This is a genomic window from Nitratireductor aquibiodomus NL21 = JCM 21793 (assembly GCF_000615975.1).
GTDB classification, from domain to species: Bacteria; Pseudomonadota; Alphaproteobacteria; order Rhizobiales; family Rhizobiaceae; genus Nitratireductor; species Nitratireductor aquibiodomus.
In genome coordinates, this window is sequence record NZ_BAMP01000004.1 from 1 (window position 1) to 56,671 (window position 56,671).

General features: G+C 61.2%; 47 protein-coding genes and 11 pseudogenes (1 of these 58 cut by a window edge). 26 read left to right on the forward strand and 32 right to left on the reverse strand.

Annotated elements, in window-relative coordinates:
• The 10 genes and pseudogenes from addB to JCM21793_RS23590 all read right to left on the reverse strand — a co-directional run.
• On the reverse strand, positions 1 to 1,256 hold a 1,256-nt coding region (addB, locus tag JCM21793_RS01855), incomplete at its 3' end, for a double-strand break repair protein AddB (RefSeq protein ID WP_025029294.1).
• On the reverse strand, positions 1,246 to 1,983 hold the full coding sequence (locus tag JCM21793_RS01860; protein ID WP_007009095.1) for a nucleotidyltransferase family protein: 738 nt from the start codon (positions 1,981 to 1,983) through the stop codon (positions 1,246 to 1,248). The genes addB and JCM21793_RS01860, both read right to left, overlap by 11 nt.
• Complete coding sequence (gene tsaE / locus JCM21793_RS01865) at positions 1,980 to 3,488, reverse strand: tRNA (adenosine(37)-N6)-threonylcarbamoyltransferase complex ATPase subunit type 1 TsaE (protein WP_025029295.1); 1,509 nt, start codon at positions 3,486 to 3,488, stop codon at positions 1,980 to 1,982. The genes JCM21793_RS01860 and tsaE overlap by 4 nt, the downstream gene beginning before the upstream one ends.
• A 9-nt stretch (positions 3,489 to 3,497) precedes the next feature.
• Positions 3,498 to 6,042 (reverse strand): annotated as a pseudogene (locus JCM21793_RS23580) (sensor histidine kinase).
• A gap of 203 nt (positions 6,043 to 6,245) precedes the next feature.
• A complete protein-coding gene (gene ahcY, locus JCM21793_RS01875; protein ID WP_007009098.1) occupies positions 6,246 to 7,646 on the reverse strand; it encodes an adenosylhomocysteinase in 1,401 nt (466 codons plus the stop codon).
• 146 nt (positions 7,647 to 7,792) lie between these two features.
• Complete coding sequence (locus JCM21793_RS01880) at positions 7,793 to 8,113, reverse strand: HPr family phosphocarrier protein (RefSeq protein WP_025029296.1); 321 nt, start codon at positions 8,111 to 8,113, stop codon at positions 7,793 to 7,795.
• Positions 8,110 to 8,511, reverse strand: a complete 402-nt coding sequence (locus JCM21793_RS01885) for a PTS sugar transporter subunit IIA (protein ID WP_007009100.1) — start codon at positions 8,509 to 8,511, stop codon at positions 8,110 to 8,112. Before JCM21793_RS01885 ends, JCM21793_RS01880 begins: the two co-directional genes overlap by 4 nt.
• A gap of 247 nt (positions 8,512 to 8,758) precedes the next feature.
• Positions 8,759 to 9,217: an HPr kinase/phosphorylase gene (locus JCM21793_RS01890; protein ID WP_025029297.1), complete on the reverse strand. Its 459-nt coding sequence runs from the start codon at positions 9,215 to 9,217 to the stop codon at positions 8,759 to 8,761.
• A 5-nt stretch (positions 9,218 to 9,222) separates the two neighbouring features.
• Positions 9,223 to 10,994, reverse strand: a pseudogene (locus JCM21793_RS23585) (sensor histidine kinase).
• 162 nt (positions 10,995 to 11,156) lie between these two features.
• A pseudogene (locus JCM21793_RS23590) lies at positions 11,157 to 11,857 on the reverse strand (response regulator transcription factor).
• Positions 11,858 to 12,158: 301 nt separating this feature from the next.
• Here JCM21793_RS23590 and JCM21793_RS23595 point away from each other — a divergent pair.
• The 4 genes and pseudogenes from JCM21793_RS23595 to JCM21793_RS01920 all read left to right on the forward strand — a co-directional run bounded on the left by JCM21793_RS23595 (position 12,159) and on the right by JCM21793_RS01920 (position 15,742).
• Positions 12,159 to 13,770, forward strand: a pseudogene (locus JCM21793_RS23595) (phosphoenolpyruvate carboxykinase).
• Positions 13,771 to 13,854: 84 nt separating this feature from the next.
• On the forward strand, positions 13,855 to 14,289 hold the full coding sequence (gene arfB / locus JCM21793_RS01910; protein ID WP_007009104.1) for an alternative ribosome rescue aminoacyl-tRNA hydrolase ArfB: 435 nt from the start codon (positions 13,855 to 13,857) through the stop codon (positions 14,287 to 14,289).
• A 117-nt stretch (positions 14,290 to 14,406) separates the two neighbouring features.
• Positions 14,407 to 14,862 carry a peptidoglycan-binding protein LysM gene (lysM, locus tag JCM21793_RS01915; protein ID WP_025029298.1) on the forward strand — a complete coding sequence of 152 codons (456 nt, stop codon included), beginning with the start codon at positions 14,407 to 14,409 and terminating at the stop codon, positions 14,860 to 14,862.
• 265 nt (positions 14,863 to 15,127) lie between these two features.
• Positions 15,128 to 15,742, forward strand: a complete 615-nt coding sequence (locus JCM21793_RS01920; RefSeq protein ID WP_025029299.1) for an alpha-ketoglutarate-dependent dioxygenase AlkB family protein — start codon at positions 15,128 to 15,130, stop codon at positions 15,740 to 15,742.
• On the opposite strand, the pseudogene coaA reads toward JCM21793_RS01920, so the two are convergent.
• From coaA to hisB, 9 genes and pseudogenes are all read right to left on the reverse strand, one after another.
• Positions 15,729 to 16,687, reverse strand: a pseudogene (coaA, locus tag JCM21793_RS23600) (type I pantothenate kinase). The gene JCM21793_RS01920 and the pseudogene coaA sit on opposite strands and share 14 nt — an antisense overlap.
• An 87-nt stretch (positions 16,688 to 16,774) precedes the next feature.
• Positions 16,775 to 17,095 carry a phosphoribosyl-ATP diphosphatase gene (locus tag JCM21793_RS01930; RefSeq protein ID WP_025029300.1) on the reverse strand — a complete coding sequence of 107 codons (321 nt, stop codon included), beginning with the start codon at positions 17,093 to 17,095 and terminating at the stop codon, positions 16,775 to 16,777.
• Entirely contained in the window at positions 17,092 to 17,892 is an 801-nt protein-coding gene (hisF, locus tag JCM21793_RS01935) for an imidazole glycerol phosphate synthase subunit HisF (RefSeq protein WP_007009109.1), read from the reverse strand. The genes JCM21793_RS01930 and hisF overlap by 4 nt, the downstream gene beginning before the upstream one ends.
• Positions 17,889 to 18,179, reverse strand: a complete 291-nt coding sequence (locus JCM21793_RS01940) for a hypothetical protein (protein ID WP_155983359.1) — start codon at positions 18,177 to 18,179, stop codon at positions 17,889 to 17,891. The genes hisF and JCM21793_RS01940 overlap by 4 nt, the downstream gene beginning before the upstream one ends.
• Positions 18,180 to 18,211: 32 nt before the next feature.
• Entirely contained in the window at positions 18,212 to 18,946 is a 735-nt protein-coding gene (hisA, locus tag JCM21793_RS01945; protein WP_025029302.1) for a 1-(5-phosphoribosyl)-5-[(5-phosphoribosylamino)methylideneamino]imidazole-4-carboxamide isomerase, read from the reverse strand.
• Positions 18,947 to 18,949: 3 nt separating this feature from the next.
• A complete protein-coding gene (locus JCM21793_RS01950; RefSeq protein WP_025029303.1) occupies positions 18,950 to 19,249 on the reverse strand; it encodes a DUF1330 domain-containing protein in 300 nt (99 codons plus the stop codon).
• A complete protein-coding gene (gene hisH / locus JCM21793_RS01955) occupies positions 19,249 to 19,899 on the reverse strand; it encodes an imidazole glycerol phosphate synthase subunit HisH (protein WP_025029304.1) in 651 nt (216 codons plus the stop codon). The genes JCM21793_RS01950 and hisH overlap by 1 nt, the downstream gene beginning before the upstream one ends.
• A 2-nt stretch (positions 19,900 to 19,901) precedes the next feature.
• Entirely contained in the window at positions 19,902 to 20,387 is a 486-nt protein-coding gene (locus JCM21793_RS01960) for a DUF2628 domain-containing protein (protein WP_025029305.1), read from the reverse strand.
• 4 nt (positions 20,388 to 20,391) lie between these two features.
• Positions 20,392 to 21,000, reverse strand: coding sequence for an imidazoleglycerol-phosphate dehydratase HisB (gene hisB, locus JCM21793_RS01965; protein WP_007009115.1), 609 nt, complete (start codon positions 20,998 to 21,000; stop codon positions 20,392 to 20,394).
• A 168-nt stretch (positions 21,001 to 21,168) separates the two neighbouring features.
• Here hisB and hslV point away from each other — a divergent pair, with 168 nt between their 5' ends.
• From hslV to JCM21793_RS01985, 4 genes are all read left to right on the forward strand, one after another.
• Positions 21,169 to 21,717 carry an ATP-dependent protease subunit HslV gene (gene hslV / locus JCM21793_RS01970; RefSeq protein ID WP_007009116.1) on the forward strand — a complete coding sequence of 183 codons (549 nt, stop codon included), beginning with the start codon at positions 21,169 to 21,171 and terminating at the stop codon, positions 21,715 to 21,717.
• Positions 21,707 to 22,246, forward strand: a complete 540-nt coding sequence (locus JCM21793_RS01975) for a GNAT family N-acetyltransferase (protein ID WP_025029306.1) — start codon at positions 21,707 to 21,709, stop codon at positions 22,244 to 22,246. The genes hslV and JCM21793_RS01975 overlap by 11 nt, the downstream gene beginning before the upstream one ends.
• A complete protein-coding gene (gene hslU, locus JCM21793_RS01980; protein ID WP_025029307.1) occupies positions 22,243 to 23,553 on the forward strand; it encodes an ATP-dependent protease ATPase subunit HslU in 1,311 nt (436 codons plus the stop codon). Before JCM21793_RS01975 ends, hslU begins: the two co-directional genes overlap by 4 nt.
• A 197-nt stretch (positions 23,554 to 23,750) precedes the next feature.
• The gene (locus tag JCM21793_RS01985) at positions 23,751 to 24,728 is read left to right on the forward strand and encodes a DUF1402 family protein (protein WP_025029308.1); all 978 of its coding nucleotides are present in this window, start codon (positions 23,751 to 23,753) and stop codon (positions 24,726 to 24,728) included.
• Positions 24,729 to 24,748: 20 nt separating this feature from the next.
• Here JCM21793_RS01985 and JCM21793_RS01990 read toward each other — a convergent pair whose 3' ends face one another.
• Genes JCM21793_RS01990 through JCM21793_RS02005 form a run of 4 tightly spaced genes read right to left on the reverse strand, consistent with a single transcriptional unit; the run spans position 24,749 to position 27,540 of the window.
• Positions 24,749 to 25,129, reverse strand: a complete 381-nt coding sequence (locus JCM21793_RS01990; protein ID WP_007009120.1) for a helix-turn-helix domain-containing protein — start codon at positions 25,127 to 25,129, stop codon at positions 24,749 to 24,751.
• The gene (locus tag JCM21793_RS01995) at positions 25,126 to 25,692 is read right to left on the reverse strand and encodes a Smr/MutS family protein (RefSeq protein ID WP_025029309.1); all 567 of its coding nucleotides are present in this window, start codon (positions 25,690 to 25,692) and stop codon (positions 25,126 to 25,128) included. Before JCM21793_RS01995 ends, JCM21793_RS01990 begins: the two co-directional genes overlap by 4 nt.
• Before the next feature lie 3 nt (positions 25,693 to 25,695).
• Positions 25,696 to 26,829 carry a murein transglycosylase A gene (gene mltA, locus JCM21793_RS02000; protein ID WP_025029310.1) on the reverse strand — a complete coding sequence of 378 codons (1,134 nt, stop codon included), beginning with the start codon at positions 26,827 to 26,829 and terminating at the stop codon, positions 25,696 to 25,698.
• Positions 26,830 to 26,832: 3 nt separating this feature from the next.
• Positions 26,833 to 27,540 (reverse strand): Tim44/TimA family putative adaptor protein, encoded by a 708-nt coding sequence (locus JCM21793_RS02005; protein WP_007009125.1) that lies wholly within the window; start codon positions 27,538 to 27,540, stop codon positions 26,833 to 26,835.
• A gap of 264 nt (positions 27,541 to 27,804) precedes the next feature.
• Between JCM21793_RS02005 and JCM21793_RS23605 the strand changes: the two are divergent.
• Together JCM21793_RS23605 and secB are read left to right on the forward strand one after the other, a co-directional pair.
• A pseudogene (locus JCM21793_RS23605) lies at positions 27,805 to 28,247 on the forward strand (FxsA family protein).
• Between the two features lie 208 nt (positions 28,248 to 28,455).
• Complete coding sequence (secB, locus tag JCM21793_RS02015) at positions 28,456 to 28,953, forward strand: protein-export chaperone SecB (protein ID WP_007009127.1); 498 nt, start codon at positions 28,456 to 28,458, stop codon at positions 28,951 to 28,953.
• Positions 28,954 to 29,047: 94 nt separating this feature from the next.
• Here the strand turns inward: secB and dnaQ are convergent, their stop codons facing one another.
• The 5 genes and pseudogenes from dnaQ to JCM21793_RS23615 form a co-directional block, all read right to left on the reverse strand.
• On the reverse strand, positions 29,048 to 29,749 hold the full coding sequence (dnaQ, locus tag JCM21793_RS02020; RefSeq protein ID WP_025029311.1) for a DNA polymerase III subunit epsilon: 702 nt from the start codon (positions 29,747 to 29,749) through the stop codon (positions 29,048 to 29,050).
• 66 nt (positions 29,750 to 29,815) lie between these two features.
• On the reverse strand, positions 29,816 to 30,418 hold the full coding sequence (gene coaE / locus JCM21793_RS02025) for a dephospho-CoA kinase (RefSeq protein WP_025029312.1): 603 nt from the start codon (positions 30,416 to 30,418) through the stop codon (positions 29,816 to 29,818).
• Positions 30,415 to 31,247: pseudogene (locus tag JCM21793_RS23610) on the reverse strand (shikimate dehydrogenase). The gene coaE and the pseudogene JCM21793_RS23610 overlap by 4 nt, the downstream one beginning before the upstream one ends.
• Positions 31,240 to 31,845, reverse strand: a complete 606-nt coding sequence (locus tag JCM21793_RS02035) for a Maf-like protein (RefSeq protein ID WP_025029313.1) — start codon at positions 31,843 to 31,845, stop codon at positions 31,240 to 31,242. The pseudogene JCM21793_RS23610 and the gene JCM21793_RS02035 overlap by 8 nt, the downstream one beginning before the upstream one ends.
• A gap of 4 nt (positions 31,846 to 31,849) precedes the next feature.
• A pseudogene (locus JCM21793_RS23615) lies at positions 31,850 to 32,700 on the reverse strand (pyruvate, water dikinase regulatory protein).
• A gap of 381 nt (positions 32,701 to 33,081) precedes the next feature.
• Here JCM21793_RS23615 and hemE point away from each other — a divergent pair.
• From hemE to rho, 3 genes are all read left to right on the forward strand, one after another.
• Positions 33,082 to 34,107, forward strand: coding sequence for a uroporphyrinogen decarboxylase (gene hemE / locus JCM21793_RS02045; protein WP_025029314.1), 1,026 nt, complete (start codon positions 33,082 to 33,084; stop codon positions 34,105 to 34,107).
• Positions 34,107 to 34,637 carry a protoporphyrinogen oxidase HemJ gene (gene hemJ, locus JCM21793_RS02050; RefSeq protein WP_007009134.1) on the forward strand — a complete coding sequence of 177 codons (531 nt, stop codon included), beginning with the start codon at positions 34,107 to 34,109 and terminating at the stop codon, positions 34,635 to 34,637. Before hemE ends, hemJ begins: the two co-directional genes overlap by 1 nt.
• Positions 34,638 to 34,824: 187 nt before the next feature.
• Positions 34,825 to 36,090 (forward strand): transcription termination factor Rho, encoded by a 1,266-nt coding sequence (rho, locus tag JCM21793_RS02055; RefSeq protein ID WP_025029315.1) that lies wholly within the window; start codon positions 34,825 to 34,827, stop codon positions 36,088 to 36,090.
• 73 nt (positions 36,091 to 36,163) lie between these two features.
• Here the strand turns inward: rho and JCM21793_RS02060 are convergent, their stop codons facing one another.
• Positions 36,164 to 38,176: a thioredoxin domain-containing protein gene (locus JCM21793_RS02060; protein WP_025029316.1), complete on the reverse strand. Its 2,013-nt coding sequence runs from the start codon at positions 38,174 to 38,176 to the stop codon at positions 36,164 to 36,166.
• Positions 38,177 to 38,273: 97 nt separating this feature from the next.
• On the opposite strand from JCM21793_RS02060, the gene mnmE reads away from it, so the two are divergent.
• The 5 genes from mnmE (at position 38,274) to JCM21793_RS02085 (ending at position 44,082) form a co-directional block, all read left to right on the forward strand.
• Positions 38,274 to 39,587 carry a tRNA uridine-5-carboxymethylaminomethyl(34) synthesis GTPase MnmE gene (gene mnmE / locus JCM21793_RS02065; RefSeq protein ID WP_025029317.1) on the forward strand — a complete coding sequence of 438 codons (1,314 nt, stop codon included), beginning with the start codon at positions 38,274 to 38,276 and terminating at the stop codon, positions 39,585 to 39,587.
• A 224-nt stretch (positions 39,588 to 39,811) separates the two neighbouring features.
• Positions 39,812 to 41,683, forward strand: coding sequence for a tRNA uridine-5-carboxymethylaminomethyl(34) synthesis enzyme MnmG (mnmG, locus tag JCM21793_RS02070; protein ID WP_025029318.1), 1,872 nt, complete (start codon positions 39,812 to 39,814; stop codon positions 41,681 to 41,683).
• Complete coding sequence (rsmG, locus tag JCM21793_RS02075) at positions 41,683 to 42,315, forward strand: 16S rRNA (guanine(527)-N(7))-methyltransferase RsmG (RefSeq protein ID WP_025029319.1); 633 nt, start codon at positions 41,683 to 41,685, stop codon at positions 42,313 to 42,315. Before mnmG ends, rsmG begins: the two co-directional genes overlap by 1 nt.
• A gap of 51 nt (positions 42,316 to 42,366) precedes the next feature.
• Positions 42,367 to 43,155 (forward strand): ParA family protein, encoded by a 789-nt coding sequence (locus JCM21793_RS02080; RefSeq protein WP_025029320.1) that lies wholly within the window; start codon positions 42,367 to 42,369, stop codon positions 43,153 to 43,155.
• A 57-nt stretch (positions 43,156 to 43,212) separates the two neighbouring features.
• Positions 43,213 to 44,082: a ParB/RepB/Spo0J family partition protein gene (locus JCM21793_RS02085; protein ID WP_007009140.1), complete on the forward strand. Its 870-nt coding sequence runs from the start codon at positions 43,213 to 43,215 to the stop codon at positions 44,080 to 44,082.
• A gap of 133 nt (positions 44,083 to 44,215) precedes the next feature.
• On the opposite strand, the gene holA is transcribed toward JCM21793_RS02085, so the two are convergent.
• Complete coding sequence (holA, locus tag JCM21793_RS02090; protein WP_025029321.1) at positions 44,216 to 45,256, reverse strand: DNA polymerase III subunit delta; 1,041 nt, start codon at positions 45,254 to 45,256, stop codon at positions 44,216 to 44,218.
• 413 nt (positions 45,257 to 45,669) lie between these two features.
• Between holA and JCM21793_RS02095 the strand changes: the two genes are divergently transcribed.
• From JCM21793_RS02095 to JCM21793_RS23630, 5 genes and pseudogenes are all read left to right on the forward strand, one after another.
• Positions 45,670 to 46,458 (forward strand): cyclase family protein, encoded by a 789-nt coding sequence (locus tag JCM21793_RS02095; RefSeq protein ID WP_007009142.1) that lies wholly within the window; start codon positions 45,670 to 45,672, stop codon positions 46,456 to 46,458.
• Positions 46,459 to 46,619: 161 nt separating this feature from the next.
• The gene (locus JCM21793_RS02100) at positions 46,620 to 47,102 is read left to right on the forward strand and encodes a MarR family winged helix-turn-helix transcriptional regulator (RefSeq protein ID WP_007009143.1); all 483 of its coding nucleotides are present in this window, start codon (positions 46,620 to 46,622) and stop codon (positions 47,100 to 47,102) included.
• Between the two features lie 51 nt (positions 47,103 to 47,153).
• Positions 47,154 to 49,306: pseudogene (locus JCM21793_RS23620) on the forward strand (thiamine pyrophosphate-dependent enzyme).
• 10 nt (positions 49,307 to 49,316) lie between these two features.
• Positions 49,317 to 50,846: pseudogene (locus JCM21793_RS23625) on the forward strand (indolepyruvate oxidoreductase subunit beta family protein); the annotation flags it as partial.
• A 211-nt stretch (positions 50,847 to 51,057) separates the two neighbouring features.
• A pseudogene (locus JCM21793_RS23630) lies at positions 51,058 to 52,280 on the forward strand (argininosuccinate synthase).
• Between the two features lie 167 nt (positions 52,281 to 52,447).
• Here JCM21793_RS23630 and JCM21793_RS02120 read toward each other — a convergent pair.
• Positions 52,448 to 53,263: a lytic murein transglycosylase gene (locus tag JCM21793_RS02120; RefSeq protein ID WP_025029323.1), complete on the reverse strand. Its 816-nt coding sequence runs from the start codon at positions 53,261 to 53,263 to the stop codon at positions 52,448 to 52,450.
• Between the two features lie 213 nt (positions 53,264 to 53,476).
• Here JCM21793_RS02120 and JCM21793_RS02125 point away from each other — a divergent pair, with 213 nt between their 5' ends.
• Entirely contained in the window at positions 53,477 to 54,100 is a 624-nt protein-coding gene (locus JCM21793_RS02125) for a DUF1236 domain-containing protein (protein ID WP_007009148.1), read from the forward strand.
• A gap of 769 nt (positions 54,101 to 54,869) precedes the next feature.
• Here the strand turns inward: JCM21793_RS02125 and JCM21793_RS29080 are convergent.
• On the reverse strand, positions 54,870 to 55,031 hold the full coding sequence (locus JCM21793_RS29080; protein ID WP_155983360.1) for a hypothetical protein: 162 nt from the start codon (positions 55,029 to 55,031) through the stop codon (positions 54,870 to 54,872).
• A gap of 45 nt (positions 55,032 to 55,076) precedes the next feature.
• Here JCM21793_RS29080 and ffh point away from each other — a divergent pair, with 45 nt between their 5' ends.
• Positions 55,077 to 56,645, forward strand: coding sequence for a signal recognition particle protein (gene ffh / locus JCM21793_RS02140; RefSeq protein ID WP_007009149.1), 1,569 nt, complete (start codon positions 55,077 to 55,079; stop codon positions 56,643 to 56,645).
• 9 nt (positions 56,646 to 56,654) lie between these two features.
• Positions 56,655 to 56,671 carry the 5' end (the start) of a chorismate mutase gene (locus tag JCM21793_RS02145; protein ID WP_007009150.1) on the forward strand. The gene runs 316 nt beyond the window's last position, so only the first 17 of its 333 coding nucleotides appear in the window; its start codon is at positions 56,655 to 56,657; its stop codon lies off the right edge, out of view.

The window sequence follows — 56,671 nt, forward strand, 5'->3', positions numbered from 1 at the left end:
TCGGCGAGCGGCGTGCCGCCGGAATCATCCGCCTCGATCCCGAAGCGACGCAGCTCCACCGCGACACGCCGCGCCAGACCGCGATCGGGTGTGACGAGTGCCACCGTGGCGTTCTCGTCGGTCAAGGCAAGGCGCAGCGCAACGGCTATCGACAGCGCTTCCTCACGCTCGTTTGCGGTCTCGACCAGGGTCACGCCGGAAAGCGCGTCCCCTTCTGTCGCATCGGCTGCAAGCGCCTGATTTTCGAGCCAGGCATCCGTGGTTTCGGCAGGACGCAGGGTTTCGCTGACCAGTGCGCGGCGCAGGGCAAGCGGCGGGGCAGGCTCGCCAAGCTCGACCACCTCTTCGCGCGTGATGCCGATGGCGGAAAGCAGTTTCTTCAGCCCTGCCTGCGGATGGCCGAAGGCGGACGGCTCGTCCGCATCGCCGACCGCCTCCCAGGCACGTGCGTCGAGCCGCGTGTCGAGGCCCGGTAAAACCACGGCACCGTTTTCCAACCCGGCGATTGTCGCCAGAAGCCGCGCTGTCGCCGGAATGGAGCCGGTGGAACCGGCGGCGATGACCGGGCCCTTGTGTGCATGGGCCTTGAGGCGTGCGGCCTCTGCCGCCAGCATTGCATTGCGGTGTGCGGCGGGGTTGGAGCGGTCGAGCTCTTCGAGCAGTTTTGGCCAATGGGCAGTGACGATCTGCAGAAATTCGAGCGTCACCTGCCACCAGTGCGCCAGCGCATCGGGCGCGAGGCTGGCGAGCTTTGTCCAGTCGGCTTCCTCGGTTTCGATCTCGTCCATCAAACCGGCGAGATCGCGCGCGAGCCAGATGGAATCCGACGCCGAAGCCGGCACCACGACACCTTCCTCAAACAATGCCGCCACATGGCCGGGCAGCCGCGCCTTCCACGCCTGCACGAGCGGTGCCAGCAACAGGATGCGATCCAGCGCCTCTATCGGCGGGGCGAGATCGAGCGCGGTGGCACCCTCTGTATCGAACAGCGCGGCCTCCTCATCGAACTCGCCCAGCGGGCGAATGACGGGGAGGATGGCGGATTGACCATCGAGCTTTCGAAGCAGGACATCGCGCAGGGCGCGAGCGGCACGGCGAGTCGGCAGATAGATGGTGACATCGGCCAGCGTCAGCGGATCGCCCGTGTGCCGAAAACCCGACACGAGCCTGCCTTCAAACAGGGCTTCGACAAGCGTCTCCAGAAAGCCGACGCCGGGGGGAATGGAAAAGACGCACCGCTTCTCTTTAGCCGGCATCGCTTTTCTCGGCGTGCTTTGCCACCACCGCTTCGGCGGGCGTGATGGCATCCGGCGTGCCGACGGTGATCCACGCGCCATCCATTCTCATGCCGAAAAGCCGGCCTTTGGCTTCGGCAGCATCGAAATAGGCGTTGAGAGACTGCGGCTCGTTGCCGGCACCGGCAAAGATGCGCGGGTGGAGGACGATCGCGCCGGCATAGATGACGCCGCCCTCCACACCGCGATCACGGGTGAGGCGGCCTTGTGCATCCATGCTGTAATCGGTCGAGCCGGAATGGCCCGTGGCCTGTTCGGTGTCTGCAACCATGAGGAGAATATCCATGGTGTCGGCATCCCAGGCAAGGGCCATGCGCTCGAGATTGGACGTGCCAGCCTCGAGCCAGAACGTATCGGCATTGAGAATGAAGAAGGGCGCGTTTCCCAGATGCGGCAGGGCGCGAATGATGCCACCGGCCGAATCCAGAAGCTGTGCGCGCTCATCGGAAATGACGATCTTCGGCGCGGTGCGACCCGCCAGATGCGCTTCCATCTGGTCAGCGAGGTAATGCACATTCACCACGGCCGTCTCGACCCCGACACGCTCCAGCATGTCGAGCGCCCGGTCGATCAGCGTGCGTCCGGCGATCTTCACCAGCGGTTTGGGCATGGTATCGGTGATGGGGCGCATGCGCTTGCCGAGCCCGGCGGCCAGAACCATCGCCTTTGTCGGGACCGTTCCGCTCATGCCTCGTCTCCGCTCAGGAAACCGGCTTCTTCGTAGAACACGCGCAGCTCATCCAGCACGGGATGGCTCATTGCGCGGCGGAGATAGGCGCGGATGCGCGGCAGGTGCTTGATGTAGAAAGGCTTATGGTCGCGCTGCTCCAGCCGCACGAAGGTGCCAAGCAGCTTTGAATTGCGTTGCGTGGCGCAGATCGCATAGGCCTCGTCGAACGCTTCGCGGTCGAACGGCCCCTGCTCGGCGCGGGCAGCGCAATAGGCTTCCACGACGGCGCGTTCCAGCGCTTCGGGCATGGTCACGCGGGCATCGAGCGCAAGCGAGGCGACGTCATAGGCCGCTGGCCCGCACACCGCATCCTGCAAATCGATCAGCCCCAGCCGGTCGAACCCTTCGCGCTCCGCCCGCCAGATCAGGTTTGGCGAATGAAAATCGCGCAGGACGAGATTTTTTTCGAAATGCTCAAGGCGCGCGAAGAGCCGGTTCCAGTGCTCCATATAGCCCGCGCGCTCCGCATCGTTTGCGGGGCGCCCGGCCATGAAGGGCATGTACCAGTCGGTCAGGAGGCTCACCTCGATGCCGAGCGCCTCGCTATCATAAGGCGGCAGTTCGTGAATGAGCTGATCGTTGACGGGCATCTCTTTTGGCCATGCGTCGCGGTGAAGGGCGGCGAGGAGACGCGCAGCCTCCACATAGCGCTCAGTGACCGGCTCGCCTTCGGGCGAAAGAAACGGTGTCTCGCCGAGATGTTCGGTCAGGAGAAGCCCGGTTTCCAGATCCTGCGCATAGACCTGATAGGCCGAGAAACCGCGCGCACGAATGGCATTTGCCGTGGCCACAGAAGCGGCGACCGACTGCGCCAGGTGCGCGACCTGGCTATAGGGCCGCCCGCAGGCAAGCAGCGGCTCGTCGCGCCGCTCGGGCGCGTTCATCAGGATGCGGCGGGCGCCAAGCCGCGTGGTTACCGTCTCATAGGCCCGCAGCGAGGCATCGCCCAGAAGGAAGGCGCGATGGGCGCGCAGTTCTCCAGCGTTGTTGAGAAAATCACGGATGGCGAAGCTGCGCTCCAGCCGAAGCATGGCTTCCTCCGGCCCGGAGATCACCGCAAGCCGGCCTTCACCGCTGTCGTGAAGCTCAAGGCGGATCGCACCGGCGAGCCGGTCGCCTGCGCGTTCCGGCCACTCCACGAGCGCAACACCCTCTTCGGTCGCCTCGAAAAGGCCAAGCTCTTCCAGCTCGTCGGGCTCACCCAGCCGGTAGAGATCGAAATGATGAACGGGAATACGCGCTTCGTAGCTCTGCACCAGCGTGAAGGTGGGGCTTGGAACATCGAGTTCCGCGTCGCCGGCGAGGGCGCGGATGATGGAGCGGGCAAGGGTCGTCTTGCCGGCACCGAGATCGCCCTTCAGGGCCAGAACATCGCCGGGCCGCAACGCCACGGCGATATCCTCGCCGAAAAGCGTGGTTGCGTCTTCATCCGGCAGGAAGCGTTCCAGAACGCGTGCTGTCATACGGTTTGGCTACTCTGCGGCGACCCGCGCCTGTGTCGGCGCGGAGGGGAAACGGCAGGTTACCGTGGTTCCGCGCCCTTCGCCCGTGTCGATGTGAACCGAGCCTCCATGCAGCTCGACGAAACTCTTGACGATGGAGAGGCCAAGCCCCGCACCACGCCTGCGCCCGCCATTAACATGCGGCTCGAAGCGTTTGAAGATCGTTTCGAGCACATCAGGCGCCATGCCGGGTCCGTCATCGTGGACGCAGAATTCGACCGCATCGTCATATTGGCGCGCGGAGAGGCGGATCGTGCCGTTCTCGGGTGCGTAATTGGCTGCGTTGGAGAGCAGGTTGAACAGAACCTGCCGCACACGGTTTTCGTCCGCATGGAAGACGAGCGTGGCATCATCCATCTGCACATCGAGGCGAATCTGGTGCTCGCGCAGACGTTCCGAGATCAACCCGGCCGCGGTCTCGACCATGTCGCCGACCCGCACCTCACCGATCTCCAGTTCCATGATGCCGGCATCGACCGTCGCCAGATCGAGAATGTCGTTCACCACGGTGAGAAGCACGGAAGAAGACGACCCGATGTGGTCCACATATTCGCGCTGCTTCTGATTCAGCGGTCCCGTCTCCGGCAGGTTCAGGAGTTCGGTAAAGCCGATGATGTTGGTCAGAGGCGAACGCAGCTCGTAGGAGACGTGCTGGACAAAATCGTTCTTCAGCTTGTCGGCCTTCTGCAGCGCGTCGTTCTTTTCCTTCAGGGCGCGTTCCACGTTCACGCTGTCGGTCATGTCGACAAAGGTGATCATCACCTGGCCGTTGGGCAGCGGGATTGTGGCGTGGCTCAATACCGAGCCATTCGAAAGCTCCACCTGGCCATGCTGCTGCGCCGCTCGTCATCGAAACCCGTGACGGAGGCAACGAAGCTGCGCCATGGGCTGTCCTTGGGGCTGTCCTTGGGGCTGTCCTTGGCGAGCGGATCGCACACCGCGCGGATATCGGCAATATGCGCTTCGGGCGTGACGAGCTGATCCGGCAGGTTCCAGATGCGCTGGAACGCCGGATTGGACAGGCGCAGACGTCCATCCGGGCCGAACACCGCAACACCTTCGGTGAGGTTGTCGAGCGTTTCGCCCTGCACCCGCATCGCCGCATTGTAGCGACTTTCGAGATCGAATTTCTCCGTCAGGTTCTCGAAGACCCAGGTCACGCCGCCCTTGGGCTGCGGATTGGCGATCACGCGGATGGTGCGTCCGTCGGGCAGGTGCACCAGTGTTCCTGCGGCTTCATGCTGCGATAGGCGGACAGGAGCCCTTCCTTCCAGCGACGCCACTCGGGCTGTTCGGCCAACGTGCCTTCGCTGCGCAGCCGGTCGAGCAGCAGGGCATTGTCGGGTCTGCTTTCCAGGAACGGGGTGTCGAGATCCCACAGCTTCTGGAACGACTGGTTGAAGAAGCGCAGCTTCTGGTTCTCGTCGAAGATCGCCACCGCCGTGGTGAGCTGGTCGAGCGTGTCGGAGTGGCTCTGAACCGTGCTCTCAAACTCCCGGCGGATCGTTTCCACTTCGCTGACATCCGCCGCGAGGCCCGCAGACCCATGCAGGCCTGCATAGTCCGTGACCGCAAAAACCCGCCGCTCGCCCTGAACGACCGCCGAAAGCGATTGCCGGAAAACCTCATTGGCTTCCCGATGCCGGTTTGTGATTTCCTCGCGCGCCGACATGGGCAGGAATTCGAGCTGTTCGCGCAGAACCGCATCGCCGGTGGGCGCATCCACTGCGCCCGTGAACGCACGGTTCACCCATGCGAGCTGGCCGGCCCTGTCGCGTAGCCAGAACGGCATGTCGAGCGCGTCGATCAACCCGAGGAGCGTCGCACGTTCCGACAGAAGATTGCCCTGCTCGAGCTGAAGCCGCGCATGCTCTTCACGCACGCCGGCGAGCGAAACGAAGCGCAGAACCGTATGCTGGGCGGATTTTCGTCCCTGTGCCTCAAGCATCGTGCCGGAACGGGTTTCGATGGTCAGATCGAAATTCTCGCCGGTTTCGCGCAGCGTGGCGAGTGCGCGGTCAAGCGCCGAAGCCGAGCGCGGCATCATCCAGCGACCGAAGGCGAGAAATGCCGAGCGTTCGTCCGGGGCGCCGCAGCCGGGTGGAAGGTCGCCGACAATCGCCGGCCTGTCCGATCCGCCATCCCAGACAACGGCCCGCTGATCCCTGAGGTTGAGAAGGGCCTCGGAGCGGCCAAGAGCGCCGCTCAGCTCGGCGATGCGCGCGCGCAGTTCGAGATTTTCAGAAGCGATCCGGGCGCGCTGCCGGATCAGCCAGATGGCGGAAAGAAAGGCGGCGCCCATGACACCTGCAAAGACCGCGAGCTGGATGACATCGACAGCCGTGACGGAAATGCCTGGTGCAAGCTGTGCAGTGGTCTGCGCGGCCGCCACGGATGGCACTGCCACGCTCGTCGTCAGCGTCAGAAACCGCACCAGTCCCCGCATGATGCCCGCTTTGCGCTGTCGGCCCCAAGGGCCCGAAGATCCGCCGCTCAGCGGGTCCAGCCCCGGCATGTCCTGTTCCTTCTCCGCCGCATGATCTGGCAAGACCGCCCCTTCCTTTCGCCAGGCTCACAGCCCGGAAGGTCAGCCGCCTCGCGAATCACAGCACTGTACCGCGTGAGCGAATCGCCGTGAAGAAGGACGCGTGACAAAAATAATACCGGGCCAAAAGTCAATGGCCCGGTATCAATATCTTGTGTCTTGGTTAATTCTGCTTAATAGCGGTAGTGTTCCGGCTTGAACGGTCCCTGCGGCGTGACGCCGATATAAGATGCCTGTTCTTCCGACAGGGTGGTCAGTTGAGCGCCCAGCTTGTCGAGATGCAGGCGCGCGACCTTCTCGTCGAGATGCTTCGGCAGGACATAGACCTCGTTCTTGTACTCCTCACCACGCACGAAAAGCTCGATCTGCGCCAGAACCTGGTTGGTGAAGGAAGCAGACATCACGAAGCTCGGGTGGCCCGTAGCGTTGCCGAGATTGAGGAGACGGCCTTCGGACAGCAGGATCATCCGCTTGTTGTCCGGGAAGGTGATCATGTCCACCTGCGGCTTGATGTTCGTCCATTTGAGATTGCGCAGCGCGGCGACCTGAATCTCATTGTCGAAATGGCCGATATTGCCGACGATCGCCATGTCTTTCATCTTGCGCATGTGATCGAGAGTGATGACGTCCTTGTTGCCGGTCGTGGTGATCACGATGTCGGCAGCCGGGGCGGCATCGTCCAGCGTAACGACCTCGAACCCGTCCATGGCAGCCTGCAGGGCGCAGATCGGATCGACTTCGGTCACCTTAACGCGGGCACCGGCACCGGCGAGCGACTGGGCCGAGCCCTTGCCTACATCGCCATAGCCGCATACCACGGCCACCTTGCCGGCCATCATCACGTCGGTGGCGCGGCGGATGCCGTCGACCAGCGATTCCTTGCAGCCATATTTGTTGTCGAATTTCGACTTGGTGACGGAATCGTTGACGTTGATTGCCGGGAAGGGAAGAAGACCCTTCTTCTGAAGCTGGTAAAGACGGTTCACACCGGTGGTGGTCTCTTCCGTCACGCCCTTGATGGCTGCCTTCTGGCGCGCGAAGAAGCCCGGCGTTGCCGCCATGCGCTTCTTGATCTGTGCAAACAGGACTTCCTCTTCCTCGCTGCCCGGATTTGACAGGACATCCTCGCCGGCCTCGGCGCGGGCACCGATGAGGATATACATGGTGGCGTCGCCGCCATCGTCGAGGATCATGTTGGAGGGTTCGCCATCCGTCCACTGGAAGATCTGGTCCGTGTAGGTCCAGTACTCTTCAAGCGTCTCACCCTTGACGGCGAAGACCGGCGTGCCGCTCTCGGCGATGGCCGCTGCAGCGTGATCCTGCGTGGAGAAGATGTTGCAGGAGGCCCAGCGCACATCCGCGCCGAGTGCCTTCAGCGTCTCGATAAGAACGGCGGTCTGGATCGTCATATGCAGCGAGCCGGAGATGCGCGCGCCCTTGAGCGGCTGCTCGCTGCCAAACTCCTCGCGGCAGGCCATCAGGCCCGGCATTTCCGTTTCGGCGATCTCGATTTCCTTGCGTCCCCAGTCGGCCAGGGAAATGTCGGCGACCACAAAATCCTTGTCAGCGCTCATTGGCGTACTCTCCGATTTTCATGAATTCGGGCGCCACAGGCAGCAGGCCGGGCGCGAAGGCTGGCATCTGACTACCAGATCATGGCGCAGCTCACAATGGATATAAAGAAATCTTTATTCGTGCATGTGAAGCGGCGGGGGTGGCCTCAGCACTCTTCACCGAAGCGATCGGCAATCAGGGTCTGCAACGCATCGAGAAGCGCTTCTGCTTCCGGCCCGCTGGCGCTCACGCGGATCTTGCAGCCGGGGCTGGCGGCAAGCATCATCAGACCCATGATGGAGGTTCCGCCGACGGTGATACCGTCCTTCTCGACCTCGACATCGGCGTCGTGATTTTCCACCGTCTGCACAAACTTGGCAGAGGCGCGCGCATGCAGGCCGCGCTGGTTGACGATGCTGAACTCGCGCTTCAGCTCCTCGGGAGCGGGTGTGCTGGCTGAGACTTCGTTTGCCTGGGCCTCACTCATTTTCCGCTCAGAACCTGACTTGCGACATTGATGTATTTGCGGCCGGCCGCCTGTGCCTCCTCCAGCGCCTGCGCCATGTCGTCATTGGCGCGTGCGGAAGACAGCTTGATCAGCATGGGCAGGTTGACTCCTGCGATGACCTCGACACGGCCCGCATCCATCACCGATATGGCGAGGTTCGACGGCGTGCCACCGAACATGTCGGTGAGAATGATCACGCCAGCGCCGGTGTCGGCCCGGGCCACTGCATCGACGATATCGCGGCGGCGCTGCTCCATATCGTCTTCGGCGCCGATGGAAACCGTTTCCAGGTTTTCCTGATGGCCCACCACATGTTCCACGGCATGGCGGAACTCTTCGGCCAGCTGGCCATGCGTCACCAAGACGAGCCCGATCATCGGCACATCATCCGAAGGCTTGGTTTTTCGCTCGAGCCTGTCACGCTTTCACTCCATCCACTGGCTTCACGGGTCTGTCCGCTTATCCGGTTTTTCTTCAATTAGCGTTCGAACCCTTCTGGTCCACCCTTGCTTTGACGGTTCCGAAGACGCCCCAGTCCCGTCCCGCCCCGCGGCAAGAGCGCTATCTTGTCAAGGCACAGGCCGTTGACAAGCCCAAAACTGCGGCGATTCGCCTAAATAAAGTTCAAACGGGGGTGCGGGCGGGTCCAAAAGGCGGCAATTGAAGGGTTGCAGCGATGGCATGGACCGCCCTTCGTGCCTGTCGTTGCGGCAATACCACGCACGGAATCGCAATGCCCTCGTGTTCGATCTCCGTCCCTTCGGAGAAGCGCGGCGCCTCTTCTTCGTCGACCAGACGTATGGTGAGGTCGATGACGGCGGCGGGCACGTGTTCGAGCTTCGCTGGCCCGAGACCGCGCGCTTCTGCCAATCCCGCGATGGGATCGGGTGTGCGCACGATGAGACGCCCGCTGCGTGCGGAGAGGTATACCTGATCGTCTGACACGAAAGCGGTGAAGACGCCTGCCGCCCGGAAGAAGGCGAGCGCCTCAAACGCGAGCATCGTCTTGCCGGTGCCCGATTCGCCCTCGATCAGAATGCCGGTGCCCGCAACAACAATAGCAGTGGCATGGCGGTTATGCATGGCGGTCAGGCCTCGGCCGGCAACGAGACGATGAAGCGGGCACCCTTGAGGTCACCGGGCTTCGCTCCGGCAATGTTCTCCGCTGTCAACGTGCCACCATGGGCCTCGATGATCTGACGGCTAATGGAGAGGCCAAGACCGGAATTCTGGCCAAACGCCTCGCCGGCCGGACGATCAGTGTAGAAGCGTTCGAAGATGCGATCGATGTTTTCCACGCGGATTCCGGGCCCATTGTCCTCAACCGTGAGGATGACGCGCTTGCCGGCGCGCGCGAGGCGCACATCGATCCGTCCGGTCTTCTCCGGCACGAAGGAGCGGGCGTTCTCGATCAGATTGGTGATCACCTGCCCCAGCCGCAGGTCATGGCCCTGAATGAAGTAGGCCATGTCCGCTTCGTCTTTTCCGCCAGCTGTGAACGTGATCTCAACCGGTTTCTTGGACGAACCGGCCTCGCGGATCGCACCCACCAGATCGCCAACGAACTGCTTCAGCTCCACGCGGCCCGCATCCTCGCGCGAAAGCTCCGCGTCGAGGCGCGATGCATCGGAAATGTCGGTGATCAGGCGGTCCAGGCGCCTGACATCGTGCTGGATGATTTCCAGAAGCCGCTCGCGCGAGCGCTCATCTTTGGCGAGTGGCAGGGTTTCCACGGCGCTGCCGAGGGAGGTCAGAGGATTCTTCAGCTCATGCGCCACATCGGCAGCAAAGCTCTCGATGGCGTCGATGCGTGCATAAAGCGCCTTCGTCATGTCGCGCAGGGCAGCCGACAGATTGCCGATCTCGTCCTGTCGGTGGGAGAAGTCGGGAATCTCCTCACGCGAACGCGCGCCACGGCGCACACGCACCGCCGCTGCCGAGAGGCGCCGCAACGGATTGGCGATCGTCGAGGCAAGCAGCAGCGAAAGAATGGCCGTCACCAGCGCTGCAACGGCAAACACGCGCAGAATCGCCTTGCGCTCGGCTGCAACGATCTTGTCGATGTCACCGCCCTGAGTCGAAAGGAGAAGCACGCCGAGCACCGCGCGGAAGCGCTGGACGGGCACGGCGACGGAAACGATCTGCTCGCCCTGCTCACTGATGCGCACCACATAATTGGTCGTGCCGGTGAGCGCCTTCATCACTTCCGGATAGGCCACACCGCTGCCTCCCGGCTGCTCCCGGTAGACAGGCAGGTCCCGGCGACGAAAAATTTCCCTCAACCGCCGCCAGACCTGATCGAAAAGGCTCGCATCTTCATCCTCGATGGAGGGCAGTTCATAGCGGAGCACCTGCCCCAGATACTGGGAATCAAGCAGAAGGTTGGCGTCTGGATCATAGATGCGGGCGCGTGTCCGGGTCTGCGGTATGAGCCTTCGCAGGAGGGGAGCCACGCGCTCGGGGTTGATCGGAAAGTCGAGCTTTCCAGCTGGTCGCCCCGCGGCGGCAGGCTCTGCCCCGCCTGCAGCTCTAGCAGCTTGTCGGGATCCACAAGGATGGAGTCGGTCTCCACCTCGGCGGAGCTGGCAATGGCGCCGGCAATGATCTCGCCCTGTGTCATCAGGCTTTCCACGCGGGCGCTGATCAGCTCTTCGCGGAACTCATTCAGATAAAGAACGCCGACAACCAGAACGCCGAGACCGGCGAGGTTGAGAAAAAGGATACGCCGCGTCAGGCTGGAAAAGACATAATGGCCGAAAAGACGGCGCAGGGGCACGGCAAGCCGACCCAGAAAGGGCTGGCCCGCTGAACGCGCGGCCCTCGCGGACCGCCGCTCCGTCTTTTCCGTTTCTGCACTCATCGCTACTGTCTTGCCGGCACACGCGCCGGGCTACTGCAATTCCGGGACGACCCCAGGGTCCTGACCCAAGAGCGGTTCACCGTTTCATGGAAACGCCGCTCCACTCTATCTGTCTTTCCGCATTTATGCGGACGTCAGGTGACTCCACCTGACTGCAAAATGCTAGATCTCTCGGAAGCGATAGCCGACGCCATACAGCGTTTCGATCATGTCGAATTCGCCGTCAACCGCCTTGAACTTCTTGCGCAGGCGCTTGATGTGACTGTCGATCGTACGGTCGTCCACATAGACCTGCTCGTCATAGGCCGAATCCATCAGCGCATCGCGGCTTTTGACCACGCCCGGACGCTGCGCCAGCGAATGCAGGATCAGGAATTCCGTGACGGTGAGCGTCACCGGCTGTCCCTTCCAGGTGCAGGTGTGGCGCTCCTGATCCATCACAAGCTGCCCGCGCTCCAGCGACTGCGACTGCTTGCCCGGCGTCTTGGCAGCGATCTCGCGATTGCTCGCGCGGCGCAGAACCGCGCGGACACGCTCGACCAGAAGGCGCTGCGAGAAGGGTTTGCGCACAAAATCGTCAGCCCCCATCTTGAGGCCGAAGAGTTCGTCGATCTCATCGTCCTTGGAGGTCAGGAAGATCACCGGCACATCGCTCTTCTGGCGCAGCGGCGCAAGAGTTCCATGCCATCCATGCGCGGCATCTTGATGTCCAGGATCGCCAGGTTCGGCGGCCGCGCACCCAACCCTTCGAGCGCCGAAACGCCGTCGGTGTAGGTCTCGACCCGATAGCCCTCCGACTCCAGTGCGATGGAAACGGAGGTGAGAATGTTGCGGTCGTCATCGACAAGCGCGATTGTTGCCATATCCAGCGGCTCCCTCATGGGCATGTCGTCCCTATCTGCATCGATCGGCTGCGCAGTTGCAGGACAAATTGGGTACAAAATGTGGCATATAAAGCAGCCTGTGTCACACAGGCGCAGTCTCGTGACACCTCCGGACGCAGCGAAGGTGTGCAAATCTGCGATTAATCCAGGTCGATTTAAACGATTTAAACGATTTTAAAAAATTTAAATCGATTAATGGTTTGAAATCCCTCGCTTATCTGTGTTTTCAGCTGAGATCGCCTGCGGAGACAGGCATCTCAAGGGAAATCTGGTGGTTACGATGAACGAAACCGGCATGCGCAACCCGGCTTGCGGGATCGACAGCAATGGTCTGAAAACGACAGGCGCCGTCTTTTATAATTTTCAGCCGGCTGCGCTCTATGAGGAAGCGGTCCGCCGCGGAGAGGCAAAACTCACCGCCGACGGCGCGCTGGTGGCCGAGACCGGCCAGCACACGGGCCGCTCCGCCAGGGACAAGTTCGTCGTGCGCACCACCGACACCGAGGATGCCGTGTGGTGGGACAACAACAAGCCCATGTCGGCTGAACATTTCGACGCACTCTATGCAGATTTCGTCAAGCAGGCCGCTGACCGCGATCTTTTCGTGCAGGACCTTGTGGGCGGGGCGGATCCCGAAAACAGCCTGCCCGTGCGCGTCGTCACGGAATATGCATGGCATTCGCTGTTCATCCGCAACCTGCTCCTGCGGCCCGAGGTGGAGGCGCTCGCCTCCTTCGTGCCGGAGATGACGATCATCGACCTGCCGTCCTTCCGCGCCGACCCTGAGCGCCATGGCTGCCGCACCGAGACCGTCATCGCCGTGGACCTGACCCGCAAGATCGTTCTGATCGGGGGCACCTCCTATGCGGGCGAGATGAAAAAGTCGGTTTTCACCGCGCTAAACTACATTCTGCCAGCAAAGGGCGTGATGCCGATGCACTGCTCGGCCAATGTCGGACCGGATGGCGATGCCGCCGTCTTCTTCGGCCTGTCGGGCACCGGCAAGACCACGCTTTCTGCCGATCCGTCGCGCACGCTCATCGGCGACGACGAGCATGGCTGGGGCGAGACCGGTCTCTTCAATTTCGAGGGCGGTTGCTACGCCAAGACGATCCGGCTTTCTGAAGAGGCCGAGCCGGAGATCTTTGCCACCACGCGCCGTTTCGGCACGGGTGCTGGAGAATGTTGTGCTCGATGACCAGCGCCGCCCCGATTTCGACGATGGCAGCCTGACCGAGAACACGCGCTGCGCCTATCCCCTGCACTTCATCCCGAATGCAAGCGAGACCGGCCGCAGCGGCCATCCCAGCAACATCATCATGCTGACGGCCGATGCCTTCGGCGTTCTGCCGCCGATCGCCAGGCTTACGCCGGCGCAGGCCATGTATCACTTCCTGTCCGGCTACACCGCCAAGGTGGCCGGCACGGAAAAGGGCGTGACAGAACCGGAAGCGACCTTCTCCACCTGCTTCGGCGCACCCTTCATGCCGCGCCATCCCTCGGAATACGGAAACCTGCTGCGCGACCTTATCGCCCGTCACGGTGTCGACTGCTGGCTGGTGAACACCGGCTGGACCGGCGGGGCCTATGGTGTCGGCAATCGCATGCCCATCAAGGTGACGCGCGGCCTTCTGAACGCGGCGCTGAGCGGCGGGCTCAACGATGTGGAGTTCCGCACGGATCCGCATTTCGGCTTTGCCGTTCCCGTTGCGGTGCCGGGCATTGATGCAGGCGTGCTTGACCCGCGCTCCACCTGGGCCGACAAGGCCGCCTATGACGCTCAGGCCCGCCGTCTCGTCGGCATGTTCGTCGACAATTTCGAAAAATTCGAAACGCATGTGGATGCCAGCGTCCGAGCAGCAGCACCGCATATGGCGGAAGCGGCCGAGTGACATCAGGCTTGCATCCCTGCCGCTGAATGCGCATTTTCAGGCCCGGTTCACGACCGGGCCTTTTCATGTGAACGGACAGGAGCAATGGCCGAGGGCGACCTCAACATCAGGAATGGCGTTACCGTCTTCGAGGACGAGTTGCAGGAACAGTTCATCCGTTCCTCCGGTCCCGGCGGGCAGAACGTCAACAAGGTGGCGACCGCCGTGCAACTGCGTTTCAATGCGCGGGGGGCACGCGGACTGCCCGAACGTGTGCGCGAAAGAGCGCTTGCCCTGGCAGGCAGCCGCGCCACCAAGGACGGCGATATCGTGATCGAGGCCGGGCGTTTCCGCACTCAGGAGATGAACCGCGCCGACGCCCGAGACCGGCTTGCCGAACTGCTTTCGCGCGCTGCCGAACCGCCACCCAAGCCACGCAGGAAGACAAAGCCGTCCCGCTCCGCCATTGAGCGGCGGCTGAAGGCGAAGGCCGGTCGCTCATCCGTCAAGAAGATGCGCGGCAAGGTCAGCTTCGACTGAGGCGGGCATCGTCGGAGAAGCGCCCGCTACGGTAACTTATGCCCAGCAACTGTTTTGCGGTTGAAATCCTGAGGCGTTACACGTCAAATATCCCAATTCTAACTGGAGACCTTACCCATGGGCATTTTCGATTTCGTCAAATCCGTCGGCAAGAAGCTCGGCGTGGTGGACGAGGAACCCCCGGCAGCGGGCGAACTGAAGAAGGAGCTCGATTCCCACAAGCTCGGAACCGACAAGGTTGATGTGGTCGTGGAAGGTGACAAGGTCGTTCTCAGGGGCGAAGTCGCTGACCAGTCGGCTTTCGAAAAGGCCGTTGTTGCCGTCGGCAACACGCTCGGCATCTCCAAGGTGGAGGCCGGCGAGCTGAAGGTCGCTGCGGCGGCAGCGAAGGCGCCAGTTTTCTATACCGTGAAAAAGGGTGACAATCTCTGGAAGATCGCCGAGGCCAATTACGGCAAGGGCAAGGGTGCGAAATACACCGTGATCTTCGAAGCCAACAAGCCGATGCTCGACGATCCGGACAAGATTTACCCCGGCCAGGTGCTGCGCATTCCCGATCTCGCCGAGGCGTGATCGCAATTGTCATGATCTGACAGGAGACGGCGGCTTTCGGGTCGCCGTTTTCTTTTTTGCGGGTGTAAGCTTTCTGCGCGAGGCTGTCGGCGTGGTGCGTGGTTCGACAAGCTCACCATGAGGAAGGTGGTATCGGGCAAGCCTGTTCATGAACATGATGCAGGGGTTTGCAGCTAATCCCGCCCCTCATGGTGAGCTTGTCGAACCACGCACTCCATCAATGCAACGGCGCATCATGCGCCGTGTTCGACGCAAGGAGACCCTGTTGCCAACCCTGACCGAAGGCGTGCGCCATCTACCGGGTTATCTCGACCGCGCAGCCCAGGAAGCGCTGGTGGCGGACATTCGCGCCGTGGTGCGCGAGGCACCGCTGTTTGTGCCTGCAATGCCCCGCACCGGCAGGGAGATGAGCGTGCGCATGACCAATTGCGGCGCGCTCGGCTGGGTTACGGACAAGGAGCGCGGCTACCGCTATCAGGCGATGCATCCCGTGACCGGAAAACCCTGGCCGCCCATTCCGGCACGGCTGCTCGCGCTTTGGGACGAGGTGGCGGATTTTCCCGCTCCGCCCGAAGCCTGCCTTGTCAATCACTACACCGAAGCGGCCAAAATGGGCCTTCACCAGGACCGCGACGAAGAAGCCTTCGCAGCACCGGTGGTTTCCGTATCGCTTGGCGACACATGCCTCTTTCGCGTCGGCGGCACAACACGCGGCGACAGAACCGTTTCCGTCAAACTTCAGTCCGGCGATGTGGTGGTGCTCGGCGGGGCAGGGCGGCTGGCCTTTCACGGTGTTGACCGCATTTATCCGGGCACCTCGACACTGCTTTCAGCGCCCGGACGCATCAATCTCACGCTGCGCCGGGTTACAGCTTCCTGAGCGCGACCTCTTCTGTCAGATGGTTGGCGCCCTTGCGCAGGATCAGATCGGCGCGCGGCCTGGTCGGCAGGATGTTTTCGCGCAGGTTCTTCAGATTGATGTTCTCCCAGAGCTGCTCGGCAATGGCGAGCGCGGCGTTGGCTTAAGCGCGGCATAGCGGTGGAAAAAGGATTCCGGATTCTGGAACGCCGTTTCGCGCAGCCGCATGAAACGGTCGACATACCATTGATGGATCAGATCTTCCGGTGCGTCGATATAGATGGAGAAATCGAAGAAATCCGACACCACGGGGACGGCTGCCCCATCCTGCGGAAGATCGCGTGTCTGCAGGACATTGATGCCCTCGAAGATCAGAATATCGGGCCGGTCGATTGTGCGGAACTCGCCCGGCAGAACATCGTAGGTCAAGTGCGAGTAAAGCGGCGCCTGGACATTTGGCAGGCCGGCCTTGATGGCCGAAAGAAACCGCAGGACCGCCCCGACATCGTAGCTTTCGGGAAAGCCCTTCCGTTCCATCAGATTTTCGCGCCGCAGGATCTCGTTCGGATAGAGGAAACCATCGGTCGTCACCAGATCGACCTTGGGGCTGGATGGCCAGCGGGTGAGAAGTTCCTGCAAAACGCGCGCCGTGGTCGATTTTCCGACGGCCACCGAACCGGCGATGCCGATGATGAAGGGGGATTTGACCACGTCTTCCGAATCGAAAAACACCTGCCTCTGCCGGAACAGGAGCTGTGTGGCTTCCACATGGGCCGAGAGCAGGCGCGACATGGAAAGATAGATCCGGCGCACCTCCTCCAGATCGACCGGGTCGTTCAGCGAACGCAGGCGCCGAACCTCGTCCTCGGTCAGCGTGAGCGGCGTATCGGCGCGAAACTTCGCCCATTTCTCGGCGCTGAAAATGCGATAGGGGGAGTACTTCTCCCCTGAGACAAGCTGGTCCATGAAGTTCGCGGCCCCCTTCCTTGCCGCCATGGCTGTCTTTGTGCTCTCGGTCATGCGTCGAATGATGCCATCCCGCGCAGAAACGATCTATCCCTTTCGGGATGCCTTCTCCTCAACGCCCGAACGTGCGGTGCGGCGCTCAAGCTCTTCCATTACCTCATTGAGCGAAACGCCTTCCAGCGCCAGGACCACGAGCCAATGATAAAGAAGATCGGCACTTTCGAAAATCAGCTCCTGCCTGTCACGCGAGACGGCGGCGATCACCGTTTCAACGGCTTCTTCGCCCAGCTTCTGCGCTGCCTTGGGCGTGCCCTTTGCAAACAGTCTGGCGGTCCAGGAGTTTTCGTCGCCCGAGCGCGCGCGCTCGGCGATGATGGCTTCCAGACGGGTGAGGTCGAACTGGCTCATGCCTGCTCCGGGGTCTGTGCGGGATCGAGCCGCATAGGAATGCCCGCCGAGGCCATATATGCCTTGGCCTCGCCGATCGTGTAGGTGCCGAAATGAAAGATCGAAGCGGCCAGCACGGCACTGGCATGGCCCTCGCGCACGCCTTCGACAAGGTGATCGAGCGTACCGACACCGCCGGAAGCGATCACCGGCGCACGCACCGCATCGGCTACAGCGCGGGTCAGCGGAATGTTGTATCCGGCCTTGGTGCCATCGCGGTCCATCGAGGTCAGCAGGATCTCGCCGGCACCGAGATCCACCACCTTTCGCGCGAACTCCACCGCATCGATGCCGGTCGGTGTGCGCCCGCCATGGGTGAATATCTCCCAGCGCAGCGGTTCGCCTTCGCCAGAGACCTGCTTGGCGTCTATCGCCACGACAATGCACTGATCGCCGAACTTGTCGGCAGCGCGGGCCACGAGTTCCGGGTCCTTCACGGCCGCCGTGTTGATCGAAACCTTGTCGGCCCCGGCGAGCAGAAGCCTGCGAATGTCCGCAACCTCGCGCACGCCACCGCCCACCGTCAGCGGCATGAAGCACTGCTCGGCGGTGCGCGCCACCACGTCGAAGATCGTTTCGCGGTTGTCGCTGGAGGCGGTGATGTCAAGGAAGCAGAGTTCGTCCGCGCCGGCGGCATCATAGGCCTTGGCCGCTTCCACCGGATCGCCGGCATCGATCAGATCGACGAAATTAACACCTTTGACGACGCGGCCGTCCTTCACATCGAGACAGGGAATGACGCGGGCTTTGAGGGTCATGCGAAATCTGCCTTCCTGCGGGCCCGGATTACGGCGATCATTGTCGCCACGGTCCAGACCATCAATGCTGCCATGCCGAAGGGCAGGCTGATCAGCATCAGCCAGCCCATCACGAACATCGTATAAAGCATGTCGCCCCGATCCGCACCGGCGATCATGCAGGGATTGCTGTATCCCTCGTGAAGCATGCAGCCATGCCAGCTCGCCAGAATGCTGGAAACCGCGACCGAAATGACGGGCAGGGCGGTCAGAACGAGGATGACAACGAGAAGAACAGTGAAGATCATTTTTGTCTTCCGGCTCAGCTTCCCATCACCGCTCACGCGGCTTCTCCCTTAAGCACTCTCAACGCCTCCGCCGGGTCAATCCGCCCGTCATAAAGCGCGCGGCCGGAGATTGCGCCTTCGAGCTTTGCCGCGTCGGGCATGGTCATGCGCACGATATCGGCTATGGAGGCGAGGCCGCCCGAGGCGATCACGGGGATGGAGACCGCATCGGCAAGCTCGATGGTCGATTCCCAGTTGATGCCGGTCAGAACACCGTCCCGGTCGATATCCGTATAGATGATGGCGGCCACGCCCACGCCCTCGAACCGGCGGGCCAGTTCGATGGCTGAAAGGTCGGAGGTTTCCGCCCAGCCTTCCACGGCCACCTTGCCACCGCGCGCATCGATGCCGACGGCGATCCTGCCCGGAAACGCCCTGCAGGCTTCCTTCACCAGATCGGGATCGCGCACCGCGACAGTGCCGAGGATCACGCGCGACAGGCCCTTATCGAGCCAGGCCTCGATATGGGCGAGCGTGCGGATGCCGCCACCGAGCTGTACCGGGTTTTTCGTCGCTTTCAGGATCGCCTCAACCGCATCGCCATTGACGCTCGCGCCGGCAAAAGCGCCATTCAGGTCAACCACATGCAGCCATTCGAAGCCCTGCTCTTCAAAGCTGCGGGCCTGCGCGGCGGGGTCGGTGTTGTAGACCGTCGCCTCGTCCATGTCGCCCAGTTTGAGCCGAACGCACTGGCCGTCTTTCAGGTCGATGGCGGGAAAAAGGATCATGTGTCAGACGCCTTCGATGATGCTGAGCCTGGCTTTTGAAACGGGTTGCCGGAATGTGATCGCATGCTGGTATTCCGGCGAGTGGTAGCAGGCGAGCGCCTGCTCATAGGACGCGAACTCGATGACCACCTGACGGTCGCCCGTCGGTTCCTCCGGCGCGACCGACTGCCCGCCCCGCACCAGAAATTTTGCGCCGTACTTCTCGAAGGCGACAGCATTGGCTTCAATATATTTTCGGTAGCCATCGAAATCGGTGATCTCGACCTGCGCGATCCAGTAGCCTTTTTTGTCCGCTCCACTCATCACGGCCTCCAGCGAAGGAAATTGGCGATCAGGGCCAGGCCAAGCGCCTGGCTCTTTTCCGGGTGGAACTGCGTGCCCACCAGATTGTCCCGCGCGACCGTTGCGGTGATCGGGCCGCCATAGTCAGCGGCGGCGAGAATCTCGGCCTCGTTGCGCGCGGCGAGGTGATAGGAATGCACGAAATAGGCGTGCAGGCCGTCGGCTCCGGTGGGGATGCCGTCAAAGATCGGGTGCGAATGTTTCACGTGAATCGTGTTCCAGCCGATCTGCGGGATCTTCAGTTTCGGGTCGGACGGGGTCATCTCGACCACATCTCCGGCAATCCAGCCGAGCCCTTCCGTGACCGTCTTCTCCAGCCCGCGTTCGCTCATGAGCTGCATACCGACGCAGATGCCGAGAAAGGGCCGTGCCTGATGGATGGCGACATCCGTGATCGCCTCGACCATGCCCGGCACCGCATCGAGCCCCCGCCGGCAGTCGGCATAGGCACCCACGCCCGGTAGAACGACGCGGTCCGCAGTGCGGACGGCATCGGCATCCGCCGTCACGGCGATCTCGGCCGTGATGCCGTTTTCACGTGCAGCACGCTCGAAGGCCTTTGCGGCCGAGCGCAGATTGCCCGAACCGTAATCGATGATCGCAACCTTCATGGTCAGCGCGCTCCAGGATATGTGAAGAGACCAAGCGCCGGCTCGCTGGCACGGCCGGGACCTCTCGCCGGTGCCAGCCTTTCGCTCAGGGCAGGGGGCGACGGCTCGTTCCGGGCTTCCGCCTTGTCGGAGAGAAGGCCGGCCATGAACCGGGTTTCTGCCTCGTTGCTGCCTGCTGCATCGACAACACCCCATTCGCGCCAGCCGCGCCTCTCAAGCATGGCAACACGCAGATTGCGTGCCTCCAGTGCGAGGAAGAACGACAGACAGAGCGATGCCACCGTTGCCGTTACGGACCAGCCTTCCAGTGTCCCAAGCGCGCCGATGACGAGCGCAGCAGCAAGGGCAGCCAGCGCCTCCAGCCACATGCGATGCCAGAGAAACCACAGAAACGGCATGATGAAAGCCAGAAAGGCAAAGCCGTCGCGTATGAGGACTGCCTGTTCCAGATCACCCTCGGGCGGCTCCATCACCACATAGCTTGCCATCGGCCTATCCCTTCAGGCTGCCCTTGGTGGAGGGCACCGCGTTGCCCTGGCGCGGGTCGGCCTCGCAGGCCGTGCGCAACACACGCGCCACCGCCTTGAAGCAGGTCTCGGCGATGTGGTGGCTGTTGGCGCCGTAATGGTTGGTCACGTGCAGGGTGATGCCGGCATTCTGCGCCAGCGCCTGAAAGAATTCGCGCACCAGCTCGGTGTCGAACGTGCCGATCTTCTGGGTCGGAAAATCCACGTCCCAGACGAGAAAGGGGCGGCCTGAAACATCAATTGCGGCGCGCGTCAGGCATTCGTCCATGGCAAGATCGAGTGAGGCATAGCGCGTGATGCCGCGCCGCTCGCCCAGCGCCTCCGAAATGGCCTTGCCCAGAGCAATACCGCAATCCTCGACCGTGTGGTGATCGTCGATGTGCAGATCGCCATCGGCCTTTACCGTCATGTCGATCAGCGAATGGCGGGAAAGCTGCTCCAGCATATGGTCGAAAAAGCCCACGCCGGTGGCCACCTCAAAGCGGCCTTCGCCGTCGATATCCACTTTGACGACAATGGCCGTCTCGTTGGTCTTGCGGCTGATTTCGGCGGTGCGCGTCTTGCTGGAAGCCATGGTCTTTCCCTTTGCGCTGCGTGAAGGCCAGCCTTCTAGCAGCATGTTCGGGCAGCGCCAAGCACTCTCACCAATCTCGTCTCTCGCGTTTGCATTCCACGTTGTTCAACTTACATATTCGCTCTGACGGTGCCGTGCCTTATCGGGCGGCGCGAAAAGGAGTGTGCGATGAGCGACGAAAAATCCATGCACGCCACGACAATCGTCACTGTGCGCAAAGGCGGCAGGGTGGTGATTGCCGGAGACGGGCAGGTCAGCCTGGGCAATACCGTGATGAAGGGCAATGCACGCAAGGTGCGGCGCATCGGCAAGGGCAATGTGATTGCCGGCTTTGCCGGGGCGACGGCCGATGCCTTCACCCTTCTGGAGCGGCTGGAGGCCAAGCTGGAACAGTATCCCGAGCAGCTGATGCGCGCCTGTGTCGAGCTGGCCAAGGACTGGCGCACCGACCGCTATCTGCGCCGGCTCGAGGCGATGATGCTGGTCGCCGACAAGAACATCACCCTGGCGCTGACGGGCAATGGCGACGTACTGGAGCCAGAAGGGGGCATCATGGCCATCGGTTCCGGCGGCAATTTTGCACTCGCTGCGGCGCGTGCGCTCGCCGACACCGACAAGGACGCCGAAGAGATCGCCCGCAGGGCGATGGAGATCGCCGCATCCATCTGCATCTACACCAATGACAATGTCGTGGTGGAAACGCTCGATGCCGAGTGAACCGGACCAGATAGATATTATCCCGGTCACGGCCGGGCACTATCCGCTCCTTCTCGACTGGCTCCACCAGCCGCATGTGCGCGAATGGTGGGGCGATCCCGACACGGAGCTGGCCCATATCCGCGACATGGTGGAAGGCCGGGACACGACACGGCCTTTCGTGATCCGTCTCGACGGAAAGCCCATCGGTTACATCCAGTACTGGTTCGTTGCCGACAACAGGAGCCCGGATATCCTTGAAAAGGACCCATGGGTGAGCGAACTGCCGGAAGATGCCGTGGGCGTGGATCTGACCATCGGCGAGGCGGAACTTCTTTCCAGGGGCGTTGGCAGCCGCGCCGTCAGGCTGATGGTCCGACGGCTGCTCGATGCAGGCCACGCCAGCATCATCATCGATCCGGATCGTGAAAACCGCCGCGCCGTGCGCGCCTATGAGAAGGCGGGCTTTCGCCCGATCCCTCATCTTGAAGGCCGCACCGGGAGCGTGCTCATCATGCAATACGACAAGAACAACGAGACGAACACATGACCACATTTTCCCCGCGCGAGATCGTCTCCGAACTCGATCGCTACATCATCGGCCAGAAAGACGCCAAGCGCGCCGTGGCCATTGCGCTGCGTAACCGCTGGCGACGCCAGCAGCTCGAGCCGGAGCTGCGCGAAGAGGTGATGCCGAAAAACATCCTCATGATCGGCCCCACCGGCGTCGGCAAGACCGAGATTTCCAGGCGTCTGGCCAAGCTCGCCGGCGCGCCCTTCGTCAAAGTCGAGGCTACGAAATTCACCGAGGTCGGCTATGTGGGCCGCGATGTGGAGCAGATCATCCGTGATCTGGTCGAGGTGTCGATCGGTCTGACCCGCGAGAAGATGCGCGAGAATGTCAGGGCCCGCGCCCACATGAACGCCGAAGAGCGCGTGCTTGAGGCGCTGGTGGGCAAAACTGCCAGCCCTGCCACCAAAGACAGCTTTCGCCAGAAGCTGCGCAACGGGGAGCTGGACGACAAGGAAATCGAGGTGGAGGTCTCCGATTCAGGAGGCGGCATGCCCGGTTTCGAGCTTCCCGGCATGCCAGGCGCCAATATCGGCGTTCTGAACATCAATGACATGCTGCAGAAGGCCATGGGCGGCCAGCAGACCAAAAAACGCAAGACGACCGTCAAGGAATCCTACGAGTTGTTGATTGCCGACGAATCCGACAAGCTGCTCGACCAGGACGAAGTGACCCACCGGGCGCTGGAATCGGCGCAGAATGACGGCATCGTCTTCCTCGACGAGATCGACAAGATCGCCACCCGCGAGGGCGGCGTGGGGGCCGGCGTCTCGCGCGAAGGCGTGCAGCGCGACCTGCTTCCATTGGTGGAGGGTACCACCGTCGCCACGAAATACGGGCCGGTGAAAACCGACCATATTCTCTTTATCGCCTCAGGTGCGTTCCACGTTTCCAAGCCGTCGGACCTTCTGCCCGAGCTTCAGGGCCGTCTGCCGATCCGCGTTGAACTGCGGGCACTGGAGAAAGACGATTTCCGCCGCATCCTGACGGAAACCGAGGCGAGCCTCATCAAACAGTATGTGGCCCTGATGGAAACGGAGGGCGTGATGCTCGAATTCACCGATGACGCCATCGACCGGCTGGCGGCCATTGCCGTCGATCTCAATGCGACGGTCGAGAACATCGGCGCACGCAGACTGCAGACGGTGATGGAGCGAGTTCTCGACGACATTTCGTTCGATGCGCCGGACCGCTCCGGCAGCGCCTTAAAAATCGATGCAGGCTATGTCGATGAAAATGTCGGCGACCTGGCCAGGAACACGGACCTTTCGCGCTTCATTCTTTAGTCGCGGACTGAATTCATTGCCCTGCCATCCCCGCACCGGCAGGGCAATGAAGCCGGCTTTTCAAGTGTGACATCTCTGCCGCGGTCACGGCGTCATCGCGCTCTGGCCGCGAATGTCTCTCGACTTGGTGCCAGGCTTTGCCTAATTTGCCCGCAATCCAGAAAAAAAGAACGACTCGGGGGCGCAAGCAGCGCGACATGGCATCACGGGCTCGATTGGTTATCGGCATTTGTGTCGGCTTGGTCGGCGCGGGTTCCCTGCCCGTGGCGGCGGCAAAGCTCGTGCCCGAGGGCAACCGCAATGCCGAGCAGCCGCCCATACCCGGTGTTTCGGCCAAGCGCACCAGATCCGCGCAGACCACCTATGACGCCAAATATGGCAAGGTCTATCAGCTTCTGAAAAACGACAGCGGGCTGGTTTCCAAGATCCGTTCCATTTCCGCCAGCTATCAGATCGATCCCGTGCATATGGTGGGGGCCATCGTTGGCGAACATACTTACAATGTGGACGCCTATGACCGGCTGCAAACCTACTATGTGAAAGCGGTCTCCTACCTGAAGAGCGATTTTTCCTTCTCACATGCCGGTGAGACCGTCGGTCAGTTCATCGAACGGCCGGAATTCGCCGAGTGCGAAAAGGAGAAGGGCAGCTACGATCTGTGGTCCTGCCGTGAAGCGGTGTGGGACAAGGCGTTTCGCGGCAAGAGCGTGGACGGGACGAAATGGCCGAACGACCGCTTCGGTGCCGTGTTCTTCCAGCCCTTTTACGCCGGCCAGACCTTCGGCATCGGTCAGCTCAACCCGCTGACCGCGCTCAAGATGACCGACATGGTGCACAAGGTGTCCGGTTTCAGGCGGATCAGCCATGACAATCCGCAGGAAGTCTACCAGACGATCATGGACCCGGATAAGTCGCTCGCCTATGTCGCGGCGACGGTGAAAAAATCGATCAGCGCCTATAAGCGCATTGCGGATTTCGACATTTCCGGAAACCCCGGCATCACCGCAACGCTATACAATCTCGGTAATCCCGAAGCGCGTGCTGCACGGCTTGCAGCCGAAAACCGCATTCTTCGGGCAAAGGGGCAGCGGGTAAAGCTTCCCGAAGAGAACTATTACGGCTGGCTGGTGAACGACAAACTGGATGAGCTGAAGGCGCTGTTCCAGGACTCCTGAGCTCACACCGGCAGGATTTTCTACTTTTTTCCGGTCGCACGGTCGCCGGTAATGGCGCGGAGCTGCTTCAGAAGCAGGGTGACCTCGGCGTTCTTCATAGAAGCGATATGCGCCGCCAGAAGATTGGCGAGTTCGGTTGCCTCGGGTGCGAGCCTGGCCGTGTCCACGACAACGCGCGGATGGGAAAGCTCGGCAATGCGCTGCATCTCATCCGCCTCGTCCCAGATCACATTGAAGTAACCGATGATCTTCTGGATCATCGCCCAGTTGGGCGGGCTCGCACGACCATGTTCCAGCGAAGAAAGATAGGCTGCGCTCACACCGATGGACGCCGCCATCTCCTTCTGGCTGACACCGCGCTCCCTGCGGAGCTGGCGGATTTTCTCACCGAGCGGCGTCACATCCCGCTCCCGTGCCTGCGCTTCAGGCGAATATAGAATGCACCGCCGCCGCCATGCCGGCGGCTGGCCTGATCGATCCCGCTGACAAGCGGCGAAAACGGCGGCGTCGCAAGCCATTGCGGAAGGGCGCGCCGCAACACGCCATCGCTGCCGAAGGAAGCTCCCTTGCCGGTGATCACGAGCACATGACGCACGCCATCGGCATGGGCGCGGCTCAGGAATGAGAGGAGGAGACTGTGCGCCTCGGACTGGGTTAGCCCGTGCAGGTCCACGCGCCCCTCCAGAGCGAGCCGGCCGCGCGCGAGCTTGGTGTGCGTGGGTTTATCTATCCGCCGCGTCGGATGCGCTTTCGCCGGGGGCGCGTTGTTCTGCTGCGAAGCGCCTGCCGGAGCCTTGCTGCCGGTGTCCTGCGCAACGAGGCGGGTCAACTCGGCCATGGTGTCATCGGTCGGTTCCGGCGGGTCTTCGAGCACCTTGCCCTTCAGCGGCTCGGTTGTGCACGCCACTCGGTTCCACAGGATGCGGTCTTCCATGCTCAGGCGTTTCGGTGTGTGGCTGGTCATCGATCAGCCTCCCAGAAGCCCGCGCGGAACCAGCGCATAGAAATCCGCTTTGTGGCGGATCACGCCGGCGATCTCGCCTGCTGCTGCGCCACTGCCAATGAAGAGATCGGCCCGCGCAGGCCCGGTGATCGCCGAGCCCGTATCCTGTGCGATCATCAGGCGCCGGAAGGGCTGACCATCGACCGCATCGAGTTCGGGCGCGTCGATGAAGAACGGAGTCCCGAATGTGTGCAAAAGCCGGTCGACCGCTATGGAGCGTCCCGGTGCAAGCTGCACCTTGGCGGCGGCTACGGGTCCGAGTTCGGGGGCCCCGGCATCGCTCTCACGAAAAAAGATAAATGAGCGATTTTGCCACAGAATCTCGTCAATCCGGTCCGGATTTTCCGAAAACCAGGCGCGAATGCTCTGCATTGTGACCGTTTCAGGCGCAAGCTCGCCACGGTCGATGAGAACCCTGCCAGCGCCGGTGAAAGGGTGGCCCGATTTGGCGGCATAGGTCACACGCATGGTCGAGCCGTCTTCAAGCCGCAGCCGCGCCGCGCCCTGGACGTGGATGAAATAGGCATCCACCCTGTTGTCGAGCCAGACAAGCTCCAGCCCCTGGCCCGCCAGTGCTCCGCGGTCGATAGCGCCGCGGTCGTGATACGCCACGAGGCCGGCATCCGTCTTTCTGGCGAAGGCGAAATAAGGGTCAAGACCGGGAGGTCGATTGTCTTCATCGACATCAACCAGATCGTCGGGGCGCTTATAAAGCGGAACGCAGAATCGCTCCGTCCTGATGCGCGAGGCTTCCACTTCCGGTTCATAATACCCGGTCACGAAGCCGGGCCCGCCATCCTCCGCCCGTATGCGGCAGGGGATGAAATGATTTTCGAAGAAGGCGCGGGCCGCCCGCTCATCGGCATCCGGCATGGCGCGGGCTGCCCTGTGCGCCGGGGCAAATGCGGAAAGGGCGATGCCAAGAGCGCCCGAGCGATAGGGCTTTATCTCAACTCGTTCGGCCGAGCGGGCAAAGGCATGAAAGGCGGACAGGACCGAATCCTGCCGCCAGCCCGGAATTTTATCGAACGAAACCCGCTCGAGGGTTGGCGAAAGCGCCGCAGGCGGCGCGGCCGTGCACGACGCTCCGCCAGACAAGGATCAATCCTCGGCTTCCGTGGCGACGAGCTTCCAGTTGGGATCGCGGGAGCGCGTATCGCGCGCGAAAGTCCAGACATCCTTGACTTCAGCGACGGTTTCCGGATCGCCATCGATCACCTCGCCGGCGCTGTCGCGCGTGGCGGAAATGAGCTCACTGACGATGCGCAGTGTGACATGTGCCTCAGAGCCCTTCATCTCGGCTGCAATGATCGTCATGTCGTCAATGCCGACAAAGGAGGATTCAATCTTTTCGCTGCGTTTCTCACGCTCGTCGATGGCAGCGACGAAACCCTCATAGACCTCGCGGGAGAGCAGGTTCTTCAGCGTGCGGCGGTCGCCATCGGCATAGGCCATCACGATCATCTCGTAGGCCATCTTCGCGCCCTCGACAAAACTCTTGGGAGCGAAGGATGCGTCGGCATCCCGGATGGCGCGCATGCCCTTGTTCAGATCGGTGCCAGGCTTCGCCGCCTTGTCGATGTCGGCATAGGTCTGATCCGGTTCCGCTGCGCCCTTGCGGCGCGGGAGGGACACCACGTTTTCGCCATTTGAGGACTGTTCCTTACGGGACGCATTGCGCCCGGCCGTATAGGGGTCGAACGGCGGACGCTCATTGCCCGTGCGCCGGCCCAGCACGTTGCGCAACTGGAAAAAGATCACCACAGCGGCAATCAGAAAGAAAATTGTGCCGAAATCGAAGAATTCCATAACGTCCAGCCAAACGAGCCACTGTGTTCCACAGCGCCTGCCGGCTCAGGGCAGGCGCAGAGGCGACGGCATCCCGTCCCTACCGGAAATCATATAGAACGCAGGGAGCCATCATTCAAATTATCGGTCAGAATACCTATGTTTTCCCAACTGGCCAGCATGGAACGGCCAGAAACAGCTTAAACACGCAACAAGGCTAACAGGTTCGTGCGCTTTTCCATTGTTCCCTTCCTGCTCCTCGCCATTCCGCTTGCCGAGATCGCCATGTTTGTGGTGGTCGGCAGCCAGATCGGCGTGTTTCCCACACTGGGCCTCGTGCTGGTAACAGCCATCGCCGGCTCCATACTCCTGAGAGTCCAGGGGTTCGGGGTTGTACGCCGCATTCAGGAAACCATGAATGAGGCGGTGTGCCCGGCCGTGACCTGGTGCATGGCATGATGATCATGGTGGCCGGCGTGCTGCTTCTCACGCCCGGTTTCATCACCGATACACTCGGTTTTCTCCTCTTCGTGCCAGCCATCCGCGATGCAGGCTGGAAATTTCTTCGCAGCCGGATCGTCATCCTCGGCGGCCCGGCACCAGCCGGAGGCCGGCACGCAAACCCTCATGGGCGCGATACCGGGCCGCAGACCATCGATCTTTCTGCAGACGATTACAGCGAATCCGGCGACGAGAATTCGCCCTGGCGCAAACCGGACCGCGAATAGAGCATCGGACCGAAAAGTGGAATCCGGTTTTCGGTTTATTCCGATGCTCCACTTATAATTTAGATCGTCCTTTGTGCGTCCGGATGGACGCACGGCGATCCAGGGGCTACCCCGCCGCGCCTTGTCATGCGCCGAAGCCCATGCTAGCGAGCAGGCAAATCTTAAAGGGGAGCCGCGCGGCTGCCAAACCACGCTCGAGGAAAAACGCATGGCCAAGAAACCAGAAGAAAAGACCGAAGCTGCAAAGGCCGGCAACGGCGCCCAGCCCTCTCTGAACGTGCTGACCCAGTATGTGAAGGATCTTTCCTTTGAAAGCCCGGGTGCACCGCAGTCGCTGCGCGGCCGTTCTGAAGCACCGGCGATCAACATCAATGTCAACGTCAACGCCAATCCGCTCGGCGATACGGACTACGACGTCGTTTTGACGCTCAATGCCAAGGCTGAGGCCGAGGGCAAGGTTCTTTTCAACGTCGAGCTGGTCTATGGCGGCGTTTTCCGCGTTGCCGGTTTCCCGCAGGAGCACATGCTGCCGGTTCTCTTCATCGAGTGCCCGCGTCTGCTCTTCCCGTTTGCCCGCCAGGTCATTGCCGATACGACGCGTGCCGGCGGCTTCCCTCCGCTGATGATCGACCCGATCGATTTTGCCCGCATGTTCCAGCAGCGCGTTGCCGAGGAACAGGCAAAAGGTCAGGTTCAGGTTTCCTGAACCAACCGGTTCCCGGAATTTTTCAGGCAGGGCGGTGCTTTCGGGCGCCGCCCTCTTTCATTTGAGCCGAATCTCCCCTGCCGCGCCCATACTTTCAGGCGCGAAAAGTATGCCAGAGTGCCTTTTCGCCAAGCTTCTCCACCAGCGCTTCATGCGCTACGCGCTCGGCTTCGCTGATCCGTGGTGGCAGGGGGGCCGGCCTTGCTGAAACGGTCATCGAAGCCCGGTCCGTGTTGCCCCCCGCATCGTCACCGCCGGTGGAAATTTCAAGACCGAGAGCCGCCTGTTTTCCGCCGATCAGCTCAATATAGACTTCGGCAAGAAGTTCGGCATCGAGCAGGGCGCCGTGCTTGGTGCGGTGGCTGTTGTCGATCCCGTAGCGGCGGCAGAGCGCATCGAGCGAATTCGGGCCCATCGGGTGTTTGCGCCGGGCGATCGCCAGTGTGTCGACGACCAGACCCGGGTCCACCGGCGGCACGCCGAGCCGGTCGAATTCTGCGTTGATGAAGCCAATGTCGAAATTGGCGTTGTGCGCAACGAGCTTTGCGCCATCGATGAATTCGAGGAATTCTTCGAGAATTGCTCCAAACACCGGTTTGTCTGCCAGATCGGCATCGGAAATGCCGTGAACCGCCTGGGCTTCAGGGTGAACGGAGCGCCCCTGCGCATTGATGAAATGGTGCAGCGTGCGGCCGGTGGGAAAGCGGTTGTCCAGCTCGACACAGCCAAGCTCGATCACCCGGTCTTCGTTGGAATCGAGGCCTGTGGTTTCCGTATCAAAAACGATTTCGCGCATTCTTCCGCTCCGAAGGTCGGGTCAAATCCAACATGCGCGCCCGGGATCGGCGACGCAAGGATACCGTCAGGGGGTGTCCGTTTCGGCTGGGGAAAGTTCGTCGATCACGGCTCTCACCGCCTTTCGCGCAGCCTCCATGCCTTTGCCGGTGTCGATGATGAAGTCCGCGCGCCGGCGTTTTTCGGCATCGGGCACCTGACGCGCGAGAATCCCGGCAAACTTCTCCTCCGTCATGCCGGGACGCGACAGGACCCGTTTGCGCTGCTCTTCCGCCGGCGCGGTCACGACGACAATGCGATCGACGCGATCTTCCCCGCCGGTCTCAAAAAGAAGCGGGATGTCGAGCACGACAATCGGCGTGCCTTTTTCCCGGTGTTCGGCGACGAACGCGTCGGCATCCTGCCGCACCAGCGGATGGACGATTTCCTCCAGCGCACTGAAAGCTTCGCGTTTCCCCAGCACCGCCTCGGCGAGGCGCGCCCTGTCCACCGTGCCGTCCGTCACCGTTCCGGGAAAGCGCGCCGCAATCAAGGGGGCGGCTGCACCCGAATAGAGGCGATGGACCGCAGCATCGGAATCGTGAACCGGCACACCTGCATCCATGAACATTCTGCCGGTGGTGGACTTTCCCATGCCGATGGAGCCGGTCAGGCCAAGAACAATGGTCATGACGCGTCCCCACCCGCGAGCACATGATCCCGCAGTGCGCCCGTTACCACCGGCCGGACACCGAACCAGCGCTCGAAGCCGGGCACGGCCTGATGCAGCAACATGCCGAGGCCATCAACCGGTGTGAGCCCCCGGGCCTCGGCGGCGGCGAGAAGATCCGTCTTGAGCGGGGCATAGACAATGTCGCTGACAATTGCGTGCCCGGGCAGGGGATCGAGCGAGATTTCCAGCGGCGGCTGGCCGGTCATGCCGAGCGCGCTCGTGTTGACCAGAAGATCGGCATTGCCGAGGAGCGCGGCAGATCCTCCCAGCCATGAGCGCTGACGCCAGTGCCGAAACGCACCGCCAATTCCTGCGCGCGCGCAAGCGTGCGGTTGACCACGCGTATATTTTTATAGCCGGCTTTTTGAATGGCATGGATGATGGCCCGCGCCGCGCCGCCGGCGCCGAGGACAACCGCCGTTTCACCACTGGTCCAGTCTGGAGCACCGGCGCTCAAATGTGCGGCAAAACCGTAGGCATCCGTGTTTCCGCCAATCAGTTTGCCGGATTCAAACCACAGCGTGTTGACTGCGCCGATCATCTCCGCCGCTTCATCACGCCGGTGAACCGCGGCAAAGGCCGCTTCCTTGTGGGGCAGCGTGACATTGCCGCCAGCGTATCCGGTAGCTGGCAAATCACCAAGAAAGGCGTCGAAATCGAGTGGGGCGACGTCCAGCTTTTCATAGCTGCCGTCGATGCCATGCTCGGCAAGCCAGAACCCGTGAATGAGCGGCGAACGGGAATGGGCGATCGGGTGCCCGCAGACGAAAGCGCGAATCTCAGCCATCGATGGCCCCCAGCCTGCGGAGCTCGGCAAGGAGCGGCAGAAGAGGCAGGCCGACAATGGTGAATGTATCACCTTCGATCTTCTCAAAGAGCTGAATGCCTTCGCCCTCGATCTGGTAAGCGCCGACGCTCGCAAGTGCCTTTTCGCCCACATTGGAGAGGTGCCGCCCGATGAAGGCGGGATCGAGATCGCGCATAGAGAGGCGGGCAACGCCCACATGGCGCCAGACCACCTCACCATCACGGGCGATGACCACAGCGCTGTTGAGCTGATGCGTGCGACCGGAAAGTTTCAGGAGGTGGCGGCGCGCACCTTCCATATCGGCCGGCTTGTGGAACACCTCGTCATCCAGCGAAAGCGTCTGGTCGGCACCGATGACGAGCGCACCCTGCTCTCGTTCAGAAACGTCAACGGCCTTGGCTTCCGCCAGAACCTGGGCGAGTGTTTCGGGATCGGCGCCGCTGCCCTCAAGTGTTTTTTCCACGGCGCGCTCATCAATCTCGGAGCGTTCTACGCGGAAGACAACACCGGCATCGCGCAGCATTTTCTGGCGAAAGGCGCTGCCGGAGGCCAGGACGATGGCGGGCCTGCTGGTCATGTCGTCACCCTCTGTTTTCTCGTGCCTTCGCATACAATGCGAGAATGGCCGCTGCGGTTTCCTCGATGGAGCGGCGGGTTACGTCGATTACCGGCCAGCCATGGCGTGTGCAGAGCTGGCGCGCATAAGCGATCTCGCGGGAGATCGTCACACGGTCGGTATAGGGGTTGAAGGCGTTTTCATCCACCGATCCCAGAATCCGGTTCTGGCGAATCTGCGAAATGCGTTCGGCGGAGGCGACCAGTCCGACAATCAGGGGCCTTTTCGCCAGGGCGAGCGCTTCCGGCAGTTTCATGTCCAGCACGATAGGCACGTTTGCGGTCTTCACACCACGATTGGCCAGATAGATGCTAGTCGGCGTCTTGGACGTGCGGGATATGCCGACGAGGATGACATCCGCTTCCTCGACATCGAGCGGAAGCTGACCGTCGTCATGCTCCATGGTGAAATTGAGCGCTCGATGCGGTGAAAATACTGCGCATCCAGCACATGCTGCGCGCCGACCCGACGGCCGGCGGGCGTGCCCAGATAAGACTGGAAGACCATCAGAACGGGTTCGAGCACCGACACGCAGGGCAGGCCGAGCGCGGCGCAGCTTTCATCCACCTGACGGGCAAGCTTTTGGTCCACCACCGTATAAAGCACGATGCCGGGTTCGCGCTCCACCTCATCAAGCACACGAGCGAGCTGCTTCTCATTTCGAATCAGCGGGTAGATGTGCTCGATCGCCCGCGCGTCCTTGTATTGCGCGGCTGCGGCGCGTCCTGCGGCCAGGAGAGTCTCGCCGGTCGCATCAGAAATCATGTGAAGATGGAAGAAGCGCTGCGGCTGTTGCACGGATTTTTGCCCCGCCATGTGGATGCCTGTTGATAACGCGGGCCCGAAAAAATGGCGAGGCCGCACCCTTTGATAACTCCACCCGTTCTTCCACAGACAGGCCTCGTGTGAATTCCAATCCTCCCATGTGGAGAACAATCGACAATCCCCGAACCTTCCTTCACTGTCCACTGGGCGAGGTCAACCGAAATCACTACAGCCTATTGAATCTGCGCGCTGAATCCGCATTATCCCCGTTCTTCTGAAGGTGTGCATTTCTGCGAGGCGCGGCAATAAGACCGGGCTCGCGATGCGCAAAACCGTGGACAGATTTGAATCCACATTACAAACAGAGTCTAAGAATCAGAAGAATCTTCAGATCTGTAATTATCTTTTGAATCCTGACTGTGGAGCAGCCTGATGGGGCAGCGAAAAATCCTTGATGTGCTTAGAGGCGAGACGGTGTTTCCGCCTCCCGTCTGGATGATGCGCCAGGCCGGACGATATCTGCCGGAATACCGGGAGGTCCGGAAACAGGCAGGGAGTTTTCTAGATCTCTGCTACAACCCGGATCTGGCAGTGGAAGTGACATTGCAGCCGATCCGTCGTTTCGGATTTGATGCATCGATCCTCTTTTCCGACATTCTCGTCGTGCCGCATGCGCTCGGCCGCGATCTGCGCTTTGAGGAGGGCAGAGGTCCGCTTCTGACGCCAATCGATGCGAGCGGTATCGCAAAACTTGAGACATCCGGTTTTCACGATCATCTGGCGCCGGTCTACGAAACGGTGCGGCGGCTTCGCAGGGAGCTTCCCGATGAAACGACACTGCTCGGGTTCTGCGGAGCGCCCTGGACGGTAGCGACCTACATGATTGCAGGGCATGGCACGCCGGACCAGGTACCGGCCCGCATGTTTGCGCTTGAGCAGCCGGAGGCCTTTTCCGCGCTGATCGACTGCCTTGCAGACTGTTCCGCCGATTATCTGATCCGCCAGATCGACGCCGGCGCTGATGCGGTGCAGATTTTCGATTCCTGGGCGGGCGTTCTCGACGAGCTGTCTTTCGAGCGGTGGTGCGTGAAGCCGGTGGCGCGGATGGTGGCGAAGGTGCGGGAAAAGCACCCCGACACACCGATAATCGGCTTTCCGAAGGGTGCAGGCGCGCTTTACGCGGGCTATCGTCGGGAGACGGGCGTGACGGCACTCGGGCTCGACTGGACGGTTCCTCTGGGCACAGCGCGCCGCCTGCAGGCCGAGGGAGCGGTTCAGGGCAATCTGGACCCTCTGAGGCTGATTGCCGGCGGAGAGGCGCTCCACGAGGGCGTGGACGCGATTGTGGAGGCACTGCGGCATGGGCCGTTCATCTTCAACCTTGGCCACGGCATTACGCCGAAGACGCCGGTTGAGCATGTGGAAGCGATGCTGAAACGGATTCGGGAGGCCGGCTGATGGCTGCGAGCGATACGGGCGGCAAGAAAGCTGCAGGCAGGGCTTTCGCGGCGCTGGCGATCTTTATCGCCCTGACAGCGCTTCTGTTTTTTTACAATCCGTCCGGTTTTTATCTCTGGGCCAAGGCCATTCATGTGATCGCGGTGATCGCCTGGATGGCGGGCATGCTCTACCTGCCGCGTCTCTTCGTCTATCACGCGGATGCCGCGCCGGGATCGGAGAAATCCGAGACCTTCAAGATCATGGAGGGGCGCCTCTTACGGCTGATCATCAACCCGGCAATGATGGTCACCTGGGTGCTTGGCCTGTGGCTTGCCTGGAGCGGCTTCGGCTTCTCCGGCGGATGGCTGCATGCCAAGATTGCGCTGGTGGTGGCCATGTCGGGCGTGCACGGCTATTTCTCCGCCGCCGTGCGCCGGTTTGCCGCCGACCAGAACACGAAGCCGGCGCGTCATTGGCGTATAATGAACGAAGTGCCGACGCTTCTGATGATCGTCATCGTCATCCTTGTTATCGTCAAACCCTTCTGATACGGGTTTCGAAGACCGCCCACGACATGGAACCGGGAAAGCCGTCTTGCCCTTTGGCAGAGACGGCGGTAAGAGATGGTTCCTTCCTTTTAGTCCGGTTCCACGAATATCTTCCGTTTCGAGTGAAACCGGCCGGCTTCAAATACGCCTACCTCCACCTTTTCTGTTGCCTTTCCAGAGTCCGCACATGCAGGAAATGAAACTCCAAGAGCTGAAAAGCAAATCGCCAACCGATCTCATTGCGTTCGCAGAATCGCTTGAGGTCGAGAACGCCAGCATCATGCGCAAGCAGGAGCTGATGTTCGCGATCTTAAAGAAGCTCTCCACCCAGGATATCGAGATTATCGGTGAGGGTGTCGTCGAAGTGCTGCAGGATGGCTTCGGCTTTCTCCGCTCGGCAACAGCCAATTATCTGCCGGGCCCCGACGATATCTACATCTCCCCCTCGCAGATCCGCCGTTTCTCGCTGAAAACCGGCGATACGGTGGAGGGGCCGATCCGCAGCCCCAAGGAAGGCGAGCGCTACTTCGCCCTTCTCAAGGTCAACACGATCAATTTCGAGGATCCGGAGAAGATCCGTCACAAGATCCATTTCGATAACCTGACCCCGCTCTATCCCGATGAGCGGCTGAACATGGAAATCGAAGATCCGACGAAGAAAGACCTGTCGGCGCGCGTGATCGATCTGGTCGCGCCGCTCGGCAAGGGCCAGCGTGGCCTGATCGTCGCGCCGCCGCGCACGGGTAAGACGGTTCTTCTGCAGAACATCGCCCACTCGATCACGTCGAATCACCCGGAATGCTTCCTGATCGTGCTTCTGATCGACGAGCGTCCGGAAGAAGTGACCGACATGCAGCGCTCGGTGAATGGCGAGGTGATTTCCTCCACCTTCGACGAGCCGGCCTCGCGCCACGTTCAGGTTGCCGAGATGGTGATCGAGAAGGCGAAGCGTCTGGTCGAGCATGGCCGCGACGTGGTTATCCTGCTCGATTCGATCACGCGTCTGGGCCGCGCCTACAACACGGTGGTGCCATCCTCAGGCAAGGTGCTGACGGGTGGTGTCGATGCCAACGCGCTACAACGCCCGAAGCGCTTCTTCGGTGCAGCGCGCAACATCGAAGAGGGCGGTTCTCTGACGATCATCGCGACGGCGCTCATCGATACGGGCAGCCGCATGGACGAAGTGATCTTCGAAGAGTTTAAGGGAACGGGCAATTCCGAGATCGTGCTCGACCGCAAGGTCGCCGACAAGCGCATCTTCCCGGCGATCGACATTCTCAAGTCCGGTACCCGAAAGGAAGACCTGCTCATTCCGCGGCAGGATCTGCAGAAGATTTTCGTTCTGCGCCGCATTCTGGCGCCGATGGGCACCACAGATGCCATCGAGTTCCTGAACGACAAGCTGAAGCAGACCAAAACCAATTCGGAATTCTTCGATTCGATGAACACCTGATTGTGGCTTCGACAATCTGTCGGCGACATCTAAGTTTTCAAGGCGGCATCCCGGTGCCGCCTTTATCTTTTGTTTACCATGATTTCCGTGTGGTGCCGTCGCGCAGGGCGGCTTCGAGCTCTTCCGGCTTCAGGAACGGTGGCAGGCATGTCTGCCCAATACAGAGATACGCAGCCTGCCGCTGAGGATCGATCGTTACACCGTCCGGTAGGTTCTGTGTGCTGCCATTGACCATGACAACATCAAACCGACTGGGATCCAGGTTTCGATTCGCTACCGGAACAAAAACAGGCTCCTTCGTCGGCTCGACCATGAGCAGTTTGGCAGCGTTCTGAGCCAGTGCCGCCGCATAGACAATGCCGGCTTGGCCATAAGTCTGTGTGGTTGCGCGGCCGAGCGCTGCCTGCGCGACTTCCGCTACCCGATTGTCCGGATCGTCCCCGGAGAGCACTGAAAGCGTCAACAGAGCTTCGATGACCTGGCTCGTGGCAGACGGTATGGCCTCGTCCACGTCGCCGCGTATGCGCATGGGGACATCGGACGCGTCGCTCGCGGTCAGGTAATGTCCGGTTTCGCTTTTGTCCGAGTACCAGGTATGGAGTTCGCGCGCCCAGGCATGTGCCTGATCGATTAGGGAAGGCTCGGCAGTTGCCTGATAAAGCGCGCCGGCGGCGGAAATCATGCACGCATAGTCGCTCGAAAGACCGGGGAACACCGCTTTGCCGTTGCGAGAACTGTGTGGAAGGCGGCCCTCCTTCATCGATTCGCATACGAAACGAAAAGCCCCGCGCGCTGCCTCCAGCCAGTCGGGCCGATTGAGCAATCGCGCTGCATCGGCGAGAGCTGCAATCGTGAGCCCATTCCAGTCCGTCAAAACCTTGTCGTCGCGTCCGGGCTGATCCCGCTCGTTTCTTATCGAGAGAAGCGTGTCCAGCAGGGCGCGCAGCTCTGCTTCCTTCAGATCGCCGAGATAGCGCGCGTGGCCGCGGCGGTGAAGTATCGGTTTTCCTTCCCAGTTCTCAGGCTGTGCCAGCGAGAAGATTTCGAGAAAGCCATCCGCTCCGCTATCGAGCGCGCTGCGTATCTGCGCTTCCGTCCAGAGATAGGTCTGTCCTTCAACCCCGGCGGTGTCGGCATCGAGGCTGGATGCAAAGGCACCACCTGCAACCCTCATTTCGCGGAGAAGCCAACTCACCGTCTCTTCGATTCGTACCCGAAACAATGCATCGCGTGTGTCACTGTAGATCCAACACAACATGCGCAGAAGCTGGGCGTTGTCATACAGCATCTTTTCAAAATGCGGGACGAGCCAGTTGTCGTCAGTGGAGTAGCGTGCAAGGCCGCCACCCACATGATCGTAGATGCCGCCGGCCAGCATTGAAGTCATACTTTGCACTACGGCGGTCCTGTGCGCCGGGTCATCGCTTAACCAGAGGACACGCATGAAGGGGACATTTGGAAATTTTGGCGCTCCGCGAAGACCGCCAGCCTTGTGATCGATCATACCATGGATGTTGCCGGCCAGAGTCTGGAGAACCTCCTGCGGCGACCCAGCATCACCCGGTGCCGGAGCGAGACGGGTTTCCACGTGGGCGCCAAGTGCACCTGCGCTCCTGACAAGTTCGGCGCGTTTGCCCTGCCAGGCCGCATTCACGGCCTCGAGCACCTGAAGAAATCCTGGACGCCCGTATCGCTGCTCTGGCGGAAAGTAGGTCCCACCCCAGAAGGGCTGCCCGTCGAAGTCCAGAAACATGGTTAGAGGCCAGCCGCCCTGTTCGCCCATGGCGGAGAGCGCGGCCATGTAGATCTGATCGATCTCCGGCCGCTCCTCCCGATCGACCTTTATGTTGACGAAATAGCGGTTCATCGCTGCGGCGATTTCCGGGTTCTCGAAAGACTCGTGCGCCATCACGTGACACCAGTGGCAGGCGGCGTAGCCGACCGAGAGGAGGATGGGCCTTTCGCTCTCTCTCGCCTCGCTCAGGGCCTCTGCCGACCACGGCCTCCAGTGAACCGGGTTGTTCCGGTGCTGAAGCAGATAGGGGCTTGTCTCGGAAGCCAGAAGATTTTTTGCAGGCAGCGGCATTGGGGCTCCTTGCACATCGAACAGTTATGGAAAATATCTGGGGTCAGGGACTGACTCTGGCCCACGGTAGGGCGCTTTGGACGTGAGAGCAAATGAGATGAGAGAAACCATATTCGCACTTTCCAGCGGCGCTTTGCCGTCGGGCGTCGCTGTTGTGCGATTGTCGGGTCCCGGTACCTGCTCCGCGCTCGAAGCTCTGGCAGGAAAACTGCCGGAACCGCGCCATGCGACGCTGCGAACATTGCGGGACAGCCGGGGCGCTATTCTCGATCGATCTCTTGTCCTCTTCTTTCCAGGCCCACAGAGCTTTACGGGGGAAGACTGTGGCGAACTCCATCTCCATGGCGGGCGGGCTGTTGTGCAGGCCGTTCTAGAGACGCTTTCAGGCTATCCCGATTTTCGCCTTGCCGAGGCGGGCGAGTTCACGCGACGTGCCTTTCTGAATGGAAAGTTGGATCTCACGGAGGCCGAAGCGCTCTCCGACCTCATTTCTGCGGAAACCGAGGCGCAACGCCGTTTTGCTCTCGCAAATGCGGAAAGCCGGCACAGGGCCCTTTATGATGGATGGCGAAAGACACTCATCCACGCGCGGGCAATGATCGAGGCGGAACTCGATTTCTCGGATGAAGAAGACGTTCCAGGCTCTGTTGCCGAACGCGTCTGGGAGGAGATTGCCGAGCTACGGAGCTCGCTTGAATGTCACGCGGCCGGGTACCGCACTGCCGAGATCATCCGCGAAGGGTTTCGCGTGGTGATCCTTGGGGCGCCGAATGCCGGGAAGTCGAGCCTTTTGAACATGCTGGCCCGCCGGGACATCGCCATCGTGACTGAAGAGCCCGGGACGACACGCGATGTTCTCGAGGCTGTGCTGGATGTAGGCGGGGTCAAGGTAATCGTGACGGACACAGCGGGCATTCGTGAGAACCCCGGGAGGGTCGAGGCGCTGGGGATTGACCGTGCGATTGATCGCGCCCGGGAGGCTGACATCATTCTTCTCCTTGAAGACTGCAATGCGCCTGTCAGGGTTCGGCTACCGGAAGGCATTCCGCATCGACGGATAGGCAACAAGCTCGACCTTGCAGAAAGGTCACTCCATCAGGGGCAATACGACTTTCTAATCTCAGCCCATACGGGTGAGGGCATCGACGATCTTCTAAGCGAGGTGCGCGAACTCGCCGTGCAGGCAACGTCCAATGCCGGTGAAGCACTTCCTTTCCGTGAGCGGCATGTGCAGCTCATCCTGGATGCGGCGAGACACGTGGATACCGCGGCGGCACAAACCAGCCTCCCGCTAGAAGTCCGGGCGGAGGAGTTGCGGCTTGCAGGCGAAGCGCTTGGGCGAATAAGCGGAACGATCGACGTCGAAGATCTTCTGGACACCATTTTTTCGCAGTTCTGCATTGGAAAATGACTCACGTGAAACACTGTCTACTTGATTGATGCGTGACTCACGTGAAACACAGACTTCGGATCCGGATGCGTACGCAACAATGTTTCACGTGAAACCGACAGAGCCTCGCAAATCCCTTGACTGCTTCTTCAGAAAAAGACATGTCTGACGCTCTCCAATCCCCGCGAAGTATCGGGCTTCCATAGCATCTCTCCACGCTGTGAAGGCATCGATGGAATCGGATCATGAAGAACAGTAGCTACGATGTAATTGTTATCGGCGGTGGCCACGCCGGCGTTGAAGCCGCTTCCGCTTCCGCGCGATCCGGTGCCAGAACGGCGCTGGTCACGCTTCGTTTCGATACCGTTGGTGTGATGTCCTGCAATCCAGCAATCGGGGGCCTGGGCAAGGGACATCTGGTACGGGAGGTGGATGCGCTGGATGGTGTTATGGGTCGTGCTGCGGATGCGGCGGGTATCCAGTTTCGGCTCCTCAATCGGCGCAAGGGTCCAGCAGTGCGGGGACCGCGCACGCAGGCCGACCGCAAGCTCTACCGGAATGCGGTGCAAAGTGCGATCAGGGCCGTGCCTAACCTCGAAGTGATTGAAGGGGAGGCGCTGGAGCTGCGCATCAGTGAGGGCCGCATCGCTGGAGTTGTGGTCTCCGGGGAGCGCCATCTGTCCTGCGGCTCCGTTGTGCTGACAACCGGGACCTTTTTGCGCGGCCTCATTCATATTGGGGAGAAGACGATCCCGGCGGGCCGTATGAACGAACAGGCGGCCGAGCGGCTTTCGATTTCAATGGAAGCGGCGGGCTTTCGCCTGGGGCGACTGAAGACGGGGACGCCGCCACGTCTCGACGGCCGTACGATTGACTGGGCTTCGCTGGACATGCAGCCAGCGGACGACGACCCGACACCCTTTTCCCTACTGACGGATCAGATTACCAACCGCCAGATCGAATGCGGCATCACACGCACCACCAGCGAAACGCATGCTGTGATCCGCCAGCATCTGCATCGCTCCGCCATGTATTCCGGCGCGATAGATGGAATCGGGCCACGCTATTGCCCTTCGATTGAAGACAAAATCGTCAAGTTCGGAGATCGCGAGGGCCATCAGATTTTTCTCGAGCCGGAAGGTCTCGACGATCATACGGTCTATCCGAACGGTATCTCCACTTCGCTTCCTGAAGATGCGCAACTCGGGCTTCTGAAGACCATCCCCGGGCTTGAGCGGGCAGTGATGCTGCAGCCAGGCTATGCGATCGAATATGACCATGTCGATCCGCGTGATCTTGAGCCGACGCTCGAGACGCGCAAGGTTCGCGGTCTTTTTCTCGCTGGGCAGATTAACGGAACGACTGGATATGAAGAAGCAGCGGCGCAGGGCATTCTGGCTGGAATCAACGCGGCTCGCGCGGCTTCGGGTAGCGAGATGGTGATACTGGGCCGTGCTGACGCCTATATCGGCGTTCTGATTGACGATCTGGTTACGCGGGGTGTGAGCGAGCCGTACCGCATGTTCACATCGCGGGCGGAATATCGGCTTTCGCTGCGTGCCGATAATGCCGATATGAGGCTGACACCGCTTGCCGTTCGGCTGGGCATCGCATCGGCGGAACGGGAGAAGCGGTTTAGCGCGATGGAGCGTTCGCTTGAGGCTGCGCGCTCGCTGCTCAAAGACAGGGCTCTGAGCCCGAATGAAGCGGCCCGGCATAATATCAATCTCAACAGGGATGGGGTTCGCCGTTCTGCTTATGAGCTCTTATCCTATCCTGATATGGACATAAGCCGGCTTATTAACATCTGGCCGGAGCTGTCCGAGATTCCGTCCGGTCTGGTTGAAAAGATTGAAACGGAAGCACGCTATGCCGTTTATCTGGAGCGTCAGGGCAATGACGCTGCCATGCTGCGGCGCGAGGAAGCGCGCCTTATTCCTGCTGAGCTGGCGTTTGACGGGATTGCAGGACTCTCAAACGAATTGAAGCAGAAGCTGAAGGACCGGCGACCGCGAAGCATCGCCGATGCCCAAAGGATTGATGGAATGACGCCCGCCGCTTTGGCTTTGATTATCGCAAGTCTGCGCCAGTTCGAGACACAGAAGGGCGCTGCCTGATGGATTCAGCGCGGTTTTCTCGGCTTTTGGAGATTTCAGGGCCGGTTTCACGTGAAACATTTGATCGTCTGGCTGCATTTGAGGGGATTTTTCGGCGCTGGTCACGACGAATCAATTTGGCCGCCCCATCGACGCTGAACGATCTCTGGGAGCGTCATATTCTTGACAGCGCCCAATTGCTGCGTCTCGCACCCGATGCGCTAAAGTGGCTCGACGTGGGATCTGGTGGGGGATTTCCCGGTGCCGTTATGGCCATTCTTCTGGCTGAGAAGTCGGGCGCCGAGGTGCATCTCGTTGAGAGCAATCGGAAAAAGGCGGCGTTTCTGGTGTCTGCTCTGAATGAAGTGGGTGTTGCGCCCCGGATCCATGCAAGGCGGATCGAAGACACATATGATGCGATTGGTACGCCAGACATCGTTACAGCGCGTGCGCTCGCGCCTTTGCCGCTTCTTATCGAACTTACGGAGCCCTGGCTGACGCAGGGCGCACGGGCGCTCTTTCACAAAGGACGGGATTACCGCAGGGAAGTGGAAGAAAGCGGTAACACGTGGCGATTCGATCTGGTAGAACATGAAGATAAGGTTGATGCGGCAGCCATCATTCTTGAAGTGAGCAATCCGCTCCGGCGATAGCCGGCTTGCCGCAGAGCCTTCCAGTAGGGTCAGATCGGGGTAGCAGCAGCGATGAACAGCGGCACGCGAATCATCACAGTCGCAAACCAGAAGGGCGGGGTCGGCAAAACGACAACGGCCATCAATCTCGCTACGGCGCTCGCTGCCATTGGCGAGAATGTTCTCGTGGTCGATCTGGATCCGCAGGGTAATGCCAGTACCGGGCTTGGCATCGACCGTCAGCAACGACTTGTTTCGTCCTATGATGTTCTGACGGGCAATGCGGGTGTTCTGGAAGCGGCCATGGCAACGGCGGTTCCCGGGCTTTCCATCGTGGCATCTACGCTCGATCTTCTCGGCATCGAAATGGAAATTTCGAGTGCACCGGATCGCGTTCTAAAGTTGCGTAACGCCTTGAATGAAGACGGTATTCCGTATTCATACGTGCTGGTGGACTGCCCACCTTCACTGAACCTTCTGACCTTGAACGCAATGGCAGCGGCGGATTCGATCCTTGTGCCGCTGCAATGCGAATTCTTCGCCCTTGAAGGTCTCAGCCAGCTTCTGGAAACGGTGGAGCAGGTGCGCGGCTCGATCAATCCGCATCTGGGTATTCAGGGCATCGTGCTGACCATGTTCGACCGGCGCAACAATCTGGCCAATCAGGTGGTTGAGGATGTCCGCGCGCATATGGGCGACACGGTCTATGAGACGATTATCCCGCGCAATGTGCGCGTTTCGGAAGCGCCATCCTACGGAAAGCCGGCGATTCTCTACGATCTGAAATGCTCCGGCAGCCAGGCCTATTTGCAGCTTGCGTCGGAGGTGATTCGCCGCGAGCGCCGACTGCGGGCGGCATGAGATGGATGCGAAGATGTTCGCAGGAAGACTGAGTTTTGTGGTTGATGGTGTTGTGACATGAACGAAGATCCCTCACGCAAGCGCCTGGGGCGCGGTCTCGCCGCGTTGATCGGTGAGATGGACAAGCCGGAAACCGAGCAGAAAGAGGCGGTGCGTGCCGATCGTTCTGTTCCAATCGAGTTTATTTCTCCCAATCCGCGCAATCCGCGTCGGCAGTTCGTCGAGAGCGATCTGAGCGATCTGGCGCAGTCCATTCGCGAGCATGGAATCGTGCAGCCCGTGGTCGTGCGCTCGGGCGACGCGCCGGGCCGCTTTGAAATCATCGCCGGTGAACGGCGGTGGCGTGCGGCACAGCGGGCCGGTTTGACGGAAGTGCCGGTGATCCTGCGGGAAGTGGATGACAAGGCCGCGCTGGAACTCGCCATCATCGAGAACGTCCAGCGTGCCGATCTCAACCCGCTTGAAGAAGCGCGGGGCTATCAGCAGCTTATCGATGAGCACAATTACACGCAGGCCGATCTGGGGCAGGTCATCGGCAAGAGCCGAAGCCATGTAGCCAATACATTGCGGCTTCTGAAGCTGCCGGACGCGATTGGCGATCTGATCATTGACGGTTCCCTGTCGGCGGGTCATGCGCGCACACTGGTTACGGCGGAAGATCCCGTTGGTCTCGCGCAGCGTATCGTCGAGGATGGTCTTTCGGTGCGCCAGGCAGAAGCTCTGGCCGCTGCGCCACGCGGTGAGGAAAAAGCGCCGCGGCCGCCCAAGAAGGAAAAAGACGCCGATACGCTGGCGCTGCAGAAGCTTCTCAGCGATCGCACTGGCCTCAACGTCGTGATCAATCACAAGGAGCGTGGCGGCGAATTGAAGATCGCCTATCGCTCTCTTGAGCAGCTCGACGAACTGTGCCGGCTTTTGCAGCAGTAGTTCCCGGGATCGGCCTGGCTGCTTTTGCCTGGCCGATCATCCTCGACCCTGTTCCCGGCATTCTTTGAATGGCAGGTATGCCTCGCAGGCCTGATGCGTAGGCAATTCAACATCTTACGTGATTTCCGACAGCTTAGCGGCGTCCGCGCGCACCCTCGACCGTCAGGGCGAGCAATGCCTGGCGGGCGATCGAGCCGGCCAGTGCCGGCTTCTGGCGGGTGCGCAGGATCGTCGCCTGCAGGCGCTCTGCGGCATTCTGCAGTGCCGTGCTGCTCCAGCGGCCCAGTGCGTTTTCAACGGTTTTGCGGCGCGAGAAGAAGACCGGCGGCCTGGCGCCGGCAACGGCTGCGCTGGCTGACACGCCCTTGTTGTCCATCGCAGTGCGCATGACCTGCAGCGCATGGATCTGACGGAGCGTTGCGGAGAGCACGAGAAAAGGCGGGTTTCCAGCGGCAAGAAAGCGCTGAAATGCGCTGTCGAATGCCTGAAAACGGCCGGAAATAATCGCGTCCACCGCCTCGTCGCTGCTCAGGCCCGCGACGTCTCCAATGAGCAGGCGGATGTCCTCCGGTGTTACCTCGCTGGCACCGGCGCAGTAGAGGGCCAGTTTCTCCAGCTCGCCGCGTGTCGCCAGCCGGTCGCCGCCAAGGTTGGCTTTGAGAAGCTGGCGTGCCTCCAGTGAGATTTTCAGGCCTGCGCCGCCGAGCGTTTCGTCGATAACCGCATCAATGCCGCGCCCGTCATCCGCGTAGCAGGGCAGGGCCATGGCGCCTGCGCCACGCTCGACCGCCGAACGCAGGGAGGAGCCTTTGCGAAGGTCGCCGCCTTCGATGAGAATTGCGCAGTCCGCAGGGGGCGCTGCGATGAGCGCGGTGACGTCGCTGACCAGCGCCTTCTGGTTGCCTGCGCCCTTCACCCAGATGAGGCGCTGATCGGAAAACATCGGCACGGTTTGCGCCTCGTCGGCAAGACGCCCCGGCTGCTGCTCCACTTCATTGGCCTCAATGCGCACAACGGTGAAGGGGTCGTCCAGCGGCAGGCCTGTGCCGGCAGCAAAGCGCCTGGCGCGCTCGCTGACAAGTCCGCGATCAGGCCCGTATATCAGAATGATCCGATAGGCCTGCTCCGGCTTTGCAAGCCAACGGTCGACTTCGTGCGCTTTCTTCTGTGCCATGTCGGCTGGATACCACAGCGAACGGCCAAGGGCACGCGTGAAAAAGGGCGGGTGATGATCAGATAGTCGGTCGCGCGCTGCACTATTTGCCGGGGTTCTTTCATGCAAGGGTGCAGCGGCGTTGCGCGGGGCCGCTGGCTGAAGAAGAGCAGCGTCGATATAACCGGCCGTGTTCAATTCATATGCATATGAAACTGTTTACATGTGATGTGATCGTAGGGTTCCAGATGTGCTGTGGGCGCGGCTTAGCCGGGCAATCAAGACAGGAATGCGAAACGGGAGCGTTATCCAAGATCGCGTGGCCGCGCTACTCATGTGCGATGATATTTGCATATGCATCCTTTTTCCGTTAGACCGTTTCAAGCTGCCTGTGGTGTTTCACCACGGCCTCAAATGTTTCTGGGAGGAGACTTATGAGCCAGTCCATTATCGGTGAATTTGCCAACCAGTTGCTGTCAGGCAGGGTCGAGGTCGTCGATCTGTCTGCGGTGCTGGGTCCCGACACCCCGCTTCTCAAGCTGCCGCCTGAGCTTGCCGTGGATACCCCGAAAATCGAGATTCACAAGATCTCCGCTTATGATGACAACGGGCCCTGGTGGGCCTGGAACTGGCTCAAGCTTGGCGAACATTCCGGCACCCATTTCGATGCGCCGATCCACTGGATCACCGGACGCGACCATCCCGATGGTTCTACCGACACAATCGACCCTGCGAATTTTGTTGCTCCAGTCAATGTGATCGACTGTTCCAGGGAAACGGCAGAGAATCCCGATTTTCTGCTGACGGTCGACCATATCAAGGCCTGGGAGGCCGAGCATGGCGAGATACAAACAGGCGAATGGGTCGTTCTGCGCAGCGACTGGTACAAGCGAAACGGTTCTGAAGAGAGCTTTCTGAACGCCGACGAAACCGGCCCGCATTCGCCGGGGCCAACGCCTGAAGCGATCACCTATCTGCTGGACAAGGGGATCATCGGCTGGGGCAGCGAGACGATCGGCACCGATGCCGGCCAGGCCGGTGGAATGGAGCCGCCATTCCCTGCGCACAACCTTCTGCACAAGGCCAATCGTTACGGTCTCGCCAGTCTCGCCAATCTCGACAAATTGCCGCCGAAGGGAGCAATCCTGATCGCGGCACCGCTGAAAATCGAGCATGGCACGGGCAGCCCCTGCCGCGTTCTGGCGCTTGTGGCCCGGGATTAAGCCGCCAGCACAATGGCGAACCCTCACAGAAGAATCACGGGCAGCGGCTTAAACGCGCTGCCCGCCGCTGAGAAGAGGGTTTTCATCCGCAATTGCCTGACATTTCGTGTGTCATGGAAGGTAGGGTAGCGGTTCAGACAGTCTGCTGGTGAGAGGCTTTGATGGACGAACGCTTGGATAGCAGGAACTCGAGAATTGAGACGCTGGGCCAGATGGGGCTTCAGCAATTCGCGCCTTATCTGATGAACCGCATCATGGGGCGTTACAATGCGACCCTGCGGCAGGATCTGCGCCGGCAGGGGCTGACGGTGCCGCAGGTGCGTGCGCTTGCCGTCCTGGCGGTCGGGGATGGCATGTCGATCAATGAGTTATCCGTCTACACGGTGATTGAGCAGTCGACCATGAGCCGCACGCTTGATGCACTGGAAGCTCAAGGCCTTGTTCGGCGCGAAGCCTGCCAGGACGACAGCCGCACCCGAAACATCTTCCTGACCGACAAGGGACGGGAAGAGTTCAACCGTGCATGGCCAGCCATGCACGAAGCCTTTGCCGAAATGTTCAGGGATATTGACGAAGCGGAATACTCGGCCTTCGTCGCCACGCTTCAGAAGATTCTCGGCAACATCAGAAAGCACGATTTTTAGCGAGCCCGCCCGCAGTGTGGAACTGCGGTGCCAGCGACGGGAGACTGCATCATGGCTGAACGTTCGTTTGTGAAGGAGGTCCAGAAGCTTCGGCTCGGGACCGGCGAGACCTTCCACGGCGAAGGGATTCTCGCCATCACCAAGGCGCTTCTGCAATGCGGCGTGGGGTATGTGGGCGGCTATCAGGGCGCCCCTATCAGCCATCTTATGGACGTTCTGGCTGACGCACAGGACATTCTGGGCGAGCTCGGCGTGCATTTTGAAGCCAGCGCTTCCGAAGCGACGGCGACGGCCATGCTCGCGGCCTCCGTGCACTATCCCATTCGTGGCGCCTGCACGTTCAAATCGGCTGTTGGTCTCAACGTAGCATCCGACGCCCTTGCCAATCTCGCCTCTGGCGGTGTGACCGGGGGTGCGCTCATCATCGTTGGCGAGGATTATGGCGAAGGCTCTTCCATCATGCAGGAGCGCAGCCACCCCTTTGCCATGAAGAGCCAGGTCTGGCTGCTCGATCCGCGTCCCAATCTGCCCTCCATCGTCAAGGCCGTGGAAGATGGGTTCGAGCTTTCGGAAGTTTCCAACACCCCGGTCATGCTGATGGTGCGCATTCGCAGCTGCCATGTGACCGGCAGTTTCGAGACAAAGGACAACAAGCGCCCGGAAATGACCGTTGCGGACGCGCTGGAAAATCCGCGGCGCGACACCAACCGCATCGTTCTGCCGCCCGCCTCCTTCCTGCATGAGAAGGAGAAGGTGGAGAAGCGCATGCCGGCCGCGGTGGATTTTATCCGCTCGCGCAGGATCAACGAGTTCTTCGGGCCCGAGCGGGGCAAGGCCGGCATCATTCTGCAGGGTGGCATGTACAACAGTGTCATCCGGGCGCTGCAGCGCATCGGCCTTGCCGATGTCTATGGCGAGACGGACGTGCCGCTCTATGTGCTCAACGCCGTCTATCCGCTCATCGATGACGAGGTGATCGACTTCTGCGCGGACAAGGATTCCGTTCTGATCGTGGAGGAGGGGCAGCCCAACTATCTTGAGCAGGCCATCGCTCGATGATGCACAAGAAGGGCATCGACACACGCATTCTTGGCAAGGATGTCCTACCCATGGCGGGTGAATATACCGGCCAGGTCATGCTCGATGGCATCAGCGCCTATCTGCGTGCCAATGCGCCGGAGCTTCTGGCGGCGCAGGTGCTGGCCCCCAATGCGCCGGGCGAAAACACGCTGGCAGCGGATCTCGCCAAGGTGGTTCCGGGCCGGCCGCCGGGGTTTTGCACGGGCTGTCCCGAGCGGCCGATCTTCGCTGCCACCAAGCTGATCGAACAGGAAATGGGACCGCACCACATCTCGTCGGATATCGGCTGTCATCTGTTCTCGATCATGCCGCCCTTCGAGCTTGGGGCGACAACGATGGGCTATGGGCTTGGGCCGGCATCTGCATCTGCATTCAATTCACCGGATGCGAAGCGGCGCTCGATCTCCTTCGTCGGCGATGGCGGCTTCTGGCACAACGGCCTGACCTCCTCGATCGGCAATGCGGTGTTCAACGAGAATGACGGCGTCATTGTCGTGGTCGACAACTTCTATTCGGCGGCGACCGGCGGGCAGGACATTCTTTCTTCCCGTGCCGACAATCCCACAAAGTCGACGAAACATCCGATCACCGATGCGGTGAAGGGGATGGGCGTGAAATGGGTTCGGCATATCGACCGCACCTATGACGTGACCAAGGTACGCGCCGCACTGCGCGAGGCGCTGACGACAAAGGAGAAAGGGCCGAAGGTGATCGTGGCCTCCTCCGAATGCATGCTCAACCGCCAGCGCCGGGAAAAGCCCCTTATGGCAAAAGCGATCTCGGGTGGCGAGCGGGTGGTGAAGCCGCGTTTCGGCGTAGACGAGGATGTCTGCACCGGTGATCACGCCTGTATGCGGCTTTCAGGCTGTCCGTCGCTTTCGGTCAAGAAACTGGATGATCCGTTGCGGGACGACCCGGTGGCCTCGATCGACCACACCTGCGTGGGCTGTGGGAATTGCGGCGAGGTGGCCGATGCGGCGGTTCTGTGCCCGTCCTTCTACCGCGCGGATGTGGTGCACAATCCTGGCCGGTGGGACCGTTTCGCAAACAGGGTGCGCAACACGGTGACCGGCTTTCTGCAGACACGTCGTGAAAAACGGCGCCTGACATTCGCAGACGCTTGAGGGAACGACCATGGCCAAGCGCATGAACGAAAAAGAAGAGCAGAAGATCATCAAGCTCGCCATTCTTGCCGTGGGCGGGCAGGGCGGCGGTGTTCTCACCAACTGGATCACCGATGTGGCCGAGCGCAACGGCTACCTTGCACAGGCAACATCCGTTGCGGGCGTGGCACAGCGTACCGGGGCGACGATCTACTATGTGGAGATGTGTCAGGATACCGGTCGCCGGCCGGTTTTCTCGCTGGCGCCGGCGCAGGGCGACATCGACATTCTGATTGCCGCCGAGCTCATGGAGGCGGGGCGTGCGGTGATGCGCGGCTTCGTGACACCCGACCGCACGACGCTGATTGCCTCGGCGCACCGCATCGCGGCCGTTTCGGAGAAGATCGAGCCCGGTGACGGGCGCGCGGATTCGCCCACCGTTCACCGGAATGCGCGCGAAGCGGCGAACCGCTATATCTGTTTCGACATGGAAAAGGTGGCTGTCGAAGCCGGCTCTGTGATCTCATCGAGCCTGTTTGGCGCACTCGCGGGCTCGGGCGCGCTGCCATTTCCGCGTGAAAGCTACGAGGAAACCATCGAGGCTTCCGGGCGCGGGGTGAAGGCGAGCCTCGCGGCATTCGGCAGGGCGTTCGAGCTCACGGTTTCCGGTGAGCGCGTGGAAGAGGTGCGTGCCAATGCAGCGCCGGCTTCAAGGCAGATCGCGGTGGAGGGGCCGGAACGACTTGTGGCGCGGTGGAACGCATTGGCCGCCCGCGCGGAGGCCTATCCCGAACCGGTGAGAGCCATGGCGCTCGCGGGGCTGCGCAAGGTGGTCGACTATCAGGACCTCGCCTATGGCGCGGAATATCTCGACCGGCTCGAGAGTGCGCTGGCGCTGGACAGCGCAGAAAAGGGCCATGCCCTGGGAGAGGCAGCGGCCAAGCATGTGGCCAACGCCATGTGCTATGACGACATTCTGCGCGTTGCCGATCTGAAAACGCGAACTGCACGCGCTGAGCGCATCCGCAAGGAGATGAAGGTCGGCGGGGCCAATGTCCTGCAGGTGACGGAGTTCTTTCACCCGCGCGTGGAAGAATTCTGTGGCACGCTGCCGGTGGGGCTTGGCCGTTTCATCGAGAACAGGCCGGGGCTTGCGCGCTGGGTCGACCGGCGCATCAATCGCGGCCGGCGTATCCGCACCGACAGCCTGCTCGGCTTTGGCGCGTTGTGGTTGATCGGCACGCTGCGGCCATGGCGCCGATCGCTGCTGCGTCATCAGGTGGAAGAGGCGCATCTGGAGCGCTGGTATGCGCTGGCGCTCGACACGGCGCAGCGCGACTATGCGCTGGCAGTGGAAATTCTCAATTGCCGACGGCTCATCAAGGGTTACAGCGACACGCATGTGCGCGCGCACTCCAAGTTCGACCGGGTGCTATCCGGCCTGACCCTGCTGGAGGGCCGCGATGATGCAGCAGACTGGCTTCGACGGCTGCGTGACGCCGCGCTCAAGGACGAGAAGGGCGAAATGCTCGATGGGGCGCTCAAGACGGTGGCGACGCTGGAAGCAGCTGAGCACATTTGCGTGGGGGGCGGGGCCATGCCGGAAACGGCGTGGCCTCTTTCGTTTGCAGGCACTGGAATTTGCAGGCACGGGCATTTGCGGGGACTGGTCTTGCCCGCGCCGCCATTCCTGATATTAGTCGCCTCGACTTCCAAGGCTCCGGCGTGCGGAGCCGGCCGGCCATGCCGTACCTCTCATACCGGGAAAGACCATGACGAAACTCAAAGACGTGAAAAAGGTCGTGCTTGCCTATTCGGGCGGCCTCGATACCTCGATCATCCTCAAATGGCTGCAGACGGAGCTCAATGCCGAGGTGGTGACCTTCACTGCCGATCTCGGCCAGGGCGACGAGCTGGAGCCGGCGCGCAAAAAAGCCGAGATGATGGGCATCAAGGAAATCTACATCGAGGATGTGCGCGAGGAATTCGTGCGCGATTTCGTCTTCCCGATGTTCCGCGCGAACGCCGTTTATGAGGGCGTCTATCTGCTGGGCACGTCGATTGCCCGACCGCTGATCTCCAAGCGTCTGGTGGAAATCGCTGCCGAGACCGGGGCTGACGCCATCGCCCACGGCGCGACCGGCAAGGGCAACGACCAGGTGCGTTTCGAGCTTTCGGCCTATGCGCTTAATCCCGACATCAAGGTGATCGCACCCTGGCGTGACTGGGAGTTCAAATCCCGCACCGACCTGATCAATTTTGCCGAGGCACACCAGATCCCGGTGCCCAAGGACAAGCAGGGCGAGGCGCCTTTCTCCGTCGATGCGAACCTGTTGCACTCCTCTTCCGAAGGCAAGGTGCTGGAGGACCCGTGGGTGGAGCCGCCGGAATATGTGCATCAACGCAGCGTTTCGCCAATGGATGCGCCCGACGAGCCGACCGAGATCACCATCTCCTTCAAGGCGGGCGACGCCGTTGCCATCAATGGTGAGGCGCTTTCGCCGGCAACGCTGCTCAAGGCGCTGAACGATCTTGGCCGCGACAATGGCATTGGCCGCCTCGACCTCGTGGAAAACCGCTTCGTGGGCATGAAGTCGCGCGGTGTCTATGAGACGCCCGGCGGTACCATTCTGCTTGCGGCGCACCGGGCGATGGAGTCCGTCACGCTCGATCGCGGTGCTGCTCATCTCAAGGATGAGCTGATGCCGCGCTATGCGGAGCTGATATACAATGGCTTCTGGTTCTCGCCGGAACGCGAGATGCTGCAGGCCGCCATCGACAAGAGCAGGAAGACGTGGAAGGCGAAGTGCGCCTGAAACTCTACAAGGGCAATGTGATCGTGACCGGCCGCAAGTCCGACAAGTCGCTTTATTCTGATGCACTGGTTACCTTCGAGGACGATCAGGGTGCCTATGATCAGAAGGATGCAGCCGGCTTCATCAAACTGAATGCCTTGCGCCTGCGTACGCTGGCGGCGCGCCGGCGGGGCCGCTGATCGATACAGCATTCTGATAGTGAGAAAGCCGGCTGTGATGCCGGCTTTTTTGTGTGTTGAGCTGCAGGCGCAGGGTTTGGCGTCTGCCGGCCCTTCGCTATGGCTCCGGGCGTTCGTCGCTCAAAAAGCCAAATCGTTGGCTTTTTGCCCGCTACGCGGGACGCTCCTCACCCATCGATTTCCCTGGCCATGATAGCGATGGCCTGCTGGTAGACGCTCGCCGCGTTCCAGCCCTGAATGGCGCGGAAGTTCGGCTGCCCCGGCTGATAGCCGGCACCGCGCTGCCAGCCATGGGCGCGCAGGAAGTTTGCGGTTGAGGCAAGCGCATCGGCCTGCGAACGGATCATGTCGACCCGGCCGTTGCCGTCGCCATCGACGCCATATTTCAGAGCGTTGCCCGGCAGGAACTGGGTCTGGCCGATCTCGCCATGGGCTGCGCCCCTGGCATTGGGATCAAGCATGCCGCGATCCACCATTGTCAGCGCGCCGTAGAGGTGGCCGGTGAAGAACTCCGAGCGACGACAGTCATAGGCGAGTGTGGCAACAGCCGAGACGATGTTCTGATTGCCGAGGAAGCCGCCAAAGCCCGTCTCCATGCCCCAGATGGCGATCAGCGGACCGGCAGGTACACCGTAGCGCTTCTCGATGTTTGCGAAGAGACGCGCATACTTCTTCTTCATTCCCTTGCCGCGCGAAATGATCGCGTTCGAGCCCCGCTTCTGCATGAACGAATTCAGCGACAGCTTGAAGCTCTTCTGGCCACGGTCGGCGGCAATCGTCTTGCTGGCATAGCTGGTTCTGGCCAGCGCGTTCAATCCGCGCTTACCAATGCCGCGTGATGCCGCTTCCTGGCTGAACTGTGCCTTCCAGGCTTCAAATCCCCCGGCGTTGTTTCCACACTGCGCGGCGGAGGCCTGCCCCGCCATGAGAAGTGAGGCACAAACCGAAGCGGTCAGGACCACCGCTCTTCCCCCGAAAGCCATGTTGCTCTCCTTAAGATAAATGATGGCTAGATAATGTGATGCTGGCAGCGATTACACAACATTTCGGTGGCCGCAAGCGTTGAGTTTCCTAGCATAGCGGTCATTACCGAACCGTTTCGCGGGCCGGATTGCTCCATTTCCGCTTATTTGTCGCGGAACCGATCGCGGTCCGCTCCGTTTGATGCCCCAGTTGAAACCGACTGGAGATGAGTCATGAACAAGGTGTTTCTCAAGGGCGCTGCCGCCGGTGTGGCGTTGCTGGCTTTCGCTGGTGTGGCAGGTGCAGAAGTGCTTGCACGGGCGACCGCAGATCTGAACATTCGCTCGGGCCCGGGGCCGCAATATCCGGTTGTCGGGGTGATCAGGGTCGATGAAGAGGCCGCCATTGAAGGTTGCCGGGAAGGCAGCAAATGGTGTGCCGTCAATCATGCCGGCGTGAATGGCTGGGCTTATTCGGACTATCTGACGGCACCTTTCGATGGCGCCGGGGAGTATGTGGTGGTGACCGACCGCCCGGCTGAGGCGCTGCCTCCGGTTTCCTATGAAGCCACGTCGAGTGTCGAAATCGAGCCGGTTCATGGTGAGCTGATCGGCCGCAAGACCGCTCTCGGCACGGTGGAACCCATCGCTCCTCCGCCCGCGGAGGTCACAACCTATATCCAGACCAACCGGGTGGAACCCGTTTATCTGGAGGGTGAAGCCGTCGTTGGCGCCGTTGTTCCCGAAACTGTCGAGGTCCGCGAGATTCCCGACTACGACTACCGCTATGTCTATGTGAACCAACAGCCGGTTCTGATCGAACCCGAGACACGGCGCATCGTTTATGTTCTGCGATGACACTTTAACGCCGGGCTTGAGCTGACGGTACAATGTTCAGCACCGATGATCGAACGCTGTGGCGATGGTCTCGCCGCAGCGTTTTTTGATGATCTCTTCGCAACGGCTTGACAGCAGCGAACAACGAAGGCACTTTTCCTCATATTATTAGCTGGCTAATTATGAAGTTGGAAACGGACTACCGGAAATTTTTCAGACAAAGATACTCGCCTGCGCGAGAGCGCTTGCAGGCCCATGCGCAATATCGCAACAACAGGACTCTACCGTGATAACACCACAGTCCGGACGAGCGCGCGCTCATCCATTCGCGGCGGTCGCGACTGCCTTCGTCATTTCATCATTTCCCTATACCGCGGATGCGCGGCATTTCAATGATCAGCCTGTCGGCCCTGAAACGGCTGCGATGCAGCAATCGCCGTCGGCCCGGATGCCGCTTCCGCCGGAAGACATTGTGCCGCGCCATCATGCTTACCGACAGTCTGAACCTGGCATGGCAGCCGGGCAGCAGGTCGCATCCAGTTGGGTGATAATCTGGCTCGCGGCGCGATACTATCCCGGTTTTTGCGAGGATCTGCCAACGCATCTTCTGGAGATGTGCGGCGAGGAAAAGCGAAAGGCGGAGCTGGAGAAACGCCGGCAGCCGACAGACGGAAACTGAGCCACTTTGTGCCGCGCAGGCGCGTTCTTTTGACTGGGCTCAATCTCACGATCTGACGCGCTTTGCGTAGCCGAAGCCATGCTCTCCTTGACTCTAGAGACGATTTCCTGTCTACAGGCGCAGAATTTCCGCGACGAGTGACAACTCCGAGCAGCCGACCAGGGCGCCTTTCAGCGGAAAGTGACGATCCTGGAGGTCAACACCCGGCAGCGCGATGCGCCCCCGGGTGCTTTTCGGCTTTGCGCGATGTTTGAAGCTCAGGCGCGGATGCATTACCTCTCGCATGAACACGAATGATGCGAGACATGAGGAACGCGGATGTTTGAATCGCTTCAGGAACGCCTTGGTTCCATCCTGAATGGCCTGACGGGCCGCGGTGCGCTGTCGGAGGCGGATGTCTCTGCGGCCCTGCGCGAGGTGCGCCGTGCGCTGATCGAGGCGGATGTGGCGCTCGATGTGGTGCGTTCCTTCACGGACCGTGTGCGCGAAAAGGCCGTCGGTGCCGAGGTTCTGAAATCCATTAAGCCCGGCCAGATGGTCGTCAAGATCGTCCACGACGAGCTTGTCGAGATGCTGGGCACCGAGGGCGAGACCATCGACCTCAACGCGCCGGCCCCCGTCGTCATCATGATGGTGGGTCTGCAGGGCTCTGGTAAGACCACCACGACCGGCAAGATCGCCAAGCGCCTGACCGAGAAGCAGGGCAAGAAGGTTCTGATGGCGTCGCTCGATACGCGCCGCCCCGCCGCCCAGGAACAGCTCAAGCAGATCGGTGAGCAGACCGGTGTCGCCACGCTGCCGATCATTGCCGGCCAGACGCCGGTTGAGATCGCCAAGCGCGCCACGCAGGCGGCCCGCCTCGGCGGCCATGATGTGGTGATCCTCGATACGGCAGGCCGTACGCATATCGACGAGCCGCTGATGGTCGAGATGTCGGACATCAAGAGCGCGTCGAACCCGCACGAGATTCTGCTCGTGGCCGACTCGCTCACCGGTCAGGACGCCGTCAATCTCGCCAACAACTTCAACGACCGCGTCGGTATTACCGGCCTCGTTCTGACCCGTATGGATGGTGACGGGCGCGGCGGTGCGGCGCTTTCCATGCGTGCCGTTACCGGCAAGCCGATCAAGCTGATCGGTGTTGGCGAAAAGATGGACGCGCTCGAGGAGTTTTATCCCAAGCGCATTGCCGACCGTATTCTGGGCATGGGCGATATCGTTTCGCTGGTCGAGAAGGCCTCCGAGACCATCGACGCGGAAAAGGCCGCGGCGATGGCCAAGAAGATGCAGGCCGGCAAGTTCGACCTGAACGATCTCGCCGAGCAGCTGCGCCAGATGCAGAACATGGGTGGCATGGGCGGTATCATGGGCATGATGCCGGGCATGGGCAAGATGAAGGACCAGATGGCTGCCGCCGGTCTCGACGACAAGATGTTCGGTCGCCAGATCGCCATCATCCAGTCGATGACGCCGAAGGAGCGCGCCAACCCGGAGCTGCTCAAGCACAGCCGCAAGAAGCGCATTGCCGCTGGCTCCGGCACGGACTCGGCGCAGATCAACAAGCTCCTGAAGATGCACCGCCAGATGGCCGACATGATGAAGGCCATGGGCGGTAAGGGCCGCAAGGGCGGCATGATGCGCGGCCTCATGGGCGGCATGGCGCAGAAGATGGGCCTCGGTGGCATGCCGGGTGGCCTTGGGGGCGGCATGCCTGATCTGTCCAAGATGGACCCGAAGCAGCTCGAGGCTCTGCAGAAGCAGGCAGAAGCCGCTGGCCTGGGCGGCGGTCTGCCCAAGGGCGGTTTGCCGAAGAGCCTTCCGGGAATGCCTGGTGGCGGCTTGCCGGGGCTTCCTGGCGGTCTGCCCGGCCTGCCGAAGAAGAAGTAAGGGAAGCCGATGAGCGACAACACGGA

Coding starts and splice junctions, on each gene's coding strand:
- JCM21793_RS01860 (WP_007009095.1), bottom strand. CDS start 1,983: ATGAGCGGAACGGTCCCGACAAAGGCGATGGTTCTGGCCGCCGGGCTC.
- tsaE (WP_025029295.1), bottom strand. CDS start 3,488: ATGACAGCACGCGTTCTGGAACGCTTCCTGCCGGATGAAGACGCAACC.
- ahcY (WP_007009098.1), bottom strand. CDS start 7,646: ATGAGCGCTGACAAGGATTTTGTGGTCGCCGACATTTCCCTGGCCGAC.
- JCM21793_RS01880 (WP_025029296.1), bottom strand. CDS start 8,113: ATGAGTGAGGCCCAGGCAAACGAAGTCTCAGCCAGCACACCCGCTCCC.
- JCM21793_RS01885 (WP_007009100.1), bottom strand. CDS start 8,511: ATGATCGGGCTCGTCTTGGTGACGCATGGCCAGCTGGCCGAAGAGTTC.
- JCM21793_RS01890 (WP_025029297.1), bottom strand. CDS start 9,217: ATGCATAACCGCCATGCCACTGCTATTGTTGTTGCGGGCACCGGCATT.
- arfB (WP_007009104.1), top strand. CDS start 13,855: ATGGCCGAGGGCGACCTCAACATCAGGAATGGCGTTACCGTCTTCGAG.
- lysM (WP_025029298.1), top strand. CDS start 14,407: ATGGGCATTTTCGATTTCGTCAAATCCGTCGGCAAGAAGCTCGGCGTG.
- JCM21793_RS01930 (WP_025029300.1), bottom strand. CDS start 17,095: ATGAGCCAGTTCGACCTCACCCGTCTGGAAGCCATCATCGCCGAGCGC.
- hisF (WP_007009109.1), bottom strand. CDS start 17,892: ATGACCCTCAAAGCCCGCGTCATTCCCTGTCTCGATGTGAAGGACGGC.
- JCM21793_RS01940 (WP_155983359.1), bottom strand. CDS start 18,179: ATGATCTTCACTGTTCTTCTCGTTGTCATCCTCGTTCTGACCGCCCTG.
- hisA (WP_025029302.1), bottom strand. CDS start 18,946: ATGATCCTTTTTCCCGCCATCGACCTGAAAGACGGCCAGTGCGTTCGG.
- JCM21793_RS01950 (WP_025029303.1), bottom strand. CDS start 19,249: ATGAGTGGAGCGGACAAAAAAGGCTACTGGATCGCGCAGGTCGAGATC.
- hisH (WP_025029304.1), bottom strand. CDS start 19,899: ATGAAGGTTGCGATCATCGATTACGGTTCGGGCAATCTGCGCTCGGCC.
- JCM21793_RS01960 (WP_025029305.1), bottom strand. CDS start 20,387: ATGGCAAGCTATGTGGTGATGGAGCCGCCCGAGGGTGATCTGGAACAG.
- hisB (WP_007009115.1), bottom strand. CDS start 21,000: ATGGCTTCCAGCAAGACGCGCACCGCCGAAATCAGCCGCAAGACCAAC.
- hslV (WP_007009116.1), top strand. CDS start 21,169: ATGAGCGACGAAAAATCCATGCACGCCACGACAATCGTCACTGTGCGC.
- JCM21793_RS01975 (WP_025029306.1), top strand. CDS start 21,707: ATGCCGAGTGAACCGGACCAGATAGATATTATCCCGGTCACGGCCGGG.
- hslU (WP_025029307.1), top strand. CDS start 22,243: ATGACCACATTTTCCCCGCGCGAGATCGTCTCCGAACTCGATCGCTAC.
- JCM21793_RS01985 (WP_025029308.1), top strand. CDS start 23,751: ATGGCATCACGGGCTCGATTGGTTATCGGCATTTGTGTCGGCTTGGTC.
- JCM21793_RS01995 (WP_025029309.1), bottom strand. CDS start 25,692: ATGACCAGCCACACACCGAAACGCCTGAGCATGGAAGACCGCATCCTG.
- JCM21793_RS02005 (WP_007009125.1), bottom strand. CDS start 27,540: ATGGAATTCTTCGATTTCGGCACAATTTTCTTTCTGATTGCCGCTGTG.
- secB (WP_007009127.1), top strand. CDS start 28,456: ATGGCCAAGAAACCAGAAGAAAAGACCGAAGCTGCAAAGGCCGGCAAC.
- dnaQ (WP_025029311.1), bottom strand. CDS start 29,749: ATGCGCGAAATCGTTTTTGATACGGAAACCACAGGCCTCGATTCCAAC.
- coaE (WP_025029312.1), bottom strand. CDS start 30,418: ATGACCATTGTTCTTGGCCTGACCGGCTCCATCGGCATGGGAAAGTCC.
- JCM21793_RS02035 (WP_025029313.1), bottom strand. CDS start 31,845: ATGACCAGCAGGCCCGCCATCGTCCTGGCCTCCGGCAGCGCCTTTCGC.
- hemE (WP_025029314.1), top strand. CDS start 33,082: ATGGGGCAGCGAAAAATCCTTGATGTGCTTAGAGGCGAGACGGTGTTT.
- hemJ (WP_007009134.1), top strand. CDS start 34,107: ATGGCTGCGAGCGATACGGGCGGCAAGAAAGCTGCAGGCAGGGCTTTC.
- rho (WP_025029315.1), top strand. CDS start 34,825: ATGCAGGAAATGAAACTCCAAGAGCTGAAAAGCAAATCGCCAACCGAT.
- JCM21793_RS02060 (WP_025029316.1), bottom strand. CDS start 38,176: ATGCCGCTGCCTGCAAAAAATCTTCTGGCTTCCGAGACAAGCCCCTAT.
- mnmE (WP_025029317.1), top strand. CDS start 38,274: ATGAGAGAAACCATATTCGCACTTTCCAGCGGCGCTTTGCCGTCGGGC.
- mnmG (WP_025029318.1), top strand. CDS start 39,812: ATGAAGAACAGTAGCTACGATGTAATTGTTATCGGCGGTGGCCACGCC.
- rsmG (WP_025029319.1), top strand. CDS start 41,683: ATGGATTCAGCGCGGTTTTCTCGGCTTTTGGAGATTTCAGGGCCGGTT.
- JCM21793_RS02080 (WP_025029320.1), top strand. CDS start 42,367: ATGAACAGCGGCACGCGAATCATCACAGTCGCAAACCAGAAGGGCGGG.
- JCM21793_RS02085 (WP_007009140.1), top strand. CDS start 43,213: ATGAACGAAGATCCCTCACGCAAGCGCCTGGGGCGCGGTCTCGCCGCG.
- holA (WP_025029321.1), bottom strand. CDS start 45,256: ATGGCACAGAAGAAAGCGCACGAAGTCGACCGTTGGCTTGCAAAGCCG.
- JCM21793_RS02095 (WP_007009142.1), top strand. CDS start 45,670: ATGAGCCAGTCCATTATCGGTGAATTTGCCAACCAGTTGCTGTCAGGC.
- JCM21793_RS02100 (WP_007009143.1), top strand. CDS start 46,620: ATGGACGAACGCTTGGATAGCAGGAACTCGAGAATTGAGACGCTGGGC.
- JCM21793_RS02120 (WP_025029323.1), bottom strand. CDS start 53,263: ATGGCTTTCGGGGGAAGAGCGGTGGTCCTGACCGCTTCGGTTTGTGCC.
- JCM21793_RS02125 (WP_007009148.1), top strand. CDS start 53,477: ATGAACAAGGTGTTTCTCAAGGGCGCTGCCGCCGGTGTGGCGTTGCTG.
- JCM21793_RS29080 (WP_155983360.1), bottom strand. CDS start 55,031: ATGCATCCGCGCCTGAGCTTCAAACATCGCGCAAAGCCGAAAAGCACC.
- ffh (WP_007009149.1), top strand. CDS start 55,077: ATGTTTGAATCGCTTCAGGAACGCCTTGGTTCCATCCTGAATGGCCTG.